We start from the raw sequence: 57671 nt of genomic DNA, 5'->3' as shown, positions 1-57671 counted from the left end.
ATTCAGCAGGAATTTCTTCGTAGCTAAATTTTGTACCTTGTGAAGCCTCATCCCAATAGATGGCCTTCATTTTGACCAAGTCGACAACGCCTTTGAAATTTTCTTCTGCGCCGATAGGGATTTGGATCAAGATAGGGTTTGCCTTCAAGCGCAACTTCATCTGGTCATAGACCTTGAAGAAGTTAGCGCCTGTACGGTCCATCTTGTTTACAAATGCTAAACGTGGCACTTGATACTTGTTCGCCTGACGCCAAACTGTTTCAGATTGCGGCTGTACGCCACCTACTGCACAGTAAACCATGCAAGCGCCATCTAAAACACGCATTGAACGCTCAACTTCAATCGTAAAGTCTACGTGTCCTGGGGTATCAATAATATTGATGCGATGCTCTGGGAAATTACCAGCCATGCCCTTCCAGAACGTTGTAGTAGCAGCAGAAGTAATGGTGATACCACGCTCTTGCTCTTGCTCCATCCAGTCCATAGTTGCAGCACCATCATGCACTTCACCGATTTTGTGATTAACACCGGTGTAGAACAAAACGCGTTCTGTTGTTGTTGTCTTACCTGCATCAATGTGAGCAGAGATACCGATATTGCGGTATTTGTCGATAGGGGTTTTACGTGCCACTGTTGGTACCTTTTCTTTGCTGTGCGATTAGAAGCGGAAATGTGAGAAAGCTTTGTTAGCTTCTGCCATACGGTGAACTTCTTCACGCTTCTTCATTGCTCCGCCGCGACCTTCTGCAGCTTCTAATAATTCGTTGGCCAAACGTTGGGCCATCGATTTTTCACCGCGCTTTTTAGCGGCTTCGCGCACCCAGCGCATTGCCAAAGCAGAGCGGCGTGATGGGCGAACTTCAACAGGAACCTGGTAGTTTGCACCACCAACACGACGGCTCTTCACCTCAACCATTGGCTTAACGTTGCCCATAGCTGTTGAGAAAATTTCGAGTGGTTCTTTGTTTGCTTTTTTCTCGATGTGATCAAAGGCACCGTAAACGATACGCTCTGCAACCGATTTCTTACCGTCCAACATGAGGACGTTCATGAATTTAGCTACTTCTACATTACCGAATTTTGGATCCGGCAAAATTTCCCGTTTGGGAACTTCACGACGACGTGGCATAACTACTCCTTCAGTTCAGTTAGGGGTGTCCCACATGGATCACCCGCTCCGGCCGTCCTACTATCCAGAAAAATTTCCAGACGGAACGGCCACTTACTTGTCTTTTAAGTCTGACAAACGAAGACTTACTGCAAATACTTTAGTTGCTATTAAGCAGCTTTCTTAGCGCGCTTAGCACCGTACTTGGAACGTGATTGCTTACGGTCTTTAACACCTTGCAAGTCAAGTGAGCCACGAACGATGTGATAACGAACACCTGGCAAATCCTTTACACGACCACCACGGATCAACACTACTGAGTGTTCCTGGAGGTTATGGCCTTCACCACCAATGTATGAAATCACTTCAAAACCATTGGTTAAGCGTACTTTGGCTACTTTACGCAGCGCAGAGTTAGGCTTTTTAGGAGTGGTTGTGTACACACGTGTACATACACCACGGCGCTGCGGACTGTTTTCCAGTGCAGGGCTCTTGCTTTTAACGATAAGCCTGGATCTTGGCTTGCGTATTAATTGATTAATTGTTGGCATAAAATAGCTCGGTTAGTACTTCTTTGTTGCTTTCTTTAAGAAAATCAATGACTTAGAGAATTTCTAGGTCAAAAAGACCCTCTTCTGAATCAGTAGAACTCAGCATTCTAGCTTGGCCAGCCTTTTCCGTCAACCAAATGGGGAAAAAACTGGCCAATTCTGGCCAGAATTACCAAATTAGCTTGGATCAGCCTCCCCAGCAGGAGCAATGACTTCAGCCTCTATTTCTACAGGCGTATTAGCAATTGCCTCCTCTTCGGCAGCAATCATCTGAGCGCGGTCACGCTCGAATTGCTCTCTGACCTTGCGTGCACGGCGGTAAGACAAGCCAGTACCCGCAGGGATCAGACGACCAATAATGACGTTTTCCTTGAGGCCACGGAGTGTATCGGTCTTGCCCATAATTGCGGCTTCGGTCAATACACGGGTGGTTTCTTGGAAAGAAGCCGCTGAAATGAAGCTGTCGGTCGACAAAGATGCCTTGGTAATGCCCAATAAAACGTTCTCAAACTGAGCTGGGCGCTTACCTGCAGCAATGACCAAATCGTTAGCGTCATACAGTTTTGAACGCTCAACTTGCTCACCAGTGATGTAGGCAGTATCGCCACCATCAGTGATTTGCACACGACGCAACATTTGACGCACGATAACTTCGATGTGCTTGTCGTTAATCTTCACGCCTTGCAAACGGTAAACGTCTTGAACTTCGTCAACGATGTAGATAGCTAACTCTTCAATACCCCTGAGTGTCAAGATATCGTGTGGATCAGCAGGACCTTCCACAATCATCTCGCCCTTGTTCACAACTTGACCGTCATGAACGAGAACTTGCTTCTCTTTAGGAATCAAGAATTCATTGGCTTCGCCGTCCATATCGGTAATAACCAAGCGCTGCTTACCTTTGGTTTCTTTGCCGAAGGAAACTGTACCGGTAACTTTCGCCAATACAGCAGCATCTTTTGGTGAACGTGCTTCGAACAATTCTGCAACGCGTGGCAAACCACCGGTAATATCGCGAGTCTTCTGTGATTCGATTGGAATACGCGCTAATACTTCACCAACTTCAACTTTTTGACCATCTTTAACAGTGATCAAAGCGCCAACTTGCAAGCCAATGTTTACCGGGTGATCTGTGCCCGCAATCATCACTTCGCCGCCCTTGTCATCAACTAAGTTGATCATTGGACGAACGCCTTTGCTAGCAGCACTACGACGCTTACCATCAATCACCACCAAGGTGGAGAGACCAGTTACTTCGTCAACCTGCTTGGCTACAGTAACGCCTTCTTCAACGTTGTCGAAGCGAGCAATACCAGCGTACTCAGAAATGATTGGACGTGTTAACGGATCCCATGTTGCCAAGCTTGCGCCTGCCTTGACTGCAGCATCTTCTTTGAACAAGAGAGTTGCGCCGTAAGGCACTTTATGACGCTCACGCTCACGGCCGTTATCGTCAATGATCAAAGCTTCACCAGAACGTGAAATCACGATCTGCTCACCTTTTGCGTTCTTGACAATACGCATCGTGCCAGAGAACTTCAACGCACCATTAGACTTAGCTTCAATATTGCTTGCAACCAAAGCGCGTGACGCCGCACCACCAATGTGGAAGGTACGCATAGTCAACTGTGTGCCTGGCTCACCGATGGACTGAGCAGCGATCACGCCAACTGCCTCACCAACGTTTACCAAACCACCGCGACCTAAATCACGTCCGTAGCACTTAGCGCACAAACCAAAGCGAGTTAAGCATGACAATACTGTGCGAACTTTCACTTCATCAATGCCTAAAGCAACGATTTGATCTACGTGATCCTCGTCGAGCAATGTGTCGTTAGCAACAATAACTTCTTGTGTATCTGGATGAACGATGTCACCGATACATACACGACCCAAAATACGATCGCGCAATGCTTCGATAATTTCGCCGCCCTCTACGAGAGCCTTCATTGTTACGCCTGAAGTTGCACCGCAATCATCTTCGATCACAACGAGGTCTTGAGTTACGTCGCACAAACGACGTGTCAAGTAACCTGAGTTCGCTGTCTTCAATGCCGTATCGGCTAGACCTTTACGAGCACCGTGGGTTGAGATGAAGTACTGCAATACGTTCAAGCCTTCACGGAAGTTCGCAGTAATTGGGGTTTCAATAATGGAGCCATCAGGCTTCGCCATCAAACCACGCATACCGGCCAACTGACGAATCTGCGCTGCAGATCCACGTGCACCAGAATCCGCCATCATATAGATAGAGTTAAAGGATTCTTGACGCACAGTTTTACTGTTACGGTCGAGTACGTCAACGTGCGATAACTCATCCATCATCGCTTTGCCAACTTGGTCGCCAGCTGCGCCCCAAATATCAACCACGTTGTTATAACGCTCTTGATTGGTTACGAGACCTGACATGAACTGCTTGTCATACTCTTTAACCTTGTTAGTGGCTTCAGTGATGATGCGCTCTTTAGAGGTAGGAATCAGCATATCGTCGATTGCAACCGAGATACCAGCATTTGTTGCCAAGCGGAAACCAGACTGCAAGAGACGGTCAGCAAAAATAACTGTTTCACGGAGACCGCACTTACGGAATGAAGTGTTTATCAAACGTGAGATTTCTTTTTTCTTCAGAGGCTTATTGATTTCCTCAAAAGTCATACCCTTAGGCAAGATTTCTGACAAGATTGCACGGCCAACTGAAGTTTGATAGATCTTGGTCTTTTCAGCAAAACGGGCATCGCCCTCTGCTTTCTTATCCACAATCTCAAACTCAGTAATACGCACAGCAACGCGTGAAGCCAATTCAACCTGGCCAGCTTCATGTGCACGAATGACTTCAGCGATATTAGCGAAAACCATGCCTTCGCCTTTACCATTGATCTTGTCACGAGTAGCGTAGTACAGACCTAACACCACGTCCTGTGAAGGAACGATAGATGGTTCGCCGTTAGCTGGGAACAATACGTTGTTCGAAGCCAACATCAATGTACGCGCCTCCATTTGTGCTTCGAGCGACAAAGGAACGTGAACCGCCATTTGGTCACCGTCAAAGTCGGCGTTAAATGCCGCGCAGACTAATGGGTGCAATTGGATCGCCTTACCTTCAATCAGCATTGGCTCGAAAGCCTGAATACCGAGACGGTGTAATGTAGGCGCACGGTTCAACATGATTGGATGTTCACGAATCACTTCTTCGAGAATGTCCCAAACGATTGGAGTCTGACTTTCAACCTCTTTCTTCGCAGCCTTAATAGTAGTTGCGATTCCCAAAGTCTCGAGCTTGTTGAAAATGAATGGCTTGAACAATTCCAAGGCCATCAATTTTGGTAAGCCGCACTGATGCAATTTCAATGTCGGGCCAACCACGATGACTGAACGACCTGAGTAGTCAACACGTTTACCCAACAAGTTTTGACGGAAACGACCGCTCTTACCTTTAATCATCTCAGCCAAGGACTTCAACGGACGCTTGTTAGCGCCAGTCATAGCCTTACCGCGACGACCGTTGTCGAGCAATGAGTCAACCGCTTCCTGCAACATGCGTTTTTCGTTACGAACGATGATCTCTGGTGCGCGCAACTCTAACAAACGCTTCAAACGATTGTTACGGTTGATCACACGACGGTAGAGGTCGTTCAAATCGGAAGTAGCGAAGCGACCGCCATCCAATGGCACCAATGGGCGCAACTCTGGTGGCAATACTGGCAACACTTCCATGATCATCCAGTCAGGCTTAATACCTGAAGTCTGGAACGCCTCGAGCACTTTTAAGCGCTTAGCGTATTTCTTGATCTTGGCATCGCTACCAGTAGCTTTCAAATCGGCACGAATCGTCTCTACTTCACGATCGATATCGATACCGCGCAAGAGGTCACGAATACCTTCCGCGCCCATGATGGCAGTAAATGCACCGTCACCATACTCTTCAGTCTTGGCAATGTACTCATCTTCAGACATGATCTGACCGCGCTTCATCGCGCCTTCAGGAGTCATGCCAGGATCAACGACTACATAAGCTTCAAAGTAAAGAACGCGCTCGATATCACGCAATGTCATATCGAGAACCATACCCAAACGGGATGGTAAGGATTTCAAGAACCAAATGTGCGCTACAGGGGCAGCTAACTCAATGTGGCCCATGCGCTCACGACGTACCTTGGCGAGCGTAACTTCAACGCCGCACTTCTCGCAGATAACGCCACGGAACTTTAAGCGCTTGTACTTGCCGCATAAGCACTCGTAGTCTTTAGTTGGTCCAAAAATCTTGGCGCAGAACAAACCATCACGCTCGGGCTTAAAAGTCCGGTAGTTAATGGTTTCTGGTTTGCGTACTTCACCAAAAGACCATGAGCGAATTTTCTCAGGGGATGCAAGACCAATCTTGATGACATCAAACTGCTCATCACCCTGCGTTTGCTTAAATAAATCGAGCAATGCTTTCATATCAGTTGCGCTCCATGTCAATGTCAATACCCAACGAGCGGATTTCTTTTACCAACACGTTGAAGGATTCGGGCATGCCAGCATCAATTGTGTGCTCGCCCTTGACGATGTTTTCGTAAACCTTGGTACGGCCTGCGACGTCATCGGACTTCACTGTCAGCATTTCCTGCAAGACATATGAAGCACCGTATGCTTCGAGGGCCCAAACTTCCATCTCACCAAAGCGCTGACCACCAAACTGAGCTTTACCGCCCAGTGGTTGTTGCGTGACTAACGAGTAAGGTCCAGTTGAACGTGCGTGCATCTTGTCATCGACCAAATGGTGGAGTTTCAAGACGTGCATTACACCAACAGTTACAGGACGCTCAAACTGATCACCAGTACGGCCGTCGCACAAAATCATTTGCTGACGTGAAGGCGTCATCTTCAAAGAAGTAGCTACTTCTTCTGGATAAGCCAACTCGAGCATGCGTCCGATTTCAGCTTCAGTTGCACCGTCAAACACTGGAGTAGCGAATGGCAAGCCTTGGCGTAAATTCTCAGCCAAAACTGTGATCTGCTCATCAGTGAAGTTATCGATATCTTCGATACGACCAGTTTCGTTGTAAAGCTGCTTCAAGAACTTGCGGAGTTCAGCTTGCTTAACCTGTTGACGAACCATCTCATCAATACGCTTACCAATACCTTGAGCCGCCCAACCTAAGTGGGTTTCCAAGATCTGACCTACGTTCATACGGGAAGGAACGCCCAATGGGTTCAAGACGATGTCAACAGGGCGTCCGTCAGCCATAAATGGCATGTCTTCCGCAGGGGCGATTTTAGAAACCACGCCTTTGTTACCGTGACGACCGGCCATCTTGTCACCAGGCTGTAAGCGACGCTTAACAGCTAAGTACACCTTCACCATCTTCGTTACGCCAGCCTGCAAATCATCACCTTGAGTAAGCTTGGTGCGCTTCTCTTCGAATGCCTCATCAAACTGCTTACGCTTCGCTTCGATAGACGATTTGATTGCTTCAACTTGTGTAGCAACTTCTTCATCTGCTGGACGAACATCGAACCAATGGTATTTATCTAAGCTGGCAAGGTATTCCTTGTCGATCTTAGTGCCTTTAGCTAATTTCTGAGGACCACCATTGGCAACTTTGCCAATCAACAGTTTTTCTAAACGCATGAAGGCATCGCCTTCAACAATACGTAACTGGTCGTTTAAGTCCAAACGATAACGTTGTAATTCTTCTTGAATAATGGCTTGTGCGCGTGCATCGCGCTCAATACCTTCACGGGTGAAGACTTGAACGTCAATAACGGTACCGATCATTCCAGATGGAACGCGCAAAGAAGTATCTTTAACGTCAGATGCTTTTTCGCCGAAGATCGCACGCAGTAACTTTTCTTCTGGAGTGAGAGTAGTCTCACCCTTTGGAGTTACCTTACCAACTAAAACGTCGCCAGCCTCTACTTCAGCACCGATGTAAACAATACCGCTCTCATCCAAACGGGAGAGTTGTGACTCAGCCAAATTGGAAATATCGCGTGTAATTTCTTCTGAACCCAACTTGGTATCGCGCGCAACAACCGACAACTCTTCGATATGAATAGAGGTGTAACGGTCTTCGGCAACCACCTTCTCGGAGATCAAGATTGAATCTTCGAAGTTGTAACCGTTCCATGGCATAAATGCCACGGTCATGTTTTGACCCAAAGCCAATTCGCCCAAATCGGTAGAAGCTCCGTCAGCAACTACGTCACCACGGACTACGCGATCACCGGCCTGAACGATTGGACGTTGATTGATGTTGGTATTTTGGTTTGAGCGGGTGTACTTGATGAGGTTATAAATATCCACACCAACTTCACCGGCCGCAGTCTCGTCATCGTTCACACGAATCACGATACGATTTGCATCAACGTAATCAACAATGCCGCCACGAGTTGCCAAAATAACCGTACCGGAGTCAACCGCAACAATGCGCTCTAAACCAGTGCCAACCAATGGCTTATCAGGACGCAAGCAAGGAACCGCTTGACGTGACATATTCGCACCCATCAAAGCACGGTTCGCATCATCGTGCTCCAAGAATGGAACGAGAGACGCGGCAGCAGAAACAATTTGGCTTGGGGCAACGTCGATGAAATCAATGCGCTCTGGGCTTACCATGATGGTTTCGCCAGCTTGACGCGCCGAAACCAATTCGTCGGCCAACTTACCGCTCTTGTCGATTGTTGCATTTGCCTGAGCAATCACATACTTCGCTTCTTCAATTGCAGAGAGGTAAACCACTTCATCGCTTACCTTGCTATTGGAAACTTTACGGTATGGAGTCTCAAGGAAGCCATGCTCATTCAAACGCGCAAACAAAGCGAGTGAGTTGATCAAACCAATGTTTGGTCCTTCTGGAGTTTCGATAGGGCAAACACGTCCATAGTGGGTTGGATGCACGTCGCGCACTTCGAAGCCTGCGCGCTCGCGTGTCAAACCACCAGGTCCCAATGCAGAAATACGACGCTTGTGCGTGATCTCTGAAAGTGGGTTGGTTTGGTCCATAAACTGGGACAACTGTGAAGAACCGAAGAACTCACGAATAGCAGAAGAGATTGGCTTACTGTTAATCAAGTCATGCGGCATGAGGTTTTCTGTTTCGGCTTGGCCGAGACGTTCTTTAACCGCACGCTCAACACGTGACAAACCAGCACGGAATTGGTTTTCAGCCAACTCGCCAACACAACGTACACGACGATTACCTAAGTGATCGATATCATCCACTTCGCCTTTGCCGTTACGCAAATCTACTAGAGACTTAATTGTGTCGAGAATATCTTCATTTGATAGAACCATTGGACCTTCCATTTCTGGACGGTTCAAACGGCTGTTGACCTTCATACGGCCAACACGTGACAAATCGTAAGTATCTTCGTTATAGAACAAGCGCTGGAACAAGGCTTCAACAGCATCTTCTGTTGGAGGCTCGCCAGGACGCATCATGCGGTAAATGGCGATACGAGCAGCCATTTGATCTGCTGTTTCATCAGTACGCAATGTCTGAGAAATGTAAGCGCCAGAATCTAAATCATTGGTATAGATAGTTTCTAATTGCTTGATGCCTGCATCGCGCAATGTTGCCAACAACTCCTCAGTAATTTCATCATTAGCGTAAGCCAAGATTTCACCAGAATCTGGATCAACAATATTGCGTGCAACCACACGTCCAACCAAATAGTCATCTGGAACGGCGATTGTTTTTGTCTTAGCTGCTTCGAGTTCACGGATGTGTTTGGCATTAATACGCTTGTCTTTTTGAATGACAACAACGCCATTCTTATCAAGCACATCAAAGTTAGCCAACTGACCACGCAAACGCTCTGGAACAAATTCCATTGAACCGCCATTAGCAGTCAATGAAAAATGGTCAAAATTAAAGAAGTTCGCAAGAATCTGTTCGTTATTTAAACCAATTGCTTTGAGCAAAATGGTGACAGGCATCTTACGACGACGGTCAACGCGGAAATAAAGAATGTCTTTTGGATCAAACTCGAAATCGAGCCATGAACCACGGTAAGGAATGATGCGTGCTGAGAACAGCAACTTACCCGAGCTATGTGTTTTGCCCTTATCGTGTTCGAAGAACACGCCTGGGGAGCGGTGCAACTGAGAAACGATCACGCGCTCAGTACCATTAATCACAAAAGAGCCGTTTTCTGTCATGAGTGGAATTTCACCCATGTAGACTTCGCTCTCTTTTACCTCTTTAACCTTAGTAGGCGCTTCGCGATCATAAATAATCAAGCGAACTTTTGCACGTAAGGCAGAGTGGTATGTGTAACCACGCTGTTGACATTCTTTAACGTCAAATGGTGGCTGTGATAACTGGTAAGACACGTATTCCATACGTGCATAGCCGTTGTTAGACACAATTGGGAATGCTGATGTAAAGGCAGCCTGAAGTCCCTCAGTAAGACGAGACATTGCCGGCTTATCAGCCTGTAAAAATTTAGCGTAGGATTCCAGCTGCGTTGCGATCAGGTACGGAACCTGGTGGTTGTTTACTCGCTTAGCAAAGCTTTTACGGACTCGCTTGCGTTCGGTGAAGCTGTAGTTCATTTCATCTCCGAATTCAGCGACTGTACAAAGATTTGGCGATTGGCCACTACCAATCACTGGCGGACAACACTAAACCGAAAGATTTAGTGTCCGACCAAACTTGCATTCTGCAGTCGTATCAGAAGGCAAACCCGATTTCAATCAGAAATGAAATCGGGTTTGACCTCTAGAGGTCAAACCCAACATGGCCAACGCCCCTTTGTGAGAGGCGCCAGCAGTGCTTGTATTACTTGAGTTCTGCTTTAGCGCCAGCTTCTTCAAGCTTCTTCTTAGCTTCTTCAGCTGTCTTCTTATCAACAGCTTCTTTGATTGGCTTAGGTGCACCGTCAACCAAGTCCTTAGCTTCTTTCAAGCCAAGGCCAGTAATTTCGCGAACTGCCTTAATTACTGAAACCTTGTTTGCGCCAGCTTCGAGCAAGTTAACAGTAAATTCTGTTTGCTCTTCAGCAGCAGCACCGCCAGCGGCACCAGCAGGACCAGCAACAGCCATCGCTGCAGCTGAAACGCCAAACTTCTCTTCGAACGCCTTAACCAAGTCGTTCAAATCCATAACGGACATGCTACCTACTGCATCAATGATTTCTTCTTTAGTAATCGCCATTTTTAGCTCCTAATACTTAAATAGTTAATCTGTCGCTTATTCAGCGGCAGGGGTTTCTTTTGCTTCTGTTCCAGCTTCTGGGGCTGCGGCTGCAGGCTCAGCGGCTACTTCAGGAGCTGCGGCTTCAGCAACTACTTCTGCTGGGGCTGCTGCTTCTGCTGCAGGTGCTGCCACTTCAGCTACTGGAGCAGGTGCTCCTGCGGCTTTCTGTGCTGCTACTGCGCCCAATACGCGAGCCATAGCAGAAACTGGGGCCAACATGACGCCCAATAACTGAGATAACAACTCGTCGCGGCTTGGAATAGACGCGAGGGATTTAACGCCCGCTACGTCCAACAACTTGCCGTTATATAAGCCAGCAGTAATGACCAGCTTGTCTTGAGTCTTAGCAAAGTTCTGCAATACTTTTGCCGAAGCAATCGGATCAGCAGAGATGCCATAGATCAAGGGGCCAACCATCGAATCAGCAAGAGGCTCAAACTGTGTGCCTTGTGCAGCACGGCGTGCCAATGTGTTCTTCAAAACGCGAAGATATACACCTTGGTCACGTGCGCTAGCACGTAGCTTTGTCAACTGCTCTACTGGAATACCACGGTATTCAGCGAGCACAACAGTTTGGGCTCCAGCCAATTGAGCGCCGACATCAGCAACAATCGCTTTTTTGTCTTGTACATTCAAAGGCACGGTTTAACTCCATAAAAACCAACTGTTTCCAGTTGGGGTTACACACCAGCGTCTGATCGTTTCATCACAAGAGATCTTGTGAGTATCTTTTCAGGGTCGCCATCTGCGCTGGCTATTACTTTCGTAACGATTAAGAATTAACTCTTTATTAGCAACTAATCCACCAACGGTCTTTGATGTTCGACTCTCACTCAATGAGCGGGAGTCGACCCAAAGTTCTTTTTTGTTACAGGGTAATTAAGCTGCAGCCTGTAACGATGCTTGGTCTACACGTACGCCTGCACCCATGGTGCTGCTTACGGCAACCTTCTTTAAATAAATACCCTTAGATGCAGGAGGTTTTGCTTTATTCAAAGCCTCAAGCAATGCGAGCAAGTTAGATTTCAATGCAGCTGGCTCGAATGAACGGCGGCCAATGCTTGCGTGCACGATACCCGCTTTGTCCACACGGAACTGAACTTGACCAGCTTTTGCATTTTTAACTGCAGTAGCAACGTCAGGAGTAACTGTTCCCACTTTTGGATTTGGCATCAAGCCGCGTGGGCCCAATACTTGACCTAAAGTACCAACAATTTTCATTGTGTCTGGGGATGCGATCAAAATATCGAAATCAATTTTGCCGCCTTTAATTTGTTCAGCAAGTTCTTCCATGCCAACGATTTCTGCGCCTGCAGCTTTAGCTTGTTCAGCCTTCTCGCCTTGTGCAAAAACAGCGACACGAACATGCTTACCTGTACCAGCTGGGAGCACTACTGCGCCACGCACAACTTGGTCAGATTTCTTAGCGTCAATACCCAGCTGAACAGCAACGTCGATAGACTCATCAAACTTGGCAGTTGCACACTCTTTGACGAGGTTCAATGCATCTTCTAATGGGTAGAACTTGTTGCGATCAACTTTAGATTGAATTGCTTTTACGCGTTTAGATAACTTAGTCATGATTAGAGACCTTCCACTGTGATGCCCATGGAACGGGCGCTACCAGCGATTGTTCTAACAGCTGCATCCATATCGGCTGCTGTCAAATCTGGCATTTTTGCTTTAGCGATTTCTTCCGCTTGAGCACGTGTAATTTTTCCTACCTTGTCGGTATGAGGACGTGGTGATCCTTTTTCGATCTTCGCAGCTTTCTTAATCATGATGGTCGCTGGAGGAGTCTTCATGATGAAAGTGAAGCTCTTATCAGCAAACGCTGTAATCACGACTGGAATGGGAAGGCCTGGCTCCATGCTCTGAGTTTGAGCATTGAACGCCTTACAGAATTCCATAATATTAAGACCGCGTTGACCCAATGCTGGACCTACCGGTGGTGATGGATTTGCTTTACCTGCAGGGATCTGCAGCTTAATAAAGCCAATAATCTTCTTTGCCATGTTTTGCTCCTTAAAGCGCGCCTAACCTCATAAGGAAAGACCGCTGTTGAGTAAACGCTTTGCTAGTTTTTGGCTTTCTAGCTCCGCTCCTCGGTTAATTACTAAATCTAAATAACCATCTATAACTACAAACTGCTGCACTGCAAAACCGGACTAAGTCCTTGTTTTTACATCTTTTCTACTTGGCCGAACTCCAGTTCAACTGGAGTACCGCGGCCAAAGATTGTAACAGAAACACGCAATCTTGACTTCTCATAATTGACTTCTTCGATATTTCCGTTGAAATCAACAAATGGGCCCTCTTTAACTCGAACGATCTCGCCAACCTCAAATAAGGTCTTAGGCTTAGGTTTATCAACCCCGGCCTGCATTTGATCCATAATTTTGGCTACTTCAGCAGTAGAAATTGGGCTTGGGCGGTTACGCACGCCACCAACGAAACCAGTAACTTTTGGCGTATTTTTCACCAAGTGCCAGCTTTCATCCGTCATTTCCATCTCAATCAGGACGTATCCTGGGAAGAAACGGCGCTCGGTAACAGACTTGGCACCAGACTTGATTTCAACAACCTCTTCGGATGGAACCAAGATACGACCAAACTTTTCGGGCATGCCAGAACGTGCAATACGCTCTTCAAGACCTTTTTTTACGCTTTTTTCCATACCGGAATAGGCATGAATAACATACCAGCGCATATTGCCGGTTGCTTGTGGATTTACGGCTGCTTCAGCATCAATCATTTTTCTTACTCACTTCCAGCCTAATAAGACTGAAAAAACTAGCCATTCAATTAATTTGTCTGCAATCCACAAAAATAGGGACATGATCAGAACAAAGCCAAATACGACTAGAGTCATCTGGGTAGTCTCTTTACGAGTCGGCCAAACAACCTTTTTTACTTCATACCAAGAATCTTTTGCGTAGGCGATAAAACGGCGCCCATCCGGTGAAATCGCCACAATCATGACTGCAGCTGCAATCCCGCCAAACAATACAGCTAAGCGCACCAATAAAGATTGGTCGACCAGCGTGTAGTAAAGAACTAACGCGGCAACGACGATTAAGGCGGCGAGTCCTGAGACCCAGCCGCTTTTTTCTTCAGAGTGACTTGCAGTTTGATGAGACATATTGCTTTCAGTTCAAATCGTGGCAGGGGCGGAGGGCATCGAACCCCCAACCTTTGGTTTTGGAGACCAACGCTCTGCCAATTGAGCTACACCCCTTTATTTCTATTAAGCCAAAATCTTTGCAACCACGCCGGCGCCAACAGTACGGCCACCTTCGCGGATCGCAAAACGTAAACCTTCTTCCATCGCGATAGGAGCGATGAGTTTTACGGTAATGGTTACGTTATCACCAGGCATCACCATTTCTTTGTCTTTTGGCAACTCGATTGAACCAGTTACGTCCGTAGTACGGAAGTAAAACTGTGGACGATAGTTGTTAAAGAATGGAGTATGACGGCCACCTTCGTCTTTACCCAAGATATACACCTCGGCTGTAAAGTGAGTATGTGGAGTGATTGAACCTGGCTTAGCCAATACTTGGCCGCGCTCAACTTCTTCACGTTTTGTACCGCGTAACAAGATACCAACGTTATCGCCTGCTTGACCTTGGTCGAGCAATTTGCGGAACATTTCAACACCAGTACAAGTCGTTTTGAGAGTTGGCTTAATACCAATGATTTCAATCTCTTCGCCAACTTTAACGATACCGCGCTCGATACGACCAGTCACCACAGTACCGCGACCGGAGATAGAGAACACGTCTTCTACTGGCATCAAGAACGCACCATCAATAGCACGCTCTGGAGTTGGGATGTATGTATCTAATGCTTCAGCCAATTTCATGATGGCTTCTTTACCCATTGGGCCTTCGTCGCCTTCAAGGGCTAACTTAGCAGAACCTTGGATGATTGGTGTGTCGTCACCTGGGAAGTCGTATTTAGATAGAAGCTCACGAACTTCCATTTCAACGAGTTCTAACAATTCAGCGTCATCAACCATGTCGCACTTGTTCAGGAACACAACGATGTAAGGAACACCAACTTGGCGTGCCAAGAGGATGTGCTCACGAGTTTGTGGCATTGGGCCGTCAGCAGCAGAACAAACCAAAATAGCGCCGTCCATTTGGGCAGCGCCAGTAATCATGTTCTTCACGTAGTCAGCATGTCCTGGGCAATCCACGTGAGCGTAGTGACGGTTTGCAGTCTCGTACTCAACGTGCGCTGTATTAATCGTAATACCGCGTGCTTTTTCTTCAGGAGCAGCATCGATCTGATCGTATGCTTTTGCTTCGCCACCGAATGCTTTAGAAAGCACGGTTGCAATTGCTGCTGTCAATGTGGTTTTACCGTGGTCAACGTGACCGATGGTGCCTACGTTTACGTGCGGTTTTGTCCGCTCGAACTTTTCTTTTGCCATTTTTAATCTGCCTTTAGTTAACTCTTAAACCAAACACGAAATACACAATTAATAAAATCAAACATGGTGCCCATGGGCAGGATCGAACTGCCGACCTCTCCCTTACCAAGGGAGTGCTCTACCACTGAGCCACATGGGCTAAATCTAATGCAACAAGTCTGGAGCGGGATAAGAGAATCGAACTCTTGACCGAAGATTGGAAATCTGCTGTTTTACCATTAAACTAATCCCGCACATCTGGTGGAGGGGGTAGGATTCGAACCTACGTAGGCATAGCCAACAGATTTACAGTCTGCCTCCTTTAGCCGCTCGGACACCCCTCCGCGAACCCAATATTCTGACTCCAAATGGAGTTTCTGTCAATCACTCTAAACGCTTTGCACAAGTAAAAACGCCCAGACCTAAAAGGGTCTGGGCGTCGCATTGGTGCCCGGCAGTTACCTACTTTCACACGGGTAATCCGCACTATCATCGGCGTAGAATCGTTTCACTGTCCTGTTCGGGATGGGAAGGAGTGGTTCCAATTCGCTATGGTCACCGGGCGTAGAGGGTTGAGTTGTTGATAAATCAACAACTCTATTTGAGTAAGCATGTAATAAGGATGCAGATTAAATCTGGCAAACATCCAACACAATAGTGCTGGTTATAGGATCAAGCCTAACGGGCAATTAGTATCGGTTAGCTTAATGCATTACTGCACTTCCACACCCGACCTATCAACGTTGTGGTCTTCAACGACCCTTTATGTAGGTTAAACCTACGGGAGATCTCATCTTCAGGCAAGTTTCCCGCTTAGATGCTTTCAGCGGTTATCTCTTCCATTCATAGCTACCCTGCGATGCTTCTGGCGAAACAACAGGTACACCAGCGGAATGTCCACTCCGGTCCTCTCGTACTAGGAGCAGCCCCCGTCAAATCTCCAACGCCCATGGCAGATAGGGACCAAACTGTCTCACGACGTTTTAAACCCAGCTCACGTACCTCTTTAAATGGCGAACAGCCATACCCTTGGGACCGGCTACAGCCCCAGGATGAGATGAGCCGACATCGAGGTGCCAAACACCGCCGTCGATATGAACTCTTGGGCGGTATCAGCCTGTTATCCCCAGAGTACCTTTTATCCGTTGAGCGATGGCCCTTCCATACAGAACCACCGGATCACTATGACCTGCTTTCGCACCTGCTCGACTTGTCGGTCTCGCAGTTAAGCACGCTTTTGCCATTGCACTTTAGGTACGATGTCCGACCGTACCAAGCGTACCTTCGTACTCCTCCGTTACACTTTGGGAGGAGACCGCCCCAGTCAAACTGCCTACCATGCACTGTTCCCGACCCGGATAACGGGCCAAGGTTAGAACCTCAAATAAATCAGGGTGGTATTTCAAGGTTGGCTCCAACAGAACTAGCATCCTGTTATCAACGCCTCCCACCTATCCTACACAGACCGATTCAAAGTCCAATGCAAAGCTACAGTAAAGGTTCATGGGGTCTTTCCGTCTAGCCACGGGTAGATTGCATCATCACAAACATTTCAACTTCGCTGAGTCTCAGGAGGAGACAGTGTGGCCATCGTTACGCCATTCGTGCAGGTCGGAACTTACCCGACAAGGAATTTCGCTACCTTAGGACCGTTATAGTTACGGCCGCCGTTTACTGGGACTTCAATCAAGAGCTTGCACCCCATCATTTAATCTTCCAGCACCGGGCAGGCGTCACACCCTATACGTCCACTTTCGTGTTTGCAGAGTGCTGTGTTTTTATTAAACAGTCGCAGCCACCTTTTTATTGCAACCCTTTCGTCCTCCCCTTGTACAGGGTCAAACTACCAGGGCGTACCTTATCCCGAAGTTACGGTACAAATTTGCCGAGTTCCTTCTCCTGAGTTCTCTCAAGCGCCTTAGAATACTCATCTCGCCCACCTGTGTCGGTTTGCGGTACGGTCTTGTTAGACTGAAGCTTAGAGGCTTTTCTTGGAACCACTTCCAATTGCTTCGCGAATAAATTCGCTCGTCTCACGCCCTTGAATTACGCTACCGGATTTACCTAATAGCCATCTCCAACGCAAGAACCGGGACTTCCAACACCCGGACAACTTTCCGCGATCCGTCCCCCCATCGCATCTAACAATGGTCAAGGAATATTAACCTTGTTCCCATCAGCTACGCATCTCTGCCTCGCCTTAGGGGCCGACTCACCCTGTTCCGATGAACGTTGAACAGGAAACCTTGGGCTTACGGCGAGGGGGCTTTTCACCCCCTTTATCGCTACTCATGTCAGCATTCGCACTTCTGATACCTCCAGCATCCTTTACAAGACACCTTCACAGGCTTACAGAACGCTCTCCTACCATCACATTGCTGTGATCCGCAGCTTCGGTTATATGCTTAGCCCCGTTACATCTTCCGCGCAGGACGACTCGATCAGTGAGCTATTACGCTTTCTTTAAAGGATGGCTGCTTCTAAGCCAACCTCCTGACTGTTTTAGCCTTCCCACTTCGTTTCCCACTTAGCATATATTAGGGACCTTAGCTGGCGGTCTGGGTTGTTTCCCTCTTGACACCGGACGTTAGCACCCGATGTCTGTCTCCCGTGCTTGCACTTGTAGGTATTCGGAGTTTGCTATGGCGCAGTAATCCGCAATGGACCCCACTACCATGACAGTGCTCTACCCCCTACAGTGATACACGAGGCACTACCTAAATAGTTTTCGGAGAGAACCAGCTATTTCCAGTTTTGTTTAGCCTTTCACCCCTATCCACAGCTCATCCCCTAACTTTTCAACGTTAGTGGGTTCGGTCCTCCAGTACGTGTTACCGCACCTTCAACCTGGCCATGGATAGATCAACTGGTTTCGGGTCTACACCCAGCAACTAGCGCCCTATTCGGACTCGCTTTCGCTACGCCTTCCCTATTCGGTTAAGCTTGCTACTGAATGTAAGTCGCTGACCCATTATACAAAAGGTACGCAGTCACCCCTTACGAGGCTCCTACTGTTTGTATGCACACAATTTCAGGATCTATTTCACTCCCCTCCCGGGGTTCTTTTCGCCTTTCCCTCACGGTACTTGTTCACTATCGGTCGATTACGAGTATTTAGCCTTGGAGGATGGTCCCCCCATATTCAGACAGGATTTCTCGTGTCCCGCCCTACTTGTCTCTAGCCTAGTACCACTCAATAATTTTCACATACGGGACTATCACCCTTTATTGTTGGACTTTCCATTCCATTCTGTTAATTACTGAGATATCACTAGAAGGCTCTTCCCATTTCGCTCGCCACTACTCTGGGAATCTCGGTTGATGTCTTTTCCTCTTGCTACTTAGATGTTTCAGTTCACAAGGTTCGCTTCTCATACCCTATGTATTCAGGTATGGATACCACAAAAGTGGTGGGTTTCCCCATTCAGAAATCCCCGGATCAAAGCTTATTTACCAGCTCCCCGGGGCTTATCGCAGGTTATAACGTCTTTCGTCGCCTGTAATCGCCAAGGCATCCATCATGTGCACTTATTCACTTGATCCTATAACGAGCACCATTGCTAGTAACCGTTATAGGTTTTACTTCTACTTCTGACATGTTTGCCGTAATCCAAACTGTAAGTACTTGTTAAGAACTTTGTAAAACTCGTTTGTTATTACTGATTGATGATTCAATCTTTACCCTTATTACATTGTCAAATGTCCTCTCAAAGAAACATTTGACACTTTGCTTACTCAAATTTTTAAAGAACAGCCATAAATGGCAAAACTAAACAATCATTAGATCGCTTAGTTTTGACATTTAGATGATGGTGGAGGATGACGGGATCGAACCGACGACCCCCTGCTTGCAAAGCAGGTGCTCTCCCAGCTGAGCTAATCCCCCAACGTCCCACTAAGTCTTGTTTCTGGCTGGTGGTGGGTCTGGTAGGACTTGAACCTACGACCCCTGCGTTATCAACACAGTGCTCTAACCAGCTGAGCTACAGACCCGTGGCTTTTATTGTCAACCGATAAGTGTGGGCACTAGGATTCAGCATCTTTTCTCTAGAAAGGAGGTGATCCAGCCGCACCTTCCGATACGGCTACCTTGTTACGACTTTACCCCAGTCATGAACCCTGCCGTGGCAGTCGCCCTCCTTGCGGTTAGGCTAACGGCTTCTGGCAAAACCCACTCCCATGGTATGACGGGCGGTGTGTACAAGACCCGGGAACGTATTCACCGCGACATTCTGATCCGCGATTACTAGCGATTCCAGCTTCACGTAGTCGAGTTGCAGACTACGATCCGGACTACGATGCATTTTCTGAGATTAGCTCCCCCTCGCGGGTTGGCAACCCTCTGTATGCACCATTGTATGACGTGTGAAGCCCTACCCATAAGGGCCATGAGGACTTGACGTCATCCCCACCTTCCTCCGGTTTGTCACCGGCAGTCTCTTTAGAGTGCTCTTGCGTAGCAACTAAAGACAAGGGTTGCGCTCGTTGCGGGACTTAACCCAACATCTCACGACACGAGCTGACGACAGCCATGCAGCACCTGTGTTCACTTTCTCTTACGAGCACCTAATGTATCTCTACTTCGTTAGTGACATGTCAAGGGTAGGTAAGGTTTTTCGCGTTGCATCGAATTAATCCACATCATCCACCGCTTGTGCGGGTCCCCGTCAATTCCTTTGAGTTTTAATCTTGCGACCGTACTCCCCAGGCGGCTGACTTCACGCGTTAGCTACGTTACTCAGGATGTAAATCCCGAACAACTAGTCAGCATCGTTTAGGGCGTGGACTACCAGGGTATCTAATCCTGTTTGCTCCCCACGCTTTCGTGCATGAGCGTCAGTGTTATCCCAGGGGGCTGCCTTCGCCATTGGTATTCCTCCACATATCTACGCATTTCACTGCTACACGTGGAATTCTACCCCCCTCTGACACACTCTAGCTATACAGTCACAGGCGCCATTCCCAGGTTAAGCCCGGGGATTTCACGCCTGTCTTGTATAACCGCCTGCGCACGCTTTACGCCCAGTAATTCCGATTAACGCTCGCACCCTACGTATTACCGCGGCTGCTGGCACGTAGTTAGCCGGTGCTTATTCTTCAGGTACCGTCATTCCCGGACTGTGTTAGAGCCGGTGTTTCTTCCCTGACAAAAGAGCTTTACAACCCGAAGGCCTTCTTCACTCACGCGGCATTGCTGGATCAGGGTTTCCCCCATTGTCCAAAATTCCCCACTGCTGCCTCCCGTAGGAGTCTGGGCCGTGTCTCAGTCCCAGTGTGGCTGATCGTCCTCTCAGACCAGCTACTGATCGTCGCCTTGGTGGGCTTTTACCCCACCAACAAGCTAATCAGGCATCGGCCGCTCTAATCGCGCGAGGTCTTTCGATCCCCCGCTTTCCCCCTCAGGGCGTATGCGGTATTAGCACAGCTTTCGCTGCGTTATCCCCCACGATAAGGTACGTTCCGATGTATTACTCACCCGTTCGCCACTCGCCACCAGGTGCAAGCACCCGTGCTGCCGTTCGACTTGCATGTGTAAGGCATGCCGCCAGCGTTCAATCTGAGCCAGGATCAAACTCTTCAGTTCAATTCCTGTGATCCTTGCGGATCGTCGCACTCATTCAAGAAATTGACTTGGTAATAAAACCAAATCTTTTTACTGTCTATGAGTACTATTTATTTACATCTGTCCCGAAGGACTGGATGCTTTCACTTAGTACCCACAATTATCGGTTGACTAATTTTTAAAGAGGGCTGACTTGTTTTGTATTTCAAATAACATTCAGCAGAGAGGTGAGACTATAGCGCACTTATTTTGGGTCGTCAACACCTTTCGTAGTCTTTTTCTTAAAAAAGCGAGGGTTTTTTCCTATTTTTTAAATAAGTTCAATAAAAACAATGGCTTAGTTTTTAAAAATAATTTCAACTTTTTTTAAAATTCTTTCTTTTTTTATGCTTTTTGAATGGGTCGAGGCAGAAAAGATGTTTTTTCATGCTTTTTTGGCCTATAAACCACACACTAAGGGAAAACCCTGAAATTATTCTAGAATCCTGTTAAAATGTTGCTATGCACAATAATTTAGCGAGCAACTACTTACCTATTCAGCCATATAAAACAAGGCTGACTGTGCCCGTACGGGAACTTCACGCCGGCCATAGAGCTGAAATTCTTGAGCATCTTTTAAAGCTCGGCGACGAAGATCGACGCCTTCGCTTCGGAACACAAACCCCAAATGAAATCATTGAACACTATGTTTCAGGTCTTAATTTCAATGAAGATGCTGTTTTCGGCGTGTTTGATGCAGACCTACAGCTAGTAGGCATGGCACATTTAGCTTATCTCCCAGCTGTAAAGGGTCAGCCACGCGCAGCAGAGTTCGGCGTATCCGTGCTGCCTGAAGGGCGCGCACAAGGGCTCGGAACAGCCTTATTAGAACGCTCTGCGGTTCATTCGCGTAATAGCAATATTCAAACGTTGTACGTTCATTGCCTAGCAAATAACAAGGCAATGATGCATTTGGCTCAAAAAGCAGGCATGAAAGTTGAATATGCTTACGGCGATGCTGATGCTTACCTAAAGCTGCCTCCAGCAAACCCTGGAACCATTGTTCAAGAGGCCGCCAATGAGCAGTGGGCTGACTTTGACTACGCCCTAAAAGAAAACCTGAAGCTGGCTAATCAAGCCTGGTGGTGGTTCTTAGGCAGACCAGGCCACGCGCGTTAATTTTCGCTTGGCGCTCCACGCAATACCCAAGCCGCCAATAAAGACAATTCTGTATCAGTTAGCTTTGCATTGGCTGGCATTGGCACAACACCCCATGAACCCGCGCCCCCTTTGGCAATCTTATTTTTCAAAAATACTTGTGCATTAGGATCATTTTTGTATTTTTGCGCAACAGATTGAAAGCTTGGACCAACAATCTTTTTATTCACTGCATGACAGCCTAAGCAGGCATTTTGTTTTGCAATCGCAAATGCTTTTTGATCTTCAGGATTGGCTTGCGCGCATTGAGTATAAAAAAAGAGCAGGCCCAATAAATAAAATACTTTTGTGCCCGCTCTACTTGCAATCATTTTCAAACTTTGAAAATTTATTGATATTTTGGTGGGCTGTTTGGCTGTGACTCATCGGCTTTACCTTGCTTCTCTAAGCGAGCTTTTTCTTGCTCGGAAATAATATCAAAGTATGCATACACATCTTTCACGCCGCTAGTATTACTGGCAACCTTCTTCGCTAAATCAGCTTCGTTTTGTGTAAGGATGCCCATCAAATAAACACTTCCGCCCTCAGCCACAATCGCCATGGAATTTGAAGGCAGCTTATCTGTAAAGATCATTTGAGTTTTAATTGATGACTCTAAATATGAATCATTTGCACGGGAAGAGAACGTGCTGTTGGGGCCAATCACAAGCTCATTAAATACTGAACGCGCATTTTTCATTGCCTTTACATATGCACCTGCCTCACCTTTGATATCAGCATCTTTTACTTCGCCAGTTAACAGGACTTTCTGATTGAAGGATGTTACGTTAATGTGTGCGCTATCGCCAAAGCGTTTAGCTAAAGCATTCTCAGCCTGTAACTCAATACCTTTATCAATTGCCTGAACAGCTGGAGAACGACGGTCAGCAAGAATCGCAGCGCTTGCAGTAACGCCGCCTATCGCCACTACTGCGCATGCTGATAGTTGCGAAACAAGTAATGCTGCAATGAATAATTTGCTGATAAATTGAATACGCATGAATGTAGTTTTCTGAAATGAGTAAAAAATTAGTCGAGCAAGATGTGATCAACGCCATCACATAGGCCATGAAGTAAAACTAAATGGGTTTCTTGAATGCGGGCAGTGCGAGTTGAAGGCGCGCAGAGATTGATATCGTCCTGATCTAACAGCGTAGCAATCTTGCCCCCACCATTACCAGTCAGCGCAATAATTTTGATGCCCATAGTTTTAGCAGCTTCAATTGCTTTAACGACGTTCTTAGAATTGCCTGATGTAGAAATGCCTAAGAGAATGTCGCCTTTTTTTCCAAGACCACGCACTTGTTTGCTAAAGATTTCATCATAGCTATAGTCATTTCCTACAGCAGTCAGAATTGAGGTATCCGTAGTTAAGGCAATCGCTGCTAATTCTTGTCGTTCTCTTTCGAATCGACCAATTAACTCTGCTGCAAAGTGCTGTGCATCTGCTGCAGATCCGCCATTTCCACAAGCCATGATCTTGCCGCCAGAGCGCAAGCAATCGACCATCGCAAGAACCCCATGGGCCACTGATTCAGGCAACACCTTTTCTGCTTCTTGCTTTACCGCAATGCTGTCTAAAAAATGTTGAGATGCGCGCTTGCGCAAGCGTTCAATCGTGTCTTTATTCATAGCAATATTATGCGCCAAAGGGGGCTTCATTTCAGATGCAATCAGCTTAACGCAAAAGCAACGTATTCTCTTACCTATTAACTAACCCATTGCAAACAATACCCCCATGGAACTAGGCTCATTAGATTTTTTAAAACAGCAAGACTTGCCAACTGGGGCGCTTTATATGGTTGCCACCCCCATTGGAAATCTTGGCGATATCACCTTACGCGCCCTGCATGTTCTAAACTCAATGGATGGCATTGCCTGTGAAGATACAAGGCATAGCGTTGCTTTACTTCAGCAGTTTGGTATCCACAAAAAATGTTTGGCTCTACACACGCACAATGAAATGGGTGGCGCGCAAACCGTTATTCAGCATCTTGCGAATAATGAACGCTGGGCCTATATCTCCGATGCAGGCACCCCGGGAGTCTCTGACCCTGGCGCAAGATTGGTGGATGAAGTACACAAGGCAGGTTTTCGAGTAATCCCCATTCCGGGCGCCAGTGCTGTATCTTGCGCAATCTCCGGATCTGGTGCTGTAATGCTTGACTCGGAGGGGCAGTTCCAGTTCCTTGGGTTTTGGCCACATAAAACTAAAGAGCGCGATGCGCTGTTGTTTGATATTTGCAACAGCAAAAGGACCAGCGCTTTCTTTGAATCGCCGCATCATATAAAAGAAACACTCGCGCTACTTTCGAATGCGCTAGAACCTGAACGCCAAATGCTTATCGGGCGCGAGTTAACCAAAAAATTTGAGCAGTTAGTTTCACTACAGGCAAAAGAAGTTGCTCATTGGCTAGAAAATGCAGAAAGCTTAAAGGGTGAATTTATTGTTCTGGTTGCGGGCCGGGAAGGGAGCGCCGATGAGCCTCCTGAGCATGCCTCTCTATTAATGTGGGCAAAGGCCTTGAGTCCTTATTTGGGAAGCAAAGAAATCGCGACAGTGCTATCCCAGACCCTTGGCCTTCCCAAAAAAGACGCCTACCAAATTGCCCTAGATGCAAAACTAGAAAAATAAAAAAGCTGGCATGTAGCCAGCTTTTTTATGAATAAGAAAAACTTATTTTGCAGCTGCTGCATCAGGCGCTTTCGGCTCTGGCAACTTACCACCAGATGCATTAGCCATGTATACAACCGCACGACCTAATTCGTAATCGCTAATGTCCGCTGGATTAGATCCGCCACGTGCAGGCATTGCATTTTTACCCTTGAGTACGGAGGTCAATAAAGAGTCGTAACCCTTAGCAATGCGTGGCGCCCATGCAGCAGCATCACCGAACTTTGGTGCACCAGCAGCACCTGTAGCGTGACAGGCTGCACATACGGCTTTGTATACCTGCTCACCGGTCTGAGGCTCATGTGGGCCAGCACTAGCGCCTTGAAAATTTAACTGAGCCACAGGCTTAATTAGTTGATCAGTCGCGGCGGTAGAATCGCCACGCTTGCCATTGTTCACAAACACCATTAACAACAAAATAATGATCAGGGGCACAAAAAAGCTTGCAAACACCATGATGATGAGTTGTTTTGGGGATTTAATTAGATTTCCGTGCTCGTTGCTCATAAGGAATTTATCGTGTGACGGGTTTAAGGTTGTTTTACCCAGATTATAACTAGAGAAGTAGGGCTTTAGGCACTTACAATAGCAATGCAAGCAGTTTTTGCACAGGCGCCCGTAGCTCAGTGGATAGAGTATTGGCCTCCGAAGCCAAGGGTCGCAGGTTCGATTCCTGCCGGGCGCACCAAAAGCAAGGGGTTTTTTGACCTATGTCAGGCAAAAAATCATGAAAACCGCTATCATTTGCGTCTAACTTATTGATTCCTATCGTGTCTACACATCTAAATTCAGCCCTTTCAGAGCCTTCCCTGACGAACCCATTGCCGCCTGAGGCGCCATTACCGCACCGCAAAATCATTCGGGGCTGGCTAATGCCAATGGCACAAGGCGAAACTGGCCGAGCCATCATGCTTCTGGTGATCGATTCCCTTCTATGGCTAGGTTGTATCGCTGGCACAGTTTTTGTTGAAAGCGTATTGCTCAAGATCGTTTTTGGCGTCATTGCCGGTTTTGTTACCGGGCGAATTTTTATTTTGGGTCACGATGCATGTCACCAAAGCTTTACGCCAAACCGCGAACTCAATAAAGTTTTGGGTCGCATTGCCTTCTTGCCATCACTCACTCCTTATAGCTTGTGGGATGTGGGTCATAACGTAGTGCACCATGGTCAAACCAATTTAAAAGGTTTTGACTTTGTTTGGGCTCCGCTATCAAAATCTGAATACGACGCGCTTCCTTCATGGCGTAAAGCTTTAGAGCGCTTGTATCGAAGTGGTTGGGGACCGGTTTTCTACTACCTCATTGAAATTTGGTGGAGACGCGAGTACTTTCCAAACGCAAAAAACAAACCTGGTGATCGCCCGATTTTCTTAAAAGACAACTTACTAGTCACCGCCTTTGCAATTATTTGGATTGGCTGTTTAATTGCAGGCGCCATTGCTACAGGCCAATCTATTTGGCTCGGCCTTATCACCGGCTTTGCGGTTCCATTCTTATTTTGGAACGGCATGATTGGTTTTGTGGTCTACGTACACCATACCCATCCAAAGGTTTCTTGGTATGACAAGAAATCAGAGTGGTTACGCGCCCAGCCATTTGTTTCAACAACGGTTCATCTGACTTTTAACTGGATTTGGGGCAAATTGATGCACCACATCATGGAGCATACCGCCCATCACGTCGATATGAGCGTACCGCTATATCGACTTCCAGAGGCACAGCAGACCTTAGAAACCATCCTTCCAGACCGTATTTTTGTGCAAAAGTTCTCCTGGGACTGGTATTTCGACACTGCCCGTAAGTGCAAGCTATATGACTTTCAGAACAAGGCTTGGCTAGACTTTGACGGCAACAAAACGGCAGATTCCGTCCGAGTTGTGCTCAGCCCAGTACCAGCGGGACAAAACGGGTAAAATAGATCTCTGTATAAAGATTTGCCTTACCCGGATTGCCCATGACTACATCAACTCCAGCCGCTACCCAAGACAGCTCTCAGAGCCTCAAATTTTGCTCTTCCTGCAGTCGCGAAAAACGACTTGAGGGCGGCACATGGATTCCAACAAGTAATCGCAAACAACGCTGGATCTGCGCCAGCTGTCTATACAATCGCACACACCGCACAGGTTCTGCTAAGACCTAATCTGATGTATCAAGCGCCATCCCCAACGTAGGGGTTTGTTTTGCGCTCTTGGCCAAAATTAGACATTGGCCCATGCCCCGGAACAAATTGCACGTCATCTCCAAGCGGCCACAACTTCGTTCTGATGGCATGAATTAAATCTGCATGGTTGCCTCGCGGAAAATCTGTTCTGCCAATTGAGCCGGCAAATAAAACATCGCCAACAATTGCTAATCGATCTGCCCTGTCGAAGAAAACAATATGGCCTGGTGTATGTCCAGGACAATGAAATACCTCTAAGTCAACATTACCCACTTTGACATGATCACCATCATTCAACCAACGATTAGGCTCAAAGACTTTAGCGTGCCCAAAACCAAAACGTACAGTTTGCTCTGGCAATTGATCAATCCAAAAACGCTCTTCCTCCTGAGGGCCTTCAATCGGCACGGCAAGCTGATCAGCTAAATCCTTTGCGGCGGCACAATGGTCTAAATGGCCATGGGTAAGCAAGATCTTTTTTACCTGCCCGCCCATCTGCTTTACGCCATCTAAAATTTTTTCTATATCACCGCCTGGATCAATCACAGCAGCGTCACCGGTTTCTTGGCAAACTAGAATTGAACAATTTTGTTCATATGGGGTTACAGGAACAATTCCTAATTTGATTGGCATATACAAAAGCGGGGAAAAAGAATAATGAATGAAGTTACTAGTTTAGGCGACAGGGAATAAAATGTTCGCAAAGGATAAAATAATGAATAGCCAAGATACTTTTAAATTTGCAGAAACTCACGAGTGGGCCGATCTTGAAAACGATGGCTTGGTCTGGGTTGGAATCAGCAATCATGCGCAAGAGGCCCTTGGCGATGTCATGTTTTTTCAAGCACCAAAGATTGGTCAGCAAGTAAAACAGGGCGAAGCGATTGCAGTCATTGAATCCGTTAAGGCTGCCAGCGATATTCATACTCCGATCACGGGAGAAATTGTGGAGCTAAACGAAGAAGTCGATGCCACACCGGAACTGGTTAATCAGAATCCCTATGGAGTTTGGCTTTTCAAAATTAAGCCATCATCAGAAGACGCTCTCAATTCCGAACTGGGCACACTTTTGAGTCTAGAGCAGTACACCTCTAGCTCGGGCGCTTAACTTTTAGGTTTAGATCGAGGTTGGGTCACGCTCAATCAACCAGCGGATGCGATCGCCCTTACTAATTCGTCCTTGCGATCCATTTCGCAGATCCTGATCAACCGCCTCAAGCACATCTTGTAGCTGCCTGCGATCATCGGCCTCCAATACCAACTGAGCACGCTCGGTGCCAGCCACACGCATTACAGCCCTGGGCACGGGGTCATATACCTTAAGCCCTGGCGTCATCAACCCCCGAGACTTTAAGCGTCCCTTGAGCGCAGCCAAAAACTGAATTGCCTTATCCAAGCTTTTGGCTTCGGCATGAACCAAGCCTTGATATGAAAAGGGGGGCAATTTGGCCTCGTCGCGCTCATGAGCAAGATAGCCTAAGAAGCCATCAACATCATGGCGTAATAAATACTGAAATACCGCAGCTTCGGGATACTGAGTTTCGATATAAATTTCACCGGCACCCTGATCGTCTTTACTGGAGCGCCCAGCACGTCCTGCAACTTGAACGAGTTGCGCGAATAGGCGTTCAGCTGCCCGAAAATCCGGTGAAAATAATCGACTATCTGCATCTAGGACGGCGACCAAACCAATATTTTGGTAATCATGTCCCTTCGCAATCATTTGGGTTCCCACCACAATGTCGACATTGCCCGCATGAATCTCCTGAAAGAGTTCCTCTGCACCTTTGCTTTTGCGACTAGCGTCTGTGTCGACCCGCAAAACGCGAGCGCTTGGCCACATTTCCTCAATTGCATCTTCTATTTTTTGCGTGCCTTTTCCCAAAGTCTTTAGATCAGCATTTCCGCAGTCTGGGCAATGCTCTGGAATAGGTTTAACAAGCCCACAGTGATGACAGCTTAATACCGGTCTTCTGCCTAAGGCACCGGCTTTATGCATCACCATATATGAGCTGCATTGCTGACATTTGGAGAGCCATGTGCACGCATTGCAACTTAAAATAGGCGCATAGCCGCGACGATTAATCAGGATCAGGCTTTGTTTCTTGTTCTCTAAATTTTTACTAATTGCATTAGCGAGTGTTTTGGTAATCAGGCTGGCTGATATAGGCCTACCAATATCACCTGGACTAAACTGACTTTGTGGGTCGCGCGTATTTATCAAGCGAACCTGCGGCAGGGCTGCCCCTTGGGCGCGCTGATCAAGACGGATATATTCATATCGTCCCGCTTTTGCTGCTATCCAACTTTCAAGCGATGGTGTAGCTGAAGCCAATAAAACCGGTATCTTCAAGTCGTGGGCCCGCCAAATGGCTAAGTCGCGCGCAGAATATCGAATGCCGTCTTGTTGTTTATATGACGGATCATGCTCCTCATCAACAACGATTGCACGCAAGTTCGGCAAGGGGGTTAATGCGGCCAATCGCGTTCCCAAAATAATTTGGGCTTTTCCAGTCATTGCTTCGTACCAAGCAATCCCTCTATTTTTTTCACTTACGCCACTGTGCAGCACAACCATTTTTTTATCTGGAAAATATGCGCGCACTCTGCGCTCTAGCTGCGGCGTTAAATTAATTTCTGGAACTAAAAGCAATACCTGAGAACTCGAATCTTCCAAAATTCCTTTTAACCAATTTAGAAATACTGCTGTCTTACCGCTACCCGTTTGCCCTTGCAAAAGAATTGTTTTGAATTCTTTCTCCACAGAACATTGGCGCAGCTTTTCAAGAGCTAGTGCTTGACCTTGATTGAGGTGCGCTTCATCAATCAATCCTTCGCTTGGCTCTTGCTGAATTTTTTTTCGCTTCTTTTCTTCTGCCGCGCTTATTTTTTCTAGCGCCTTTTCCCAGTTATCCGGCTTTTTCCACATCTGAGGAATCGTAGGAATGATAGTTTCGCCAAGCGCATGAATGTAATACTGACTGGCGAAATTTACCAAGCGCAGACTAGCCGCATCAAACGGGGGGAGGGGCGCGACACGAGTTATCGACTTTAATTTGTCTAATTCATAATCAGAGTGATCACTTACTTTAATTACAATACCAACCAAAGAGGCGCGCCCAAAAGGCACTTCTACTAACTGCCCGACCTCAGGGTCGTTACCGAGTTGATTTGAATCCCATAGGTAATCAAAGCCCTGGGCCAACGGCTTATCAACCACTACTTGAACAACGATGGGGGAGGGCATAAATAACTTTATTTTCTATTTTTGCTTGTGGATAACTCTGTGGATATCATCCCAAAACTTGAATTTACAGCCTAATTTACCAGTAAGTGATTTTTAAGCACCATTCTTGTGAAATTGGTATTTATGTATATAAATCAATAACTTGTAGAACCTTTCGAAAGTTAATGTTTATCTTTATTCTGAATCTCCCTGTATTTTCGTTTTATGCACCATCTGTGCATAACTTTCGCGAAAATCCAAAACTACAAGTTAGCGCCTACTTAGGATTGCTACTTAGATCTAAGAGACCTAGAGTGCTTTATCACTGCCTGAGATAAGGCGGTAACGCTTTCTGGTGGGGTGAACTGAGAGATTCCGTGCCCCAAATTAAATATATGCCCGTCCAATGAATGCAACCCCGCCTTCAGAGGCGGAGCGCTCGCCAAATCATCTAAAAGCAGGCTTGCTTGACGGGCAATTTGTTCGGGCTCCGAGAACAGGATCAGGGGGTCTAAGTTTCCCTGTAACGCCAAAGGCTTATTTAATGCGAGCAACTGTTTACGAGCACGGCTTAGGGACATTGTCCAATCCATTGCAATGACATCAGCACCAATTTGCGCCATATCATTGAGCCAAATTGCACCGCCCTTTGTGAACATAATCACGGGAATCTTTTGGCCTTCATATTCTCGAGGTAACAGTGCAATCACTTTTTGCATCGCTGCCAAAGAAACTCTTTGATACCAACCATCTGGAAGCATTCCGCCCCAAGTATCAAAAATCATGAGCGCTTGTGCACCAGCCTTCACCTGCTCAATTAGATAATTCGCTACTGATTGAATATTGATATCTAAAATTTGTTGCATCAAATCAGGACGACTAAACATCATCGTTTTAGCGTGGCGGAAATCATCAGCGCTCGAACCATCAATCATGTAGCAGGCCAATGTCCAAGGGCTTCCGGAAAAGCCTATCAAAGGAACGCGCTGCTTGCCATACTGAATGAGCGCTTTACGAATTTCTGAAACAGCTTCAAAAACATATTTCAGCTGATCCATATCTGCAACGCGCAATTTCTTGACATCGTCTTCGGTGCGCAATGGATGCTCAAAACTAGGCCCCTCGCCCGCAGTGAATTTCAAGCCCAATCCCATGGCATCAGGAATGGTCAAAATGTCAGAGAATAAAATTGCCGCATCCAGTGGATAGCGATCCAAAGGTTGAAGAGTTACCTCAGTAGCATAAGCAGGATTTTTTGCGAGCCCAAGAAAACTTCCGGCTCTGGCGCGTGTAGCGTTGTACTCTGGGAGATATCGGCCGGCCTGGCGCATGAGCCAAAGCGGTGTTTGATCAACCGCTTCGCCCAGGCAGGCCTTTAAAAACCGATCATTTAACAGCAAGGAGATGACCGACTATTACTTTTTACGACGGAAACGTGCAATTGCAGCCAACTGTGCAGCCGCCATTGCAAACTCAGACTGGGCCAGGGCCATATCAAAGTCTGTGCCACGATTTTGCATCGCCTCTTCAGCACGTTTCTTAGCTTCAATTGCTTTAGCTTCATCAAGATCATGACCGCGAATAGCAGTATCTGCTAGCACGGTAACGCGATCTGGCTGAACCTCTAAATAGCCGCCCGCTACGAAAACAAATTCTTCATCACCATCGGCTTTTTCAATGCGAACTGAGCCTGGACGAATACGTGTAATCAAAGGAGTGTGGCCGCGCAAAATGCCGAGCTCACCACTTTCACCAGGAAGCGCTACAAACTTAGCTTCCCCGCTGAAAATAGACTGCTCAGCACTTACTACATCGACGCGTATGGTTGACATAATTTCCCTAGATGAGTTCGATTAAAGCTTCTTGGCTTTCTCGATGGCTTCATCAATTGAACCCACCATGTAGAACGCTTGCTCAGGCAAGTGATCCAATTCGCCGCTGCAAATCATTTTGAAACCACGGATGGTTTCTTTCAATGGAACGTATTTGCCTGGTGAACCAGTAAACACTTCAGCAACGTGGAAAGGCTGGGACAAGAAACGTTGAATCTTACGAGCGCGTGACACAGCCAATTTATCTTCCGGTGACAATTCGTCCATACCCAAAATCGCAATAATGTCGCGCAATTCTTTGTAACGTTGCAATGTCATCTGTACATCACGAGCTACTTCATAGTGCTCTTGACCAACCACTTGTGGATCGAGCTGACGGCTGGTTGAATCCAATGGATCAACCGCCGGGTAAATACCCAATGCAGCGATATCACGTGACAACACAACTGTGGAGTCTAAGTGCAAGAAGGTTGTAGCAGGTGACGGATCGGTCAAGTCATCCGCAGGAACGTAAACGGCCTGAATAGAGGTAACAGAACCAGTCTTAGTGGAAGTAATACGCTCTTGCAATTTACCCATCTCTTCAGCCAAAGTAGGTTGGTAACCCACAGCAGAAGGCATACGACCAAGCAAAGCAGAAACTTCAGTACCGGCCAATGTGTAACGGTAGATGTTATCAACGAAGAACAAAATGTCACGACCTTCGTCACGGAATGCCTCAGCCATCGTCAAACCAGTCAACGCAACGCGCAAACGGTTACCAGGAGGCTCATTCATCTGACCAAACACCATCGCCACTTTGTCGATAACGTTAGATTCTTTCATCTCGTGGTAGAAGTCATTACCCTCACGAGTACGCTCACCAACACCGGCAAAGACTGATAAACCTGAGTGTTGCTTTGCGATGTTGTTAATTAATTCCATCATGTTCACGGTCTTACCAACACCCGCACCACCGAACAAGCCAACCTTACCGCCTTTAGCGAACGGGCAAACCAAGTCAATAACCTTAATGCCGGTTTCGAGCAAGTCAACAGAAGGTGACAGTTCATCAAACTTCGGTGCTGGCTGGTGAATAGCGCGACGCTCTTCAGTAGCAATCGGGCCTGCATCATCAATTGGGCGTCCTAAAACGTCCATAATGCGACCCAAAGTTGCTGGACCAACTGGTACAGAAATTGGCTTGCCTGTAGATTTCACTTCCATGCCTCGACGTAAACCATCGCTGGCGCCCATGGCAATCGCGCGAACTACGCCATCACCAATTTGTTGCTGAACTTCAAAGGTCAAGCCTTTTTCAGCAAATGATTTTTCGCCGCTCTCAACTAATGTCAATGCATCATAAATGTTTGGCATTTTGTCGCGTGGGAACTGAATGTCCACCACTGGACCGATACACTGCACGATATTTCCGTTACTCATCGCATTTCTCCGCTTTTAATTCCTGAATTCTTTCGTATTCTTAAACGCTGACCGCTTAAACCGCAGCCGCTCCGCCAACAATTTCTGACAACTCTTTAGTAATAGCAGCCTGTCGTGTTTTGTTGTATTCCAATTGCAATTCGCCAATCACGTTCTTCGCATTATCTGAAGCGGCCTTCATAGAGACCATGCGTGCAGACTGCTCAGAAGCCATGTTTTCAGTAACAGCCTGATAGATCATTGCCTCAACATAACGCTTTAGCAGGCCATTCAAAATAGACTCTGCGTCAGGTTCGTAGATGTAATCCCAAGAATTTCCTGCTTTATCTTCAGGCACCAATGCTGCTGGCTCCAAAGGCAAAAGCTTTTCTAAAACAGGCTCTTGTTTCATGGCATTAACAAAGCGGTTGTATGCCAAATAAACAGCATCAATCTCGCCTCGCTCAAACGCTTCTAATTGGGCAATAATTGCACCAATCAAAACATCCATATGGGGAGTATCGCCAATTTGGATTGTTTGAGAAATCAGTTTTGCTTTTGAGCGGTTCAAAAACTGCAAACCCTTTGAACCAATTGCCGTGTAGACAATCTCAATATTTTTTTCCTGCAAATCGCGCACTTGGTTAGTAATAAAGCGCAGTACGTTGGTATTTAAACCACCGCACAGGCCTTTATCAGTTGTAACCAAAATCGTGCCAACTTTCTTTACTTCACGAGCTTCCATATAAGCAGGGCGGAACTCAGGATTAGCTTTAGAAAGGTTGGCGACAATCTCACGAATTTTTTCAGCATAGGGGCGCGCATTGCGCATGCGTTCCTGGGCGCGACGCATTTTGGATGCGGCGACCATTTCCATTGCCTTCGTGATCTTGCGCGTGTTTTGCACGCTCTTGATCTTAGATCGTATCTCTTTTGTGCTTGCCATGATTTATGCGAGCCCTCTTAGAAAGAGGCAGAACGCTTGTAATCCTCAATCGCGGCGCGCAAAGCAGCTTCGTCATCTTTGCTCAAGTCTTTGGTTTCTTCAATACGCGCAACTAAGTCAGCGTACTTAGATTTCAAGTGGTCTTGCAAACCTTTTTCGAAGGCCAATACGTTCTTCACTTCGAGGTCATCGAAATAGCCGTTGTTAACAGCGTAAAGTGAAGCAGCCATTTCCCAAACTTGGAGTGGCTTGTATTGAGCTTGCTTACACAATTCAGTAACGCGACGACCGCGCTCGAGCTGCTTGCGGGTTGCTTCGTCAAGGTCAGATGCAAACTGAGCAAACGCTGCCAATTCACGATATTGCGCTAAGTCGGTACGAATACCGCCAGACAATTTCTTAATCACTTTAGTTTGTGCAGCACCACCAACGCGGGAAACAGAAATACCGGCGTTAATCGCAGGACGTACGCCAGCGTTAAACAAGTCGGTTTCCAAGAAAATCTGGCCGTCAGTAATCGAAATAACGTTGGTGGGAACGAATGCAGAAACATCACCAGCTTGAGTTTCAATAATTGGCAATGCGGTCAAAGAACCAGTTTTGCCTTTTACTGCGCCGTTGGTGAACTTCTCAACATATTCAGCATTTACACGAGCAGCGCGCTCGAGCAAGCGTGAGTGGAGATAGAACACGTCGCCAGGATAAGCTTCGCGGCCTGGTGGGCGGCGGAGCAACAAGGAGATTTGACGATAAGCAACTGCTTGCTTGGTCAAGTCATCGTAAACAATCAAAGCGTCTTCGCCGCGATCGCGGAAGTATTCACCCATAGTGCAACCTGCGTAAGCAGAGAGGTACTGCATCGCTGCAGACTCAGAAGCACTCGCTGCAACAACAACGGTGTACTCCATCGCGCCCAATTCTGTGAGCTTGCGAACAACGTTAGCAATAGTAGAAGCTTTTTGACCAATCGCAACGTAAACGCAATAAACGCCTTTACCTTTTTGGTTAATGATCGCGTCAACCGCAACAGCTGTCTTACCAGTTTGGCGGTCGCCAATGATTAACTCACGCTGACCGCGGCCAATTGGAACCATCGCATCAATCGCCTTCAAACCAGTTTGCACTGGCTGGCTAACAGATTGACGTGCGATAACGCCAGGAGCAACTTTTTCAATAAAGTCAGTTAACTTCGTGTTGATTGGGCCTTTGCCATCAATCGGTTGACCAAGTGCGTTTACAACGCGACCGAGCAACTCTGGGCCAACTGGAACCTCCAAAATGCGGCCAGTACATTTGACTGGGTCGCCTTCTTTAATGTGGGTGTATTCACCCAACACCACGGCACCAACAGAATCACGCTCAAGGTTTAATGCGAGGCCGATAGTGTTGTTAGGAAACTCCAACATTTCGCCCTGCATAACGCCTGACAAACCATGTACGCGGCAAATACCGTCGGTCACTGAAATAACGGTGCCTTCGTTGCGAACTTGGGAGTCAACGCCCATTTCGCTAATTCGGCTTTTGATCAGCTCGCTGATCTCGGAAGGGTTGAGTTGCATTACTTACTCCTGGGTCTTATTTCGTATGTTCTTAATAGGGATCACTTATGCGCCAAGACTTGCTTGCATTTGAGCTAACTGGGCCTTAACTGAACTATCCATTACTTCATCGCCAACTTGAATGCGAACTCCGCCAATCAATGTTGGATCAACTTGGATAGTTGGGCGCAATTCCTTACCCCCAAAGCGCTTCTTCAAGCTTGACAACAAATCATTTAACGCAGAACCCTCTAAAGGGAATGCGCTGGTAATGCTTACTTCTGCGGCACCTTCACTTTTGTTCTTCATTGCCTCAAATTGATGGGCAATTTCAGGAACGGCTGCTAAGCGATGGTTTTGATTTATTAGATTCAAAAAGCTGGCAACTTTACCGTCTAGCTTGGTCTTCACCATGCCAGAAAGCAGTTTGCTCAAATCATCAGCAGATACTTTTGGATTGTTTGACAAAGCAGCCACTTCTGGCAAAGCAGCAAGCTGCGCCAATTCATTTAACTGCTCCAAACATCCGGCGAGCTCAGCTGGCTTAGCACTTTGAAAAAGTGCTTCAGCATAAGGACGTGCAATAGTGGCTAATTCAGCCATATCAAAGTTCTGCCTTTAGTTGATCAAGTAATTGGCCGTGTGCTTTTGCATCTACTTCACGACGCAAAATTTGCTCGGCGCCTTTAACAGCAAGAACAGCAACTTCAGCGCGCAATACTTCACGGGCACTAGTAACTTGTTGATCTGCATCTTGCTTAGCTTGAGTAATGATTCGAGCGGCTTCAGCTTGTGCGTTAGCACGAATTTCGTCGGCTGACATTTGTGCACGTTTTTCAGCTTCAGCAACGCGTTGAACACCTTCTTGGCGTGCTTTTGTTAATTCTTGCTCAGCTTCATTGCTTGCCAGTGCGAGTGCTTCTTTACCGCGCTCGGCAGCAGCTAAACCATCAGCAATTTTGCTTGAACGCTCGTCTAACGCCTTAACCAGCGGTGGCCACACGAAGCGTGCAACAACCCACCATAAGACGAAGAAAACGATCATTTGCGCGAATAGGGTCGCGTTCAGATTCACGATATTCCTTTCAGTATTGTTGAGAACAGTTGGATGACTCGGTGGTCATCCACGCCAAAACAATTACTTAATAACTGCGAGCAGTGGGTTTGCGAAAGCAAACAACATTGCAACACCAACGCCGATCAAAAACGCAGCGTCGATCAAACCAGCCAAAAGGAACATCTTAGTTTGGAGTGGCTCCATCAATTCTGGTTGACGTGCACAAGCTTCAATGTATTTACCACCCATCAACGCGATACCCAAACAAGCGCCGATAGCGCCGAGGCCGATGATGATACCGATACAAATAGCTGTTGAACCTTGAATAGTTGCGAGAAATGCTTGCATGTTGCTGACTCCTGAAGTTAAAAGAGGTAAGTTAAAAATAAAATCTTAGTGATGGCTATGCGCTTGCCCGATGTAGACCAAGGTCAACATCATGAAAATAAAGGCTTGCAACAAAATAACCAAAATGTGGAAGATGGCCCAAGCTGATCCTGCAATAACATGGCCCACCAAACCGAACAGGGTTAAATCTAAATTAAAGGTCCATACGCTACCAAGCAGGGCGATCAATAAGAAGACCAACTCGCCAGCGTACATATTTCCGAAAAGTCGCATTCCCAAAGAAACGCCTTTCGCCAAATATTCAATGATGTTCAATGCCAAATTGAACGGCGCCAAATACCACTTTGCGCCAAATGGGGCAGAGATCAGCTCATGCAAGAACCCGCCAAAACCTTTTACTTTGAAGCTATAGAAGAAAACCAAAATTAGAACTGACAAGGACATACCCATTGTCGCGTTTAAGTCGGTTGTTGGAACCATGCGGTTGTGTGGAACATGGCCACCAAAATTTCCAATGAAATGATTTACGCCCAAAACCCAATCTACAGGAATTAAGTCAAGGGTATTTAAGAGAATGATCCAAAAAAATACGAAGAGGGCGAGAGGCGCAATAAAAGTGCGATCACCATGAACAATGCTTTTGGCTTGCGTATCTACCATCTCAACAATCATTTCAATCAAAGACTGAAACCGGCCAGGAACACCAGGAGTTGCACGACGTGCTGCAATCAGCAAAATAAATACCGCAATAAGACCCATCAATGAGGCCCAAAAAATGGTGTCTAAATTAATGACGCTGAAATCAACGATGGATGATTGATGCTCACCAGTGCTGGTGAGATTTTGTAAATGCTCAGAAATGTACGCAGTTGGCGTCATTTGCTCGGCTGCCTCGTGGGCTTGGTTTACTTCGCTAGACATCTCTTAACTAGTCCTTTGTTTCATCTCAATTGTCACTACTTAGCGCCAAAACCACGCTAGCCATACACATTTCAAGGCTAGCAAATAAGTCACCAGCAATGGGACCCACAGCACGCCAGGGACTAAAAAAGCAATCCCAATAAACATCATTAATGTCACGGCGATTTTTATAAATTCGCCAGATACTAATGCTGCCAAAAATCTTCCTGGATTTAATCTTTGCGATTTTTTTGCCAACTCCAACCTCGTTAAAAACAAGGCTGTAGGCAAGACGCTAATTAAACCACCTAAAAAGGCCGACTGAGTATAAAGGCTTACCCCTACCGGCGCCCCAAAAATTGACCAAAACACCATGCTAAGCGCTGTAATCACTATTTGAGCCAAAACTATTTTCCAAGGAGATAGGGCGCGGTACTTGCTAGCATCGCTTTTTTGCAGCGCAGCAATTTCTTCTTTGCTATAGACCCGATACACCTCTTCTTCGGGCTCATCCCAGTCATCTACATCAGAAAATCGATTTTTTTGAGGAATCAATTTAGCCCCGAAAGTTTAAAGTGTGCAGTGCAATATGTCAAAGGATTTGGGGACATTTTTAAACCTTGTTAGGATTGAACCCCTAATTTTTTTAATAGGGAATCAAGCTCATCAAATTGGCTAAAGTGAATTCGAAGCTCGCCGCCTTTGCCTTTAAGCTTAAATTCCGTGTTCAGGCCTATTAAATCGGCAATCTCTTGAGTAAGGCGACGCATATCTGGGTCCTTGCTTGAGGAGGCCGAGCCGCCTTTGCCATTAGTTTTTTTGTCGCCTATTTGCCCGCCCGCAATCACCAAAGCTGCAGTCATTCTTTCGGCCTCACGAACTGATAAGCCCTGAGCCGCGATTCTTTGCGCCAATGCCACCTGGCTTGCTCCTGGAAGGGGAAGTAGTGCGCGGGCATGGCCCATGTCGATATCACCCGCCAGCAACATCGACTGAACTGGCTTAGCAAGCTGAATAAGGCGCAACAAGTTTGTAATTGCACTACGAGACTTACCTACTGCTTTGGCAGCCTGTTCATGGGTAAATCCAAACTCTTCAATCAAGCGCGCCAATCCTTGTGATTCTTCAAGCGGATTTAAATCCTCTCGCTGCATATTTTCTACTAGCGCCATAGCTGCTGCTGCCTCATCGTCAGCGCCAGATACCAGTACTGGCACCTCCTTAAGACCAGCAATCGTAGCCGCACGAAAACGTCGCTCGCCGGCAATAATTTCATATTTACCCGGTCCAACTAAGCGAACCAACAGCGGCTGCATGATGCCTTGCTCGCGAATGCTCTCAGCCAATTCTTGCAAGGCTCCCGCCTCCATTTTTTGACGCGGCTGATACTTGCCTGCCTGTAACGCTGTTAAGGGCAAGCGATTGATATCGGTAGAAGGGCTAACTGCTGAAGTCTTTTCTCCTAGCAAGGCCTCCAAACCCCTACCTAAACCTTTTTTCTTAATGGCAACCATGATCTTTAATCTTTCAAAAATTACATTTGTTTAATGCGCTCAACCATCTCGGCACCAAACTCTAAGTACGCTTTTGCACCGCGTGAAGACTTATCAAAAGCTACGCCAGGAAGTCCATAAGATGGGGCTTCTGCAAGACGCACATTACGCGGAATAATTGTTTTGAAAACCTTGTCGCCAAAATGCTCAAGCAATTGATCGGACACTTGCTGCTGCAAGGTCATGCGCGCGTCGAACATGACGCGCAATAAACCAATGATGACTAAATCTGGATTTAAATTTGCGTGAACTTGTTTGATCGTGTTCACCAAATCTGACAAGCCTTCCAATGCAAAGTACTCGCACTGCATTGGAACAATCACGCCATTAGCTGCGCATAAACCATTGAGCGTTAATAAAGACAATGCAGGTGGGCAGTCGATCAAAATAAAATCATAGTCATCAATAACCTGAGAAAGGGCATCTTTTAGGCGAGCTTCACGCGTATCTAAATCTACTAATTCAATTTCAGCGCCTGCTAAATCGCGGTTGGCCGGAAGCACGTCATAACCAGAGCTTTCGCATTGCTTGGAACACTCCTTTACAGATGCAAGACCAATCAACACCTGATAAACGCTGGTTGTTAAATCTGCTTTTTCTATGCCAGAGCCCATGGTGGCATTGCCTTGGGGGTCTAAGTCAACGAGTAAAACACGCTGTTGAAGTCCAGCTAAACCTGCGGCTAAATTAACAGCTGTAGTCGTTTTACCAACCCCGCCTTTTTGATTTGCAATACAGAATATTTTTGCCATGGTTGCTTTAGTTTTACTTAGATGGGGAGTGGTAATTTTCTCACGGGGGTGAGAACTAAAAGGCGTCGCTCTACTGCTAGATTAGGGATGTGCAAAGGCTCATCAGCCAATAAATGCCAATCTTGCATTGATACATTTTGCATTTCCTCATCAGCCCGTTTTGCCTTCATGGCAAATACAAGCCCATCAGGCTTTAGCAGGGGAAGAGAAAGATCAAGGAATCGGGCTAAATTAGTAAAAGCGCGGGAAATGACTGCATCAAATTGCCCAGATTGTTGCAATGCAACATTTTCTACTCTATCACTTATGACTTCAATGTTTTTAAGTTTTAGCTTGCCGCGCACATGCTGCAAAAAAGCCGTCTTCTTACGAATAGCCTCGATCAGAGTAAGGCGCCAATTTGGCTCAACAATGGCAATAGGTATCGCTGGCAAGCCACCACCGGAACCTAAGTCTGCAATTTTAGGATTTTGCTGTGGAAGAAAACGTCTCATGACAGGCAAAACTGCAATAGAATCAATGAGATGTAGCCGTATAGACCCTTCCTCATTATCGATTGCAGTCAAATTATGAACCTGATTCCAACGTGTCATTTCTTGCAAAAAAAGCTCTAAGTCAGCAACATTTTGGGGGCTTAAATCTAGTCCTAATTGCTCTATACCTAAGGCCAGCAATCCTTCGGTCATATCGTCTCTTGAGTGCGGCCCAAGCCTTTTTTAAGATGCACCAACAGTAAAGATAGCGCTGCTGGAGTAACCCCCGAAATTCGTCCTGCTTGGCCCAAAGTTTCGGGCTTATGGAGATTCAGCTTTTGTTGAACCTCCTTAGAAAGGCCTAGAACCTGCGAATAATCCAAACCCTCCGGAAGGGGAAAAGTTTCGTTGTGCTCTTGTCGCGCAATTTCTACTGCCTGACGCTCTATATAACCCTGATATTTAACCGAAATCTCCACCTGGTCGCTAATTTGTGCAGCCAAACCAAGATCATCATCCAATGATTCCGGTGCCCAAATCCGATTGCCGAGAGCGGTGATTGCTTCATAAGTAATGCCGGGGCGGCGCAAAAGCTCGGTTAAGTTGCACTCATGCGATAGCTCTTGTCCCAAAAGTTGCGTCACTAGGGGGGCGATCTCATGTTTTGGTCCAACCCAAATATCCTTCAGGCGAGATGTTTCACGTGAAACAGCTTCCTGTTTTCTGCAAAAGACCTCCCAACGATAGTCGTCAACCAAGCCCAAATCTCTACCAATGGCGGTTAAACGCATGTCCGCATTGTCTTCGCGAAGACTTAAACGGTATTCAGCTCGACTAGTAAACATTCGGTAGGGTTCCTGAACGCCGCGGGTAATCAGATCATCCACCAAGACGCCAATATAAGACTCACTACGCTTTGGCAACCAAGCCTCTTTGCCTTGGGCTGCTAGGCCCGCATTAATACCGGCTAACATCCCTTGGGCGGCAGCCTCTTCATAACCCGTTGTGCCATTAATCTGACCCGCAAAATACAATCCGCCAATGGCCTTAGTCTCTAAACTATGGCGCAAGTGGCGCGGATCAAAGAAATCGTACTCAATAGCATAGCCAGGGCGCACAATTACCGCAGATTCTAGACCGCGGATGCTGCGTACCAATTCCCACTGAACATCAAAAGGCAGGCTAGTTGAAATTCCATTGGGATAGAACTCATTTGTGGTTAGGCCCTCAGGCTCTAAAAAGATTTGGTGACTATTTCTCGAGGCAAAACGATGGATTTTGTCCTCAATAGAAGGGCAATAGCGTGGGCCAACCCCTTCAATCACACCGGTATACATTGGAGAGCGGTCTAAGCCTCCACGAATAATGTCGTGGGTTTGCTCATTAGTATGGGAAATCCAGCAAGGAACCTGTTTAGGATGCTGCTCGGGACGGCCCAAATAAGAGAAGACTGGGACGGGATCTAAATCGCCCGGCTGCTCCAGCATGACTGAAAAATCAATTGTTCTGCCATCAATACGGGGTGGAGTGCCGGTTTTTAATCTCCCCTGAGGAAGTTTTAATTCCTTTAATCGGGCAGAGAGAGAAACGGCGGCAGGATCACCCGCGCGTCCGCCAGCATAATTATTTAGTCCAACGTGAATCTTGCCATCTAAAAAGGTGCCGGCTGTTAAAACTACCTTTTTGGCCATAAACTCCAGACCCATTTGAGTAACAACGCCCTGGACTTCATCACCTTTAACCAAAAGATCATCGACTGCAGCCTGAAACAAGGATAAATTGGGCTGATTTTCCAAGCGACGGCGTATTGCGGCCTTATATAAAACTCGATCGCCTTGGGCGCGAGTAGCTCTCACTGCAGGACCCTTGCTCGAATTGAGAATGCGAAATTGAATTCCTGCCTCATCGGTAGCCGCCGCCATGGCGCCGCCCATAGCATCAATTTCTTTAACTAGGTGTCCTTTGCCAATTCCACCAATTGATGGGTTGCAGCTCATTGCGCCTAAATTCTCAATGCTATGGGTAATCAGTAGGGTGTCGCAGCCCATGCGTGCTGATGCTAGAGCAGCTTCAGTCCCAGCGTGACCGCCGCCCACTACGATGACATCGAAATTTTTGGAATAACGCATGATTTGCCTCAGATAGGGCGATGATCATAGCATTTTGTTTGTTTCACGTGAAACAAAACCCAAAAAAATACTAGTAAAACAATCGGTTGCTTTATAAGTATATGATTTAATTCAAGAAATATGCGTTCCAAGCAGACTTCAGAATAAGGGCGCTCACAATTACTAGGAATACCTTCCTAACAAATCCACTCCCATGCTTAATTGCAAGACGGCTGCCAAACTGACTGCCTGCAATATTGGCGATCATCATGACAAACCCAAGCGGCCAATTAATTTGGCCCAAGCTAGCCAACATCAGTATTGCTGCAAGATTGGTGGAAACGTTAACGAGCTTAGTTGCTGCAGATGCATGCAAAAAATCAAATCCAAAGAAACGCACAAATCCAAACAATAGAAAACTTCCTGTGCCAGGACCAAAGAATCCATCATAAAAACCAATAGTGAGGCCAAGAAGTAAAGCTTTAAATTTTTGATAGTGGCTTACTTCTTTTGGCGCATGGGCCTCGCCTAGGGAAGGCTGAAACCAGGTATAGATTAATAAAAATACTAAAACGAAGGGAAGCGCTTTACGCAAAGGCTCGGCAGGAAAATGACTTACAGCGTTCGCCCCCATAAGGGAGCCTACAAAAGCAGCCACGATCGCAGGACCAACCACCGCCCAAGGCAAAGAAACGTGTCGAAGAAATTTACGAGCAGCATTCAGGGTTCCCCCAACAGAGGCAAGCTTGTTGGTAGAAAGCAAAGTTGCCGGAGGAACGTCGGGATAGGCTGCAAAAAGGGCGGGGACTTGGATGAGACCACCTCCGCCTGCAACAGCATCAACTAGGCCAGCAAAAAATGCTGCGCAAAAAAGCAGTGGCCAGATGTAAATGGAAAATTCGATGGGAGGCCCAATCAAAAAAAATCTTAAGGTCTTACGAGATTGCCTTATTCAAAGATTATTTTAGCGAAAGGAATTTATAAATGTCATTTCACATTTAGCTACTATTACAATCAAATCATGGATTTCTCCTTAACGCCCAAACTAGAAGCGCTGCGGGATCGTACGCGAGCATTCATTCTCGAACAAGTTATTCCGCTCGAAAAAGATCCACGACAAAATGAGCATGGACCATCCGAAGAGTTGCGCAAAGATCTCATCGAGCTTGCCCGTAAAGAGGGCCTACTAACACCACACGCTTCAATTGAGATGGGCGGCCTAGGATTAAGCCACGTAGAGAAAGCAGTAATCTTTGAAGAGGCTGGCTACTCCTGTTTGGGTCCAATAGCCATGAATATTCACGCACCCGATGAGGGGAATATTCATTTGATGGAAGAGGTTGCTACTCCTGAGCAGAAAGAGCGTTGGCTAAAGCCACTAGCTCAGGGAAAAATTCGTTCTTGCTTTGCAATGACAGAACCAGCCCCCGGAGCAGGTTCAGACCCCTCCATGCTGGCAACTACCGCAATCAAAGACGGTGACGACTATCTCATCAATGGACGCAAGTGGTTTATCACTGGGGCCGAAGGGGCAGATTTCGTAATTATCATGGCGCTCGGTGAAGACGGCACTGCCACTATGTTTCTCTCTGATATGAATGTGCCTGGAATAGAGCTTGTTCGCAATATGGACGCAATGGACAGTTGCTTTACTGGCGGACATGGAGTTTTGCAGTTTACGAATTTGCGCGTTCCAGCTAAAAATATCTTAGGTGAGTTTGGTAAAGGATTTAAATATGCTCAGGTGCGTTTGGCGCCAGCCCGACTGACACACTGCATGCGCTGGCTTGGGCAAGCGCGCCGAGCTCAAGATATAGCAATTGCCTACGCACAACAAAGAGAAGCTTTTGGGAAAATTTTAGGCGCACATGAAGGCGTAGGCTTCATGTTGGCAGATAACGATATGGATCTACAAACATCCAGACTACATATATTGCAAACTGCTTGGCTGTTAGACCAAGGCCAGCGCTGCAATTATGAATCGAGTCGTGCCAAGGTTGTTTGTTCTGAAGCTGAGTGGCGCGTAGTAGATCGCTGTGTACAAATTTTAGGTGGCCAGGGTGTTACCGGTGAAACAGCGTTGATGAAAATATTCAAAGATATGCGGGGCTTCCGCATCTATGATGGCCCAAGCGAAGTACATCGCTGGAGTATGGCTCGCAAACTTATTGGAAACAAAGAATCTAAGTGATGGATATCAATCAGCTGTTTCGATTGGATAATAAAACCGCTTTTATAACGGGTGCGTCTAGCGGCATTGGCAAACACTGCGCCATTCTATTGGCTCAGGCAGGCGCAAAGGTAGCTCTTGCTTCCCGGCGGGTTGATCAACTGCAATCCGTGGTTGATGAAATCACTGGACTTGGTGGACAAGCCAAAGCTTTTGAGTTGGATGTAACAAATAACAAAAGTGTTGTTCGGTGTTTTGATGAGCTAACACATTGGGACATGCCAACAATCATCATTAACAATGCTGGCATGAGCGTCAACCGCAAACTTCTTGATCAAACTGAGGAAGATTGGGATCGAGTAATAGATACCAATCTAAAAGGGTCTTGGCTCGTTGCAACCGAGGCAGCTAGAAGACTTGCCGCCACCAACACCCCTGGAAATATTGTGAATGTCGCTTCCATTTTGGGTGAGCGAATTATTGGTGGTGTTGCCCCTTATGTCATTTCCAAAGCAGGGGTTATTCAAAGTACCAAGGTGATGGCTTTAGAGTTGGCGCGGCAAGAGATTCGTGTAAATGCACTTTTACCCGGCTATGTTATTACCGATCTCAATCGAGATTTTTTATTAAGTGAGGCAGGACAGAAAATTCTGACCCGCATTCCTACGCGGCGTTTTAATAACCTAGAGGATCTCAATGGTCCACTTTTGTTGTTGGCCTCAGATGCAAGTAAAGCTATGACAGGCACGACTCTCGTGGTTGACAGCGGGCACCTCATCAGCGGGCTTTAAGAAAAAGATGTCTTCCGAAACCGTCGTTTTTCAAGAGCAGCTTTCTAACTATCTCAAGGATATTGGACTGACAGATGGTCCTATAGGGCTTAGCCAACTGACTGGCGGACAATCAAACCCTACTTATAAAATCAGTAGTGGCAGCAAGCATTACGTTCTCAGAAAAAAACCGGGGGGCGTCTTATTGCCTTCAGCCCACGCAGTAGACAGAGAATATCGAGTAATGAAGGCTCTCGCCAACACTAATGTTCCAGTACCCCAAATGCTTGCTTACTGCGAGGATGAAAGCATCATCGGTACGGCGTTTTTCGTGATGGAATATTTAGATGGTCGTGTTTTTATTGACCAGTCACTTACGCAACTCCAGGCAACTGAACGCCATACGCTTTACGAAGAAATGAATCGCACTATCGCTGCAATTCATAAACTTGACTATGTTGCGCTTGGATTGGAAAGTTTTGGAAAACCAGGAAATTACTTTTCAAGGCAAATTGCCCGTTGGTCAAGGCAAGTGCGTGATGCCAACATTCCCATACCTGACTCATTAAATAAACTAATGGATTGGTTGCCAGAAAATATTCCTAATGAAGACGAAACCTCTCTAATCCACGGCGATTTTCGTATGGATAACTTGATTTTTCATAAAACTGAATTACGCGTTATCGGGGTATTGGATTGGGAGCTTTCAACCTTAGGCAATCCATTGGCTGATTTTGCCTATCAATGCATGGCCTGGAGGATAGCCCCCACCTTGTGGCGCGGAATACAGGGCTTAGATTTAAAAAGTCTTGGGATTCCAAGCGAGGCTGAATATATCGCCATGTATGAAAAGCGGATAGGTCGGCCAATAGCCGAACACTGGCCCTTCCTTATGGCTTACAACCTCTTCCGAATTTCAGCCATTTTGCACGGCATTACCAAACGGGCAATGGATGGCAATGCCAATGCCAGTGACGCGATCGAGAATGGTAAAAAGGCCGGGGCACTTGCCGATTTAGGTTGGGCTTGCGCGCAACAATAAAGCGCTTACTTTTTAGTAAAGATTCCCACAAGGCCTCGACGAAAGGCCATCACACAGAAGATAAAGATGAGTCCTGTAACGATGGTGACTGACTCGCCCAAAGAATTAAACCAGGCTATGCTGGTGATCTCAGCTAAGAAGTTGCCAATTTCTCCAACCCGATGCTCAAGCAGAACAATCACCAAAGCCCCAACAAATGGACCGGCCATCGTTCCAACACCACCAACCAAGGTCATCAAAATAACAAGGCCAGACATTGTCCAGTGAACATCCGTCAGGGTTTCAAAACCCAACACCAGAGCTTGGGTGCTGCCTGCTAAACCAGCAAGTGCAGCTGATAAAACGAAAACGAGGAACTTAAAGCGGTTAACTTTGTATCCCAAAGAAATCGCGCGCGGCTCATTCTCTTTAATCGCTTTTAGAACCTGGCCAAACGGGGAGGTAATAATTCTTTGGATAAATACAAAGCCGGCAACAGTAATTGCCAGTACAAAATAGTACAGATTTAAGTCGTTTTGCAAGTCAATCAACCCAAATAAATCCCCTCTCGGGATGCCTTGGAAACCATCCTCACCACCGGAGGCTGGTGCTTGCAAGCAAATAAAATAGAACATTTGCGCTAAAGCCAAGGTAATCATTGAGAAATAAATGCCTTGGCGCCGAATTGCTAGACCACCAATAAGCGCCCCTAAAGCGGCGGCAAACAAAACCCCGATAGCGATACCTGCAGCAGGACCAACACCCATGTCCCGCATTAGATATCCAGCGCAATATCCTGCGCCTCCAAAGAATGCAGCATGCCCAAAAGATAAAAGGCCTGTGTAGCCTAGAAGTAAATTAAAGGCCGCCGCAAACAAGGCAAAACTTAAAATCTTCATTAAAAAGATTGGATAAGCAAAAAAAGGCGCTGCAATAGCGAACCCAAGCAGGACTAACAAAATTAAGAGTTTAGGTAGCTTCATTTTTCGCGCCCAAACAATCCTGCCGGTCTAAACAACAAGACAATCACCATGATGGCAAACACTACGGTACTAGAGGCTTGCGGATAAAAAACCTTGGTGAGGCCCTCAATCAAACCCAAACCTAAGCCAGTCAGAATTGAGCCCATGATCGAGCCCATTCCGCCAATCACTACAACAGCAAAAACAATAATGATGAGGTTAGAGCCCATCAAAGGAGAAATTTGAATAATAGGCGCCGCAAGAACGCCAGAGAATGCAGCAAGCGCAACACCAAACCCATAGGTTAAGGTTGTCATTAGTGGGAAGTTCACCCCAAAAGCTTGTACAAGCTTTGGATTTTCAGTCCCAGCGCGCAAATATGCGCCGATGCTGGTCTTTTCTATGATGTACCAAGTAGCAAAGCAGACCGTTAATGAAGCAAACACCACCCAGGCACGATAATTTGGCAACACCATAAAACCCAAATCGGTAGCCCCACCAAGTGCTTCGGGGGTGTTATAAGCAAGCCCAGAGGCTCCGTAGATTGAGCGCAAAACGCCCTCAATAAATAAGGTAAGGCCAAAGGTTAACAATAAGCCATAAAGATGATCTAGTTGATATAGGTGACGAAGTAAAAGTCGCTCAATCACAATTCCCACCAGACCAACAATCAACGGGGACAACAAAAGCATCACCCAGTAGTTAATTCCGAAATACTGCCCTGCCATCCAAGTCACAATAGCGCCCAACATAAACATGGCGCCGTGTGAAAAGTTAATCACATTGAGAAGGCCAAAGATAACAGCCAACCCCAAGCTTAGGATTGCATAAAAGCTGCCGTTAACCAGCCCCAAAAGGAGCTGGCTTAACAGAGCGGAACTAGAGAGGCCGAAAATTTCCAAGATTTACTTATTCAACAAAGCGCATTTTGAATCAGGCGGAATTGTGAAAGCTTTTTCTCCAGAAAGTGTGGATACAAGCTTGTAGTAATCCCATGGGCTTTTAACTTCTGCTGGAGTTTTCACTTCATAGAGGTACATGTCGTGAACCATGGTGCCATCTTTGCGGATATAGCCATTTTTGGTGAACATATCGTTAATTTTGGTCTTGCGTAATTGGGCCATTACCTTATCGGAATCATCTGTACCCGCTGCTTTAACCGCATTAAGGTAAGTCATTGTGGATGAGTAGTCGCCGGCCTGAACCATACTTGGCATGCGCTTCATTTTTTCCATGAAACGGCCAGCAAATTTACGGGTTTGGTCATTTTGATCCCAGTACCATGCGGTAGTAGCCAAAAGACCTTGTGCGTTTTTAATGCCAATAGCGTGCACATCAGTAATAAACACTAACAAACCAGCAAGCTTCATGGTTTTGGTAATACCAAACTCATTAGCCGCCTTAACAGAGTTAATCGTATCTCCGCCGGCATTAGCCAAACCAAGAACTTGGGCTTTTGAGTTTTGAGCTTGGAGTAAATAAGAAGAAAAATCGCTGGCGTTTAGTGGGTGCTTTGAGTCGCCTAACACTTTACCGCCATTAGCAAGCACTACATTTGATGCGTCTTTTTCAAGTGCATAGCCAAAAGCGTAATCCGCAGTTAAGAAATACCAATTTTTATAACCCTTATCAACCAAGCCTTTGGCTGAGCCATTAGCCAAAGCAATTGTGTCATAGGTGTAGTGAATTGTGTAAGGGCTACATTGCTCATTTGTTAAAGCAGATGTACCGGCACCATTATTAATATAAATACGCTTTTTCTCAGCGGCTACCTTGGCTGTGGCTAAGGCGGTTCCAGAATTTGTACCGCCAAAAACAACGCTTACGCCATTTTGATCAATCCACTCTCTTGTTTTCGATGCGGCAACGTCTGCTTTATTTTGGTGGTCAGCAGAAATAATTTCAATTTTTCTACCATTTACGGTGCCACCAAAATCTGCAACCGCCATCTTCATGGCCTCTAAGCCTCCCTGACCATCAATGTCGGAATATAAACCTGACATATCTGTAATAAAACCGATTTTTAATGGCGGTTGATCTGCCGCACCAGCATTACCTGCAACTGCAACCAAAGCGGCAGCCGCAATAGAAATCAAAGTTTGTTTCATTATTTTTCCTTTTAAAGAAGCGCCCAATTTAAACCCCTAAATAACCATTTAATAACTCAGCTTTGGCCTCTAGCTCAGAGTGTTGAACTACCTCAACAATCTGGCCACCCTCTACAACATAATGCCTATCAGCGAGGCCCGCTGCAAATCTAAAGTTTTGCTCTACAAGAACAATCGTAAAACCCTTATTTCTGAGTTTGGTTACCACCTCACCCAGTTTTTGCACAATCACCGGCGCAAGACCTTCGGTAATCTCGTCCAACAGCAAAAGCTTTGCGCCCGTTCTCAAAATTCTAGCCATCGCCAACATTTGCTGTTCACCGCCAGAAAGTCGGGTGCCAGGGCTATTCCGTCTTTCATAAAGATTGGGGAACATTTCATAAATTTCTTCTACATCCATACCGCCCGAAGATACTTTGGGCGGAAGTAATAGGTTTTCTTCTGTGTCCAGACTGGCGAAAATACCGCGCTCTTCTGGGCAATAGCCAATACCAAGACGAGCGATTTGGTACGTGGGCAAAGCAATGGTCTCCTTGCCGAAGACCTCAATAGAGCCTTTTCGTTTGCTCGTAAGGCCTAGTATGGTCTTCAAAATAGTGCTTCTGCCTGCGCCATTTCTTCCCAGAAGAGTCACAACCTCTCCATCTCGTACAGAAAAATTCACACCATGCAAAATATGGGACTCCCCATACCAAGACTCTAAGTTTTTAACCTCTAACGCCACATTACTCATAGGGCATCACCCCCGTGGCTGCCCATATATGCCTCAACCACCAAAGGATTGCTAGACACCTCTTGGTACGAGCCTTCAGCCAAGACAGATCCTCGCTGTAAAACTGTAATTTTATTGGCGATAGAAGCAATCACCTTCATATTGTGTTCAACCATGAGGATAGTTCTCCCCTTGGCAACGCGATCGATTAACCGTGTAACGTGGTCAACGTCCTCATGTCCCATACCTTGGGTAGGCTCATCTAAGAGCATCAACTCTGGCTCCATGGCCAAGGTAGTTGCAATTTCAAGGGCCCTTTTGCGTCCATAAGCTAAGTTGAGGGTTTCTTTATGGGCAAACTCCTCCAAACCAACCTCATGCAACAACTCTAAAGCGCGGTCATTCAAAACATTTAAAGAAGAGCCGGATTTCCAAAAAAAGAACTCTGTTCCCAATCCTCGCTGCAGTGCAACACGAACATTCTCTAAAACTGTTAAGTGTGGGAAAACAGCTGAAATCTGAAAAGAGCGAATAATTCCACGGCGGGCTATTTCGGCTGGCGCTTCTTTTGTAATGTCAAAACCATTAAATAAGATTTGGCCACTGGTTGGCTCCAAGAACTTAGTAAGCAAGTTGAAGCATGTTGTTTTTCCTGCGCCATTGGGACCAATTAGGGCGTGAATGGTACCGCGAGTGACCTTGAGGTTCACGTCCGTAACTGCAGAAAACCCTTTAAAGGATTTTCCCAACCCAATTGTCTCTAATATTATTTCTTGCAAGTTGATGGCCTCTACCCTCTAGCGGGGCAACTTGTTGAGAATAACCGAAGATGCAACAGCCATACATAGCAATAACCCTAAAGCACTAAGGGAAAAAAGTCTTAAGGGGTTTGGTTTGTTTTGAGAAAACCATGAATTGCGGATCGAGTAAGCTCATCTAAAACATCAAGAGGCACGCGCTGTGATCCCTGGACAATCATGAGCGCATATGGCTTTGCAAGTGCTGCAGCTTCTGGACACAGGCGTAACTCCTCGCCCTCTGCGGGAGACTGACTACGCCAGTAATTAATGGCTGCCTCGAGCTCTTGGATTGTGACGTACAACATCAGTGGTTTTATTTATCTTTAAGCGCAAGCATGGTCCCGCGACACTTTTTTGCGCCACAACGACATTCGTAATCTTTTTTCATTTGTTTGCTGATGCGCCCCTCAACATCCAAGGAGTAGTCATAAAACAACTCCTCACCAACCTTCAAGCTACGTTTAGCGTAAATAAACACCCGAGGTTTGCCTTCGAAGGAGTCTTCTCGTGTTTCACAACTAGGTTTGCAAGAATGGTTAATCCAGCGCGCTGCATTGCCGCCATATTTGGCATCAATGACTCGACCATCTTCTAGGGAAAAATAAAAAGTGTGATTTGGATCTTTAGGGTCGTGTGGATGGCGCTTTTCAGCCAACTTCCAACTAATGCGCTCGCCTTTGTATTCAATAATGGCCTGCCCCTTTTTAATTGGTTTGGCCACAAAGACCCCTTTCCCATGAATGGGTGAGGATTTAACAACAATAGAAGATCGGTCCACCTTTGGTGGTTTTAATTTTTTAGATGCCATTTTTAAACGTCTAGGTTCCGAGCAATCAATGCGTTCTTTTCAATGAACGCGCGACGAGGCTCAACCTCATCACCCATTAATGTTGTAAATACTTGGTCTGCAGCAATTGCATCCTCTATCTTCACTTGCAGCAAGGTCCGAGAGCTTGCATCCATTGTGGTCTCCCACAACTGAGAAGGGTTCATCTCGCCCAGACCCTTATAGCGTTGACGACTCAATACGCGCTCAGCCTCTGACAATAACCATGAGAAGGCAGCCCTAAAGTCATTAATTGTTTGCTCTTTCTGATTCTTGTCTGGATCGCCACGACGCACTTTGGTGCCGGGCAATACTTTGCCAGATAAAACAGCTGCGGCATTAGCAAGGCTTTGATAATCATCGCCATGAACAAAATCTGAGTTAATGGTTGAAAGCTTCAGATTGCCGTGAATGCGGCGGGACAGCAACAATCTAAATCGTTCTGTGCGGTCCTCTTTCTGAACAATGATCTCCGGGGGGAGCGCCAATGGGTTTAATGAATCAGCGAGTGCCTGTCTTAAGCGATCGGCTGATTCATTTGCAGATTTTTCTGTATCTAAATTTAACTGTGTACCCGATGCAATTGCTCGTAAAGCATCCTCATCGATCGTGCGGGATAAACGGTCAACAATAGATTGGATAACTTGGTAGTGCTTAGCCAACTCGTTTAGCGACTCACCCTCAATGACTTCACCAGTAGGCGTTTGTAAAGAAGCGGTCTCGAGCGCAATTTTCAATAACAACTGATTTAATTCGTTGTCATCTTTTATGTATTGCTCATTTTTTCCAAACTTAACTTTGTAGAGTGGTGGTTGAGCAATATAAATATGGCCACGCTCAATCAACTCCGGCATTTGTCTATAAAAGAATGTCAGCAACAGCGTACGAATATGGCTTCCGTCAACGTCCGCGTCGGTCATGATGATGATTCGGTGATAGCGAAGTTTGTCGGCTTTATATTCTTCAATTCCAATACCAGTACCCAAGACAGTGATTAAGGTAACCACCTCTTGGCTTGCTAGCATTTTGTCGAAACGCGCTTTTTCTACGTTAAGGATTTTTCCTTTTAAAGGAAGAATTGCTTGAAAGCGACGATCGCGGCCTTGTTTGGCTGAGCCGCCTGCAGAATCACCCTCGACAATAAACAATTCAGATTTGGTTGGATCCTTTTCTTGACAGTCGGCCAGCTTACCAGGCAAACCAAGCCCATCCAATACACCTTTACGCCTGGTCATGTCACGCGCTTTGCGCGCTGCCTCACGAGCACGTGCTGCATCAACTATCTTGCCGCACAGAATCTTCGCGTCGGCTGGACGCTCTTGTAGGTATGCACTGAGTGCTTCCGCAACAATCTCTTCTACAGGGCCGCGCACCTCACTTGAAACTAATTTATCTTTTGTTTGGCTTGAGAATTTAGGCTCTGGAACTTTCACCGATAACACGCAGGCTAAGCCTTCACGCATATCGTCACCGGAAATTTCTACTTTGGCCTTTTTAGCAACTTCATTTTCATCAATGTATTTATTGATGACACGAGTCATTGCAGCACGCAGGCCAGTTAAATGGGTTCCACCATCGCGCTGTGGAATGTTATTTGTAAAACAAAGTACTTGCTCACTAAAACTATCATTCCACTGCATAGATACTTCGGCAGTAATTTGTCCACCTAAATCTGAAGGGCGAACACCCTCAGCATAAAAAATATTCGGGTGTAAAACATTCTTAGTTTGATTGATATATTCAACAAAACCTTTAACACCGCCAGAGAATGCAAAATCTTCTTCTTGCCCTGTGCGCTGATCAATCAACTTAATGTGCACACCATTATTTAAGAATGAGAGTTCACGAATACGTTTAACTAGAATTTCATAATGGAACTCTACATTTCCAAAAATAGTTTCATCCGCCAAGAAATGAACTTCCGTACCCGAGAGCTCGGTATCACCAGTAACCGTGATTGGGGACACCATTACCCCATCTTCATCTACAACATTACGGTTTTGGATAACGCCGCGCGCAAACTCCATATAGTGCGCCTTACCATCACGACGAATGGTAAGTTTTAACCACTTAGATAGTGCATTTACACAACTAACACCCACACCATGAAGACCGCCAGAAACTTTATAGCTGTTTTGGTCGAACTTACCACCAGCATGCAACTCAGTCATTACGATTTCAGCAGCACTTCTTTTGGGTTCGTGTTTATCGTCGTATTTAATACCCGTTGGAACGCCGCGCCCGTTATCAACAATTGAAATTGAATTATCAGTTTGAATAACAACCGTGATTTCCGAGCAATAGCCTGCTAATGCTTCATCAATCGAATTATCCAAGACCTCAAAAACCAAATGATGAAGGCCTGTGCCATCAGATGTATCTCCGATGTACATCCCTGGGCGTTTACGAACAGCCTCAAGACCTTCTAAGATTTGAATCGATGCAGCACCGTACTGCTCTACTACTTTTTTTTCTTCAGTCATTTTTTTCTAAATTAAATGCGCATTGGCATCACTACATACTTAAAATTTTCTGATCCAGGTAAGGTCACAACCGCACTACTGTTTGCGTCACCTAGACTTATTTGAATTTTTTCATTTTTGAGGTTTGATAAAACATCCAATAAATAACTGACATTAAAACCAATCTCAACTGCGTCGCCGCTATATTCAGTTTCAATCTCTTCCTGAGCTTCTTCTTGCTCAGCATTAGTAGATTGAATAGTGATTCGGTTAGGGGATAAGGAGAAGCGCACCCCTTTAAATTTATCAGTAGTCAAGATAGCGGCTCGTTGCAAAGCTGCTTGTAATGCATCACGACCTACCACTAAGGTATTTTTGTGGCCCTTTGGAATAACGCGTTGAAAATCAGGGAACTTACCTTCAACCAGTTTTGAAATCAACTCAATGTCACCAAAGGAAAACTTCACTTGATTTGCAGTCAAGCTAATTTCAAGAGACTCATCAGAATCTTCTAATAAATGTTGGCACTCTAAAATTGTTTTTCTAGGAATAATAATTTCCTGCCGCTGGCCCGATCCAGATGGTGCCTCGGTTAACTCAACCCGGGAAAAAGCTAAACGATGACCGTCGGTAGCAACAGCTACAACCTCTTTACCCTCCACTACCAACAACATACCGTTGAGGTAATAGCGAATATCCTGCTGAGCCATTGAGAAATGAACTTGGCTAATTAATTGACGAAAACTTTTTTGCGTCATGCTCCATGCAGCAGTTACCTCACCAACGCTTTGCATTACCGGAAACTCTGTTGCGGATAAGGTTTGAAGTGAGAACCGGCTTTTTCCGCTTTGCACAACCATACGGTTGTCTTTTAAATTTAAAGAAACTTCACCTTCTGGAAGCGCTCGCAAAATGTCTAATAATTTTCTGGCAGCAACGGTAGTTGTGACATCCTCAGAACCAACGCCAAAATTTGCATTGGTTGTAATTTGAATTTCAATATCCGTAGAGATAAAAGAAACCTTCTCACCATTCTTCTTAAACAATAAGTTGGCCAAAATAGGAAGTGTGTGTCTACGCTCAACAATGCCACTCACCACCTGTAGTGGTTTTAATAAGCTATCGCGCGAGGTGTTAACAAGTTGCATTGCTTTTAAATCCTTGTATATATCTAAGTAGTAATAGTAATAAGGGTTCGCTTTTCCGTGGATAAGTCAAAAACCTTCTATAAAACAATGTGTTGCACACTAAAAAACCTGTGGAAAACTTCTGTATAAACGCTGCATCAATTTGGGATAACTTATTTTCAACACCCTATTTTTGCATGAAGCGAGAACTTTCCACAATTTATCCACACTTAATCCCCAAACTTATCCCAAGGGTTACCCACAGGCTTATCCACAGGCAAAATTTAAGCTTTTAAGGTTTGCTCTATTACATGGATTTCATGATTTAACTGGCTATCGTGAGAACGTTCCTCACCAATTTTACGAACAGCATGTAAAACAGTTGTGTGGTCTCTTCCGCCAAACAATTCACCAATCTCTGGCAGACTCTTTTGAGTTAACTCTTTAGCCATAAACATAGCAATTTGACGAGGACGTGCAATGTTGGCGGGCCGCTTCTTCGAATACATGTCAGCGACCTTGATGCTATAAAAATCTGCAACCGCTTTTTGGATGTTTTCTACTGAAATCTGCCTATTTTGGATGGAAAGAAGGTCTTTTAAGGCTATTCGGGCTACATCAATGGTGACCTCACGCCCGTGGAAGCGTACAAAGGCCAGTATCTTACGAAGCGCACCCTCTAACTCACGAACGTTGGAGCGCAGATGTTTAGCCACAAAAAATGCGACATCTTCTGTCATGGGGATGCCCTCGCTAGCCGCTTTTTTCATCAAAATAGCCACTCGCATCTCTAATTCAGGGGGTTCTATGGCCACTGTGAGGCCGGAATCAAACCGTGAAATGAGGCGGTCATCAATCCCAGCCATTTCCTTTGGGTAGGTATCACTAGTAATAATGACTTGAGACTTATTGCTTAATAGGGCCTCAAAGGCGTAAAAAAACTCTTCCTGGGTTCTAGACTTGCCGCTAAAAAATTGGATGTCATCAATTAATAGTAGGTCGAGCGAGTGGTAGTAGCGCTTAAAACGATCAAAAGCTTTTTGTTGGTAGGCTCTAACGACGTCCGAAACGTATTGTTCGGCGTGTATATAGCGAATTCTGGCGTTTGGCTTCTCTTTTAATAAGTGGTTGCCGATGGCGTGAATAAGGTGGGTTTTGCCCAGCCCAACCCCCCCATATAAAAACATTGGGTTGTAGGATGTTCCTGGGTTATGTGCCACTTGAATAGAGGCTGCCCTAGCTAATTGGTTTGCTTTTCCGGTTACAAATGTCTCAAAAGTGAGGTTTGGGTTCAGTTTTGAGTGGTCTTCAATCTCAAATGATTGCTCTTCAACCGAAATAATGGGTGAAGACTCGTCCTGGGATTGTGGCTCTGACATGTCAATTTCAGGCGCCGGTACATTGCTTGGGGTGGGAGCACTACCCTCCACAGCAAGAACAAAATTAATATTAATTGGGCCAGAAAAATACTCAGATGCAAGCTCTTGAAAGCGATCCGCAAAAGTTTTCTTAATCCAGTCTAACTTAAATCGATTGGGGGCGCCAACAGTTAGTGAGCAGTCACTCTCATCGAAAGACACAAGTGTTAGGGGCTGTATCCATGTTTTAAATTGCTGGGGCGACAGCTCGCGGGAAAGTGCACTAATGGCACCATCCCAAAAACCCAAGGGGCTTATTGAATTCAAGGCGGGGGGATTTTGTAAGTTGCTCATATTTTTGGAGGATCCATTGTAGCTAGGCGGCA

General features: G+C 46.2%; 50 protein-coding genes, 7 tRNA genes, 3 rRNA genes and 1 pseudogene (1 of these 61 running past the window's edge). 9 read left to right on the top strand and 52 right to left on the bottom strand.

Annotated features, from left to right (window positions below):
* The 21 genes and pseudogenes from fusA to PNUC_RS00200 form a co-directional block, all read right to left on the bottom strand.
* Window positions 1-631: the start of an elongation factor G gene (gene fusA / locus PNUC_RS00300; RefSeq protein WP_011901898.1), read on the bottom strand. Its footprint begins 1472 nt before the window's first position; 631 of the gene's 2103 nt are visible here — the first part of the coding sequence; it begins with the start codon at window positions 629-631; its stop codon lies off the left edge, out of view.
* A 27-nt stretch (window positions 632-658) separates the two neighbouring features.
* Entirely contained in the window at window positions 659-1129 is a 471-nt protein-coding gene (gene rpsG / locus PNUC_RS00295; protein ID WP_011901897.1) for a 30S ribosomal protein S7, read from the bottom strand.
* Window positions 1130-1278: 149 nt separating this feature from the next.
* Window positions 1279-1659 (bottom strand): 30S ribosomal protein S12, encoded by a 381-nt coding sequence (gene rpsL / locus PNUC_RS00290; RefSeq protein WP_011901896.1) that lies wholly within the window; start codon window positions 1657-1659, stop codon window positions 1279-1281.
* Window positions 1660-1836: 177 nt separating this feature from the next.
* Window positions 1837-6099 carry a DNA-directed RNA polymerase subunit beta' gene (gene rpoC / locus PNUC_RS00285; protein ID WP_011901895.1) on the bottom strand — a complete coding sequence of 1421 codons (4263 nt, stop codon included), beginning with the start codon at window positions 6097-6099 and terminating at the stop codon, window positions 1837-1839.
* A gap of 1 nt (window position 6100) precedes the next feature.
* Window positions 6101-10201, bottom strand: a complete 4101-nt coding sequence (rpoB, locus tag PNUC_RS00280; protein WP_011901894.1) for a DNA-directed RNA polymerase subunit beta — start codon at window positions 10199-10201, stop codon at window positions 6101-6103.
* A gap of 226 nt (window positions 10202-10427) precedes the next feature.
* Window positions 10428-10802: a 50S ribosomal protein L7/L12 gene (gene rplL / locus PNUC_RS00275; protein WP_011901893.1), complete on the bottom strand. Its 375-nt coding sequence runs from the start codon at window positions 10800-10802 to the stop codon at window positions 10428-10430.
* A gap of 156 nt (window positions 10803-10958) precedes the next feature.
* Window positions 10959-11486, bottom strand: a pseudogene (rplJ, locus tag PNUC_RS00270) (50S ribosomal protein L10); the annotation flags it as partial.
* Window positions 11487-11723: 237 nt separating this feature from the next.
* A complete protein-coding gene (gene rplA, locus PNUC_RS00265) occupies window positions 11724-12425 on the bottom strand; it encodes a 50S ribosomal protein L1 (protein WP_011901891.1) in 702 nt (233 codons plus the stop codon).
* Between the two features lie 2 nt (window positions 12426-12427).
* Complete coding sequence (gene rplK, locus PNUC_RS00260; protein WP_011901890.1) at window positions 12428-12859, bottom strand: 50S ribosomal protein L11; 432 nt, start codon at window positions 12857-12859, stop codon at window positions 12428-12430.
* 167 nt (window positions 12860-13026) lie between these two features.
* Entirely contained in the window at window positions 13027-13599 is a 573-nt protein-coding gene (gene nusG / locus PNUC_RS00255; RefSeq protein ID WP_011901889.1) for a transcription termination/antitermination protein NusG, read from the bottom strand.
* Between the two features lie 9 nt (window positions 13600-13608).
* The gene (secE, locus tag PNUC_RS00250) at window positions 13609-13986 is read right to left on the bottom strand and encodes a preprotein translocase subunit SecE (RefSeq protein WP_011901888.1); all 378 of its coding nucleotides are present in this window, start codon (window positions 13984-13986) and stop codon (window positions 13609-13611) included.
* 20 nt (window positions 13987-14006) lie between these two features.
* Window positions 14007-14082 (bottom strand) — tRNA-Trp (locus PNUC_RS00245).
* A 9-nt stretch (window positions 14083-14091) separates the two neighbouring features.
* Window positions 14092-15282 carry an elongation factor Tu gene (tuf, locus tag PNUC_RS00240; RefSeq protein ID WP_011901887.1) on the bottom strand — a complete coding sequence of 397 codons (1191 nt, stop codon included), beginning with the start codon at window positions 15280-15282 and terminating at the stop codon, window positions 14092-14094.
* Window positions 15283-15346: 64 nt separating this feature from the next.
* Window positions 15347-15421 (bottom strand) — tRNA-Thr (locus tag PNUC_RS00235).
* Window positions 15422-15441: 20 nt separating this feature from the next.
* Window positions 15442-15515: transfer RNA gene (locus PNUC_RS00230), tRNA-Gly, on the bottom strand.
* A 5-nt stretch (window positions 15516-15520) separates the two neighbouring features.
* A tRNA-Tyr gene (locus PNUC_RS00225) sits at window positions 15521-15605 on the bottom strand.
* 105 nt (window positions 15606-15710) lie between these two features.
* Window positions 15711-15824 (bottom strand): 5S ribosomal RNA (rrf, locus tag PNUC_RS00220).
* Between the two features lie 105 nt (window positions 15825-15929).
* A 23S ribosomal RNA gene (locus PNUC_RS00215) occupies window positions 15930-18803 on the bottom strand.
* A gap of 268 nt (window positions 18804-19071) precedes the next feature.
* A tRNA-Ala gene (locus PNUC_RS00210) sits at window positions 19072-19147 on the bottom strand.
* A gap of 30 nt (window positions 19148-19177) precedes the next feature.
* Window positions 19178-19254 (bottom strand) — tRNA-Ile (locus PNUC_RS00205).
* Window positions 19255-19312: 58 nt separating this feature from the next.
* Window positions 19313-20845 (bottom strand): 16S ribosomal RNA (locus PNUC_RS00200).
* The 16S, 23S and 5S rRNA genes sit together here with 5 tRNA genes alongside, the layout of an rRNA operon.
* A gap of 480 nt (window positions 20846-21325) precedes the next feature.
* Between PNUC_RS00200 and PNUC_RS00195 the strand changes: the two genes are divergently transcribed.
* Window positions 21326-21982, top strand: a complete 657-nt coding sequence (locus PNUC_RS00195; RefSeq protein ID WP_011901886.1) for a GNAT family N-acetyltransferase — start codon at window positions 21326-21328, stop codon at window positions 21980-21982.
* On the opposite strand, the gene PNUC_RS00190 is transcribed toward PNUC_RS00195, so the two are convergent.
* Genes PNUC_RS00190 through PNUC_RS00180 form a run of 3 tightly spaced genes read right to left on the bottom strand, consistent with a single transcriptional unit; the run spans window position 21979 to window position 23632 of the window.
* Window positions 21979-22332 carry a c-type cytochrome gene (locus tag PNUC_RS00190; RefSeq protein ID WP_011901885.1) on the bottom strand — a complete coding sequence of 118 codons (354 nt, stop codon included), beginning with the start codon at window positions 22330-22332 and terminating at the stop codon, window positions 21979-21981. The two genes, PNUC_RS00195 and PNUC_RS00190, sit on opposite strands and share 4 nt — an antisense overlap.
* Before the next feature lie 17 nt (window positions 22333-22349).
* Window positions 22350-23000 carry a BON domain-containing protein gene (locus tag PNUC_RS00185; protein ID WP_011901884.1) on the bottom strand — a complete coding sequence of 217 codons (651 nt, stop codon included), beginning with the start codon at window positions 22998-23000 and terminating at the stop codon, window positions 22350-22352.
* A 29-nt stretch (window positions 23001-23029) separates the two neighbouring features.
* Window positions 23030-23632, bottom strand: a complete 603-nt coding sequence (locus tag PNUC_RS00180) for a phosphoheptose isomerase (protein ID WP_048812178.1) — start codon at window positions 23630-23632, stop codon at window positions 23030-23032.
* Between the two features lie 106 nt (window positions 23633-23738).
* Between PNUC_RS00180 and rsmI the strand changes: the two genes are divergently transcribed.
* Window positions 23739-24635, top strand: a complete 897-nt coding sequence (rsmI, locus tag PNUC_RS00175) for a 16S rRNA (cytidine(1402)-2'-O)-methyltransferase (protein ID WP_011901882.1) — start codon at window positions 23739-23741, stop codon at window positions 24633-24635.
* A gap of 42 nt (window positions 24636-24677) precedes the next feature.
* Here the strand turns inward: rsmI and PNUC_RS00170 are convergent, their stop codons facing one another.
* On the bottom strand, window positions 24678-25181 hold the full coding sequence (locus PNUC_RS00170; RefSeq protein WP_011901881.1) for a c-type cytochrome: 504 nt from the start codon (window positions 25179-25181) through the stop codon (window positions 24678-24680).
* A gap of 105 nt (window positions 25182-25286) precedes the next feature.
* Between PNUC_RS00170 and PNUC_RS00165 the strand changes: the two genes are divergently transcribed.
* The 3 genes from PNUC_RS00165 to PNUC_RS10930 all read left to right on the top strand — a co-directional run bounded on the left by PNUC_RS00165 (window position 25287) and on the right by PNUC_RS10930 (window position 26814).
* A tRNA-Arg gene (locus tag PNUC_RS00165) sits at window positions 25287-25362 on the top strand.
* A gap of 82 nt (window positions 25363-25444) precedes the next feature.
* Window positions 25445-26587 carry a fatty acid desaturase gene (locus tag PNUC_RS00160; RefSeq protein WP_071461589.1) on the top strand — a complete coding sequence of 381 codons (1143 nt, stop codon included), beginning with the start codon at window positions 25445-25447 and terminating at the stop codon, window positions 26585-26587.
* Between the two features lie 41 nt (window positions 26588-26628).
* Window positions 26629-26814 carry a hypothetical protein gene (locus PNUC_RS10930; RefSeq protein ID WP_143070006.1) on the top strand — a complete coding sequence of 62 codons (186 nt, stop codon included), beginning with the start codon at window positions 26629-26631 and terminating at the stop codon, window positions 26812-26814.
* A 9-nt stretch (window positions 26815-26823) separates the two neighbouring features.
* Here PNUC_RS10930 and PNUC_RS00155 read toward each other — a convergent pair whose 3' ends face one another.
* Window positions 26824-27468 (bottom strand): MBL fold metallo-hydrolase, encoded by a 645-nt coding sequence (locus tag PNUC_RS00155; RefSeq protein ID WP_011901879.1) that lies wholly within the window; start codon window positions 27466-27468, stop codon window positions 26824-26826.
* 79 nt (window positions 27469-27547) lie between these two features.
* On the opposite strand from PNUC_RS00155, the gene gcvH reads away from it, so the two are divergent.
* A complete protein-coding gene (gene gcvH / locus PNUC_RS00150) occupies window positions 27548-27943 on the top strand; it encodes a glycine cleavage system protein GcvH (protein WP_397428485.1) in 396 nt (131 codons plus the stop codon).
* Between the two features lie 9 nt (window positions 27944-27952).
* Here the strand turns inward: gcvH and priA are convergent, their stop codons facing one another.
* The 16 genes from priA to PNUC_RS00070 form a co-directional block, all read right to left on the bottom strand.
* Window positions 27953-30082, bottom strand: a complete 2130-nt coding sequence (priA, locus tag PNUC_RS00145) for a replication restart helicase PriA (RefSeq protein WP_011901877.1) — start codon at window positions 30080-30082, stop codon at window positions 27953-27955.
* Window positions 30083-30351: 269 nt separating this feature from the next.
* Complete coding sequence (gene hemE / locus PNUC_RS00140) at window positions 30352-31467, bottom strand: uroporphyrinogen decarboxylase (RefSeq protein ID WP_048812030.1); 1116 nt, start codon at window positions 31465-31467, stop codon at window positions 30352-30354.
* A gap of 9 nt (window positions 31468-31476) precedes the next feature.
* Complete coding sequence (locus tag PNUC_RS00135) at window positions 31477-31893, bottom strand: F0F1 ATP synthase subunit epsilon (protein WP_011901875.1); 417 nt, start codon at window positions 31891-31893, stop codon at window positions 31477-31479.
* Window positions 31894-31914: 21 nt separating this feature from the next.
* Window positions 31915-33315, bottom strand: coding sequence for a F0F1 ATP synthase subunit beta (atpD, locus tag PNUC_RS00130; RefSeq protein ID WP_011901874.1), 1401 nt, complete (start codon window positions 33313-33315; stop codon window positions 31915-31917).
* Window positions 33316-33370: 55 nt separating this feature from the next.
* On the bottom strand, window positions 33371-34240 hold the full coding sequence (gene atpG / locus PNUC_RS00125) for a F0F1 ATP synthase subunit gamma (protein ID WP_011901873.1): 870 nt from the start codon (window positions 34238-34240) through the stop codon (window positions 33371-33373).
* 17 nt (window positions 34241-34257) lie between these two features.
* Window positions 34258-35799, bottom strand: a complete 1542-nt coding sequence (atpA, locus tag PNUC_RS00120; RefSeq protein ID WP_011901872.1) for a F0F1 ATP synthase subunit alpha — start codon at window positions 35797-35799, stop codon at window positions 34258-34260.
* Window positions 35800-35844: 45 nt separating this feature from the next.
* Window positions 35845-36381 (bottom strand): F0F1 ATP synthase subunit delta, encoded by a 537-nt coding sequence (locus PNUC_RS00115; protein WP_011901871.1) that lies wholly within the window; start codon window positions 36379-36381, stop codon window positions 35845-35847.
* A gap of 1 nt (window position 36382) precedes the next feature.
* The gene (locus PNUC_RS00110) at window positions 36383-36853 is read right to left on the bottom strand and encodes a F0F1 ATP synthase subunit B (protein ID WP_011901870.1); all 471 of its coding nucleotides are present in this window, start codon (window positions 36851-36853) and stop codon (window positions 36383-36385) included.
* A 63-nt stretch (window positions 36854-36916) separates the two neighbouring features.
* Complete coding sequence (atpE, locus tag PNUC_RS00105) at window positions 36917-37183, bottom strand: F0F1 ATP synthase subunit C (protein WP_011901869.1); 267 nt, start codon at window positions 37181-37183, stop codon at window positions 36917-36919.
* 45 nt (window positions 37184-37228) lie between these two features.
* A complete protein-coding gene (gene atpB, locus PNUC_RS00100) occupies window positions 37229-38104 on the bottom strand; it encodes a F0F1 ATP synthase subunit A (RefSeq protein ID WP_011901868.1) in 876 nt (291 codons plus the stop codon).
* A gap of 39 nt (window positions 38105-38143) precedes the next feature.
* A complete protein-coding gene (locus PNUC_RS00095; protein ID WP_011901867.1) occupies window positions 38144-38638 on the bottom strand; it encodes an ATP synthase subunit I in 495 nt (164 codons plus the stop codon).
* Between the two features lie 68 nt (window positions 38639-38706).
* The gene (locus tag PNUC_RS00090) at window positions 38707-39597 is read right to left on the bottom strand and encodes a ParB/RepB/Spo0J family partition protein (protein WP_011901866.1); all 891 of its coding nucleotides are present in this window, start codon (window positions 39595-39597) and stop codon (window positions 38707-38709) included.
* Between the two features lie 20 nt (window positions 39598-39617).
* Window positions 39618-40388, bottom strand: a complete 771-nt coding sequence (locus PNUC_RS00085) for a ParA family protein (protein WP_011901865.1) — start codon at window positions 40386-40388, stop codon at window positions 39618-39620.
* A gap of 17 nt (window positions 40389-40405) precedes the next feature.
* Window positions 40406-41074, bottom strand: a complete 669-nt coding sequence (gene rsmG, locus PNUC_RS00080) for a 16S rRNA (guanine(527)-N(7))-methyltransferase RsmG (RefSeq protein WP_011901864.1) — start codon at window positions 41072-41074, stop codon at window positions 40406-40408.
* Window positions 41071-42990 carry a tRNA uridine-5-carboxymethylaminomethyl(34) synthesis enzyme MnmG gene (gene mnmG / locus PNUC_RS00075; protein WP_011901863.1) on the bottom strand — a complete coding sequence of 640 codons (1920 nt, stop codon included), beginning with the start codon at window positions 42988-42990 and terminating at the stop codon, window positions 41071-41073. The genes rsmG and mnmG overlap by 4 nt, the downstream gene beginning before the upstream one ends.
* 106 nt (window positions 42991-43096) lie before the next feature.
* On the bottom strand, window positions 43097-43888 hold the full coding sequence (locus PNUC_RS00070) for a TSUP family transporter (protein WP_011901862.1): 792 nt from the start codon (window positions 43886-43888) through the stop codon (window positions 43097-43099).
* Between the two features lie 102 nt (window positions 43889-43990).
* On the opposite strand from PNUC_RS00070, the gene PNUC_RS00065 reads away from it, so the two are divergent.
* From PNUC_RS00065 to PNUC_RS00055, 3 genes are read left to right on the top strand one after another with little or no spacing between them, the layout of a single operon-like run.
* The gene (locus PNUC_RS00065) at window positions 43991-45160 is read left to right on the top strand and encodes an acyl-CoA dehydrogenase family protein (RefSeq protein ID WP_048812029.1); all 1170 of its coding nucleotides are present in this window, start codon (window positions 43991-43993) and stop codon (window positions 45158-45160) included.
* Window positions 45160-45930: an SDR family NAD(P)-dependent oxidoreductase gene (locus tag PNUC_RS00060; protein ID WP_011901860.1), complete on the top strand. Its 771-nt coding sequence runs from the start codon at window positions 45160-45162 to the stop codon at window positions 45928-45930. Before PNUC_RS00065 ends, PNUC_RS00060 begins: the two co-directional genes overlap by 1 nt.
* A gap of 7 nt (window positions 45931-45937) precedes the next feature.
* Complete coding sequence (locus PNUC_RS00055; RefSeq protein ID WP_011901859.1) at window positions 45938-46951, top strand: phosphotransferase family protein; 1014 nt, start codon at window positions 45938-45940, stop codon at window positions 46949-46951.
* 5 nt (window positions 46952-46956) lie between these two features.
* On the opposite strand, the gene PNUC_RS00050 is transcribed toward PNUC_RS00055, so the two are convergent.
* From PNUC_RS00050 to dnaA, 10 genes are all read right to left on the bottom strand, one after another.
* Window positions 46957-47913 carry a branched-chain amino acid ABC transporter permease gene (locus PNUC_RS00050; protein ID WP_011901858.1) on the bottom strand — a complete coding sequence of 319 codons (957 nt, stop codon included), beginning with the start codon at window positions 47911-47913 and terminating at the stop codon, window positions 46957-46959.
* Complete coding sequence (locus PNUC_RS00045) at window positions 47910-48794, bottom strand: branched-chain amino acid ABC transporter permease (protein ID WP_011901857.1); 885 nt, start codon at window positions 48792-48794, stop codon at window positions 47910-47912. The genes PNUC_RS00050 and PNUC_RS00045 overlap by 4 nt, the downstream gene beginning before the upstream one ends.
* Before the next feature lie 3 nt (window positions 48795-48797).
* Entirely contained in the window at window positions 48798-50000 is a 1203-nt protein-coding gene (locus PNUC_RS00040) for an ABC transporter substrate-binding protein (protein WP_011901856.1), read from the bottom strand.
* A gap of 28 nt (window positions 50001-50028) precedes the next feature.
* Window positions 50029-50733 carry an ABC transporter ATP-binding protein gene (locus PNUC_RS00035; RefSeq protein WP_011901855.1) on the bottom strand — a complete coding sequence of 235 codons (705 nt, stop codon included), beginning with the start codon at window positions 50731-50733 and terminating at the stop codon, window positions 50029-50031.
* Window positions 50730-51497, bottom strand: coding sequence for an ABC transporter ATP-binding protein (locus tag PNUC_RS00030; protein WP_048812027.1), 768 nt, complete (start codon window positions 51495-51497; stop codon window positions 50730-50732). Before PNUC_RS00030 ends, PNUC_RS00035 begins: the two co-directional genes overlap by 4 nt.
* 95 nt (window positions 51498-51592) lie before the next feature.
* On the bottom strand, window positions 51593-51817 hold the full coding sequence (locus PNUC_RS00025) for a DUF3717 domain-containing protein (RefSeq protein WP_011901853.1): 225 nt from the start codon (window positions 51815-51817) through the stop codon (window positions 51593-51595).
* Window positions 51818-51825: 8 nt separating this feature from the next.
* The gene (locus PNUC_RS00020) at window positions 51826-52320 is read right to left on the bottom strand and encodes an SET domain-containing protein (protein ID WP_011901852.1); all 495 of its coding nucleotides are present in this window, start codon (window positions 52318-52320) and stop codon (window positions 51826-51828) included.
* Between the two features lie 2 nt (window positions 52321-52322).
* Complete coding sequence (gene gyrB, locus PNUC_RS00015) at window positions 52323-54821, bottom strand: DNA topoisomerase (ATP-hydrolyzing) subunit B (RefSeq protein ID WP_011901851.1); 2499 nt, start codon at window positions 54819-54821, stop codon at window positions 52323-52325.
* Between the two features lie 11 nt (window positions 54822-54832).
* Window positions 54833-55948, bottom strand: a complete 1116-nt coding sequence (dnaN, locus tag PNUC_RS00010; RefSeq protein WP_011901850.1) for a DNA polymerase III subunit beta — start codon at window positions 55946-55948, stop codon at window positions 54833-54835.
* A 263-nt stretch (window positions 55949-56211) separates the two neighbouring features.
* On the bottom strand, window positions 56212-57639 hold the full coding sequence (gene dnaA, locus PNUC_RS00005; RefSeq protein WP_011901849.1) for a chromosomal replication initiator protein DnaA: 1428 nt from the start codon (window positions 57637-57639) through the stop codon (window positions 56212-56214).
* Window positions 57640-57671: the final 32 nt, after the last annotated feature.

This window comes from Polynucleobacter asymbioticus QLW-P1DMWA-1 (assembly GCF_000016345.1).
GTDB classification, from domain to species: Bacteria; Pseudomonadota; Gammaproteobacteria; order Burkholderiales; family Burkholderiaceae; genus Polynucleobacter; species Polynucleobacter asymbioticus.
This window is presented reverse-complemented; position numbering and strand designations above follow the sequence as displayed.

Bases quoted from the DNA above. Each gene is read 5' to 3' on its own strand.
- rpsG (WP_011901897.1), bottom strand. From the start codon at position 1,129: ATGCCACGTCGTCGTGAAGTTCCCAAACGGGAAATTTTGCCGGATCCA.
- rpsL (WP_011901896.1), bottom strand. From the start codon at position 1,659: ATGCCAACAATTAATCAATTAATACGCAAGCCAAGATCCAGGCTTATC.
- rpoC (WP_011901895.1), bottom strand. From the start codon at position 6,099: ATGAAAGCATTGCTCGATTTATTTAAGCAAACGCAGGGTGATGAGCAG.
- rpoB (WP_011901894.1), bottom strand. From the start codon at position 10,201: ATGAACTACAGCTTCACCGAACGCAAGCGAGTCCGTAAAAGCTTTGCT.
- rplL (WP_011901893.1), bottom strand. From the start codon at position 10,802: ATGGCGATTACTAAAGAAGAAATCATTGATGCAGTAGGTAGCATGTCC.
- rplA (WP_011901891.1), bottom strand. From the start codon at position 12,425: ATGACTAAGTTATCTAAACGCGTAAAAGCAATTCAATCTAAAGTTGAT.
- rplK (WP_011901890.1), bottom strand. From the start codon at position 12,859: ATGGCAAAGAAGATTATTGGCTTTATTAAGCTGCAGATCCCTGCAGGT.
- nusG (WP_011901889.1), bottom strand. From the start codon at position 13,599: ATGATTGATGCTGAAGCAGCCGTAAATCCACAAGCAACCGGCAATATG.
- secE (WP_011901888.1), bottom strand. From the start codon at position 13,986: ATGTCTCATCAAACTGCAAGTCACTCTGAAGAAAAAAGCGGCTGGGTC.
- tuf (WP_011901887.1), bottom strand. From the start codon at position 15,282: ATGGCAAAAGAAAAGTTCGAGCGGACAAAACCGCACGTAAACGTAGGC.
- PNUC_RS00195 (WP_011901886.1), top strand. From the start codon at position 21,326: ATGCACAATAATTTAGCGAGCAACTACTTACCTATTCAGCCATATAAA.
- PNUC_RS00190 (WP_011901885.1), bottom strand. From the start codon at position 22,332: ATGATTGCAAGTAGAGCGGGCACAAAAGTATTTTATTTATTGGGCCTG.
- PNUC_RS00185 (WP_011901884.1), bottom strand. From the start codon at position 23,000: ATGCGTATTCAATTTATCAGCAAATTATTCATTGCAGCATTACTTGTT.
- PNUC_RS00180 (WP_048812178.1), bottom strand. From the start codon at position 23,632: ATGAATAAAGACACGATTGAACGCTTGCGCAAGCGCGCATCTCAACAT.
- rsmI (WP_011901882.1), top strand. From the start codon at position 23,739: ATGGAACTAGGCTCATTAGATTTTTTAAAACAGCAAGACTTGCCAACT.
- PNUC_RS00170 (WP_011901881.1), bottom strand. From the start codon at position 25,181: ATGAGCAACGAGCACGGAAATCTAATTAAATCCCCAAAACAACTCATC.
- PNUC_RS10930 (WP_143070006.1), top strand. From the start codon at position 26,629: ATGACTACATCAACTCCAGCCGCTACCCAAGACAGCTCTCAGAGCCTC.
- PNUC_RS00155 (WP_011901879.1), bottom strand. From the start codon at position 27,468: ATGCCAATCAAATTAGGAATTGTTCCTGTAACCCCATATGAACAAAAT.
- priA (WP_011901877.1), bottom strand. From the start codon at position 30,082: ATGCCCTCCCCCATCGTTGTTCAAGTAGTGGTTGATAAGCCGTTGGCC.
- PNUC_RS00135 (WP_011901875.1), bottom strand. From the start codon at position 31,893: ATGTCAACCATACGCGTCGATGTAGTAAGTGCTGAGCAGTCTATTTTC.
- atpD (WP_011901874.1), bottom strand. From the start codon at position 33,315: ATGAGTAACGGAAATATCGTGCAGTGTATCGGTCCAGTGGTGGACATT.
- atpG (WP_011901873.1), bottom strand. From the start codon at position 34,240: ATGGCAAGCACAAAAGAGATACGATCTAAGATCAAGAGCGTGCAAAAC.
- atpA (WP_011901872.1), bottom strand. From the start codon at position 35,799: ATGCAACTCAACCCTTCCGAGATCAGCGAGCTGATCAAAAGCCGAATT.
- PNUC_RS00115 (WP_011901871.1), bottom strand. From the start codon at position 36,381: ATGGCTGAATTAGCCACTATTGCACGTCCTTATGCTGAAGCACTTTTT.
- atpE (WP_011901869.1), bottom strand. From the start codon at position 37,183: ATGCAAGCATTTCTCGCAACTATTCAAGGTTCAACAGCTATTTGTATC.
- atpB (WP_011901868.1), bottom strand. From the start codon at position 38,104: ATGTCTAGCGAAGTAAACCAAGCCCACGAGGCAGCCGAGCAAATGACG.
- PNUC_RS00090 (WP_011901866.1), bottom strand. From the start codon at position 39,597: ATGGTTGCCATTAAGAAAAAAGGTTTAGGTAGGGGTTTGGAGGCCTTG.
- PNUC_RS00085 (WP_011901865.1), bottom strand. From the start codon at position 40,388: ATGGCAAAAATATTCTGTATTGCAAATCAAAAAGGCGGGGTTGGTAAA.
- rsmG (WP_011901864.1), bottom strand. From the start codon at position 41,074: ATGACCGAAGGATTGCTGGCCTTAGGTATAGAGCAATTAGGACTAGAT.
- mnmG (WP_011901863.1), bottom strand. From the start codon at position 42,990: ATGCGTTATTCCAAAAATTTCGATGTCATCGTAGTGGGCGGCGGTCAC.
- PNUC_RS00065 (WP_048812029.1), top strand. From the start codon at position 43,991: ATGGATTTCTCCTTAACGCCCAAACTAGAAGCGCTGCGGGATCGTACG.
- PNUC_RS00060 (WP_011901860.1), top strand. From the start codon at position 45,160: ATGGATATCAATCAGCTGTTTCGATTGGATAATAAAACCGCTTTTATA.
- PNUC_RS00055 (WP_011901859.1), top strand. From the start codon at position 45,938: ATGTCTTCCGAAACCGTCGTTTTTCAAGAGCAGCTTTCTAACTATCTC.
- PNUC_RS00050 (WP_011901858.1), bottom strand. From the start codon at position 47,913: ATGAAGCTACCTAAACTCTTAATTTTGTTAGTCCTGCTTGGGTTCGCT.
- PNUC_RS00040 (WP_011901856.1), bottom strand. From the start codon at position 50,000: ATGAAACAAACTTTGATTTCTATTGCGGCTGCCGCTTTGGTTGCAGTT.
- PNUC_RS00035 (WP_011901855.1), bottom strand. From the start codon at position 50,733: ATGAGTAATGTGGCGTTAGAGGTTAAAAACTTAGAGTCTTGGTATGGG.
- PNUC_RS00025 (WP_011901853.1), bottom strand. From the start codon at position 51,817: ATGTTGTACGTCACAATCCAAGAGCTCGAGGCAGCCATTAATTACTGG.
- PNUC_RS00020 (WP_011901852.1), bottom strand. From the start codon at position 52,320: ATGGCATCTAAAAAATTAAAACCACCAAAGGTGGACCGATCTTCTATT.
- gyrB (WP_011901851.1), bottom strand. From the start codon at position 54,821: ATGACTGAAGAAAAAAAAGTAGTAGAGCAGTACGGTGCTGCATCGATT.
- dnaN (WP_011901850.1), bottom strand. From the start codon at position 55,948: ATGCAACTTGTTAACACCTCGCGCGATAGCTTATTAAAACCACTACAG.
- dnaA (WP_011901849.1), bottom strand. From the start codon at position 57,639: ATGAGCAACTTACAAAATCCCCCCGCCTTGAATTCAATAAGCCCCTTG.